Below are 46,009 nucleotides of genomic sequence, written 5' to 3'. Positions count from 1 at the left end.
CCCCCACCCAATACCCGACCAAAACCATCAGCATTTCTTGATCGCCATCAAGCAGCTTTTACCCCCTCACTTCCTATCATGGTCCCTGCCAAGCAATGAGGAAGCGACCATGTCAGAGACCTTCACCAAGGGCATGGCCAGGAATATCTACTTCGGAGGAAGCGTGTTCTTCTTCCTGATATTCCTGGCCCTGACCTACCACACCGAACAAACCTTTCCCTCTCGCAGTAATCAGGAGCTACTCACCGAATCCGTGGTCCGCGGCAAGGGCGTCTGGGAGCGCAACAACTGCGTCGGCTGCCACACCTTGCTGGGTGAGGGCGCGTACTTTGCGCCGGAACTGGGCAATGTGTTCAACCGCCGTGGCGGCGATGAAGCGTTCAAGCCATTCCTGCACGCCTGGATGAAGATGCAACCCTTGGGCGTTCCGGGCCGGCGCGCGATGCCGCAATTCAACCTCAGCGATCAGGAGGTGGACGATATGGCCGAGTTCCTCAAATGGAGCTCGAAGATCAACACCAATGGCTGGCCGCCAAACAAGGAGGGCTGAGGGATGCGTACCGTCAATCCATATCTGAAATTCCAATCCCAGGCCGTCGCCAAACCCTACTTTGTATTCGCGCTGATCCTGTTCCTGGGCCAGGTGCTGTTCGGTTTGATCATGGGCCTGCAATACGTGATCGGCGACTTCCTGTTCCCGCTGATCCCGTTCAACGTGGCCCGCATGGTCCACACCAACCTGCTGATTGTCTGGCTGCTGTTCGGGTTTATGGGCGCCGCCTACTACCTGGTGCCGGAAGAGGCCGACCGCGAGTTGCACAGTCCCAAGCTGGCGATCCTGTTGTTCTGGGTGTTTGCCGCCGCCGGCGTGTTGACCATTCTCGGTTACTTGCTGGTGCCCTATGCGGCCCTGGCCAAGTTGACCCATAACGAACTGCTGCCGACCATGGGCCGTGAGTTCCTGGAACAGCCGACCATTACCAAAATGGGCATCGTGGTTGTCTGCCTGGGCTTTCTCTACAACATCGGCATGACCCTGCTCAAGGGCCGCAAGACCACCGTGAGCATGGTGATGATGACCGGGCTGATCGGCCTGGCGGTGTTCTTCCTGTTCTCGTTCTACAACCCGGGCAACCTGGCGCGGGACAAGTTCTACTGGTGGTGGGTGGTGCATCTTTGGGTGGAAGGCGTGTGGGAGCTGATCATGGGCTCGATGCTTGCCTTTGTGCTGATCAAGGTCACCGGCGTCGACCGTGAGGTCGTGGAAAAATGGCTGTACGTGATCATCGCCATGGCCCTGATCACCGGGATCATCGGCACCGGTCACCACTTCTTCTGGATCGGCGCGCCTGAGGTGTGGCTGTGGGTCGGCTCGATCTTCTCGGCCCTGGAGCCCCTGCCTTTCCTGGCGATGGTGATGTTTGCCTTCACCATGGTCAAACAGCGTCGCCGCCAGCACCCGAACCGGGCAGCCACGTTGTGGGCCAAGGGCACCACGGTCACGGCGTTCTTCGGCGCCGGGGTCTGGGGGTTCCTGCACACCCTGGCACCGGTCAACTTCTACACCCACGGCACCCAACTGACTGCCGCCCACGGCCACCTGGCGTTCTTCGGTGCCTACGCGATGATCGTCATGACCCTGATCAGCTACGCCATGCCCCGCCTGCGCGGTATTGGTGAAGCACCGGATGCACGCTCGCAGACCCTGGAGATCTGGGGCTTCTGGATGATGGTCCTGTCGATGGTGATGATCACCCTGTTCCTTACCGCTGCCGGTGCCGTGCAGGTCTGGCTGCAACGCTGGCAAGTGGACGGTGTGGCGCTGCCGTTCATGGCCACCATGGACCACCTGACGGTGCTGTTCTGGGCACGCCTGGCCAGTGGCGTGGTGTTCCTGCTCGGCCTGCTCTGCTACCTGTGGAGCTTCCGGCAGCGGGGCAAGGACTTGAACTCTGCCGCTCCCGTGACGGCTTAACCGGTAAACGTCAATCCCCAAGAGGGCGGCCCGGCAGGTTCTGCGGGCCGTTTTACGTCTGGAGCACTTCACATGGCCTTTACCCTTGAGTTGGAAGAATGGGTCGGCAGTGTCTGGCACCGCTTTATCACCCGCCGCGCCAGTGCCGACTTCCCCGAGGCGCGGGTCGATCTGGTCGACCGCCAGCGCAGCCTGGCCCTGTTGTTCCGCGCCCTGGGCGGCGCCCATGGGATAGCCGTGGAAGCCGCCAGCGAGCGCGATCTGCTGCTGCGGCGCAACCTGTTGATGCGCATCGCCGGCACCTGCCAGCAGGCGCCCCTGGCCTCGTGCGATGGTCATCGCCTGCGCCTGCCGGCAAGCCTGGCGGTGTTTCCCTCGGCCGCCCTGAACCTGGAACTGTACCGCTGGCTGGCGCTGCTGGCAGCGCACGCCGGGCCGATGACCCACTGGGCCCGGGACAATCAGCGCTGGACCTGGCTGCTGTTGCAGCGCTACCCGGCCATGCTCCCCAGTTATCAGCGCCTGGTGGACGCCCACCTGCAATTGCGCCCCGATCCCGCCACCCTCAACCCCGCCGAAGCTGCCGTAGAAAAAGCCTTGCGCAAGGCCCTGCGCGAACCCGGCAGCATCCGCCAGTTACCCCGCAGCGAGCGTGCCGCCTGGCCGTTGCCGCTGTGGCTGTATCCACCCTTGCACCTGCACAGCCCGCAGGCCGCAGATCAGGACGAAGAGGGCGACGACCTGGCAACCCGGCCCGGCGAACAGCAGGGTGCGCCTAAACAGGCCAACCGGGTCGACGACAACAGCCGCGACGGCGGCCTGTTGGTGGTGCGCCTGGAAAACCTGTTCAGTTGGACCGAGCATGTCGATCTGGACCGCTGGGCCGACGATTCCGAGGACGAAGATGCCGCGCGGGTCGCCGAAGACCTCGACCAGTTGAGCCTGTCGCGCCAGCGCGTGCGCAAGAGCGGCGGGCTCAAGTTGCACCTGGATCTGCCCCCGGCCGACGTCGACGATATCCCCCTGGGCGAAGGCATCAAGCTGCCCGAGTGGGACTACCGCCAACAGTGCCTGCAAGCGAATTTCGTCAACCTGCAACTGATGCAACCCCGGGACAGTGCGCCCCAGCCGTTGCCGGCGCGCCTGTTGCCCCAGGCCGCGCGCTTGCGCCGCCAGTTCCAGCAACTGCGCACCGACCGCCAATGGCTGCGCCAACAGCCCCAGGGCGCAGAACTGGACCTGCAGGCGTGGTTGGACTTCCATGTCGAACGCCAGCACGGAGCGTGCGCCGAACGTGGCCTGTTCAAGGAGCAGCGCCGCACCCGGCGGGACCTGGCCTGTTTGCTGCTGGCCGATTTGTCGATGTCCACCGACGCCCATTTGAACAATACGCAAAAGGTCATTGACGTGATCCGCGACAGCCTGTTGCTGTTTGGCGAAAGCCTGGCGGGCCTGGGCGATGCGTTTGCCTTGTATGGCTTCTCGTCTTTGCGTCGCCAGCAGGTGCGCCTGCAGCAGCTCAAGTCATTCCAGCAACCCTACGACGACCATACCCGTGGCTGCATTCAGGGCCTGAAACCGGGTTATTACACGCGCATGGGCGCAGCCATCCGCCACGCCACCCAGACCCTGGGGGCCTGCAAGCAACGGCGCAAACTGCTGTTGATTGTGACCGATGGCAAGCCCAACGACCTGGACTTGTATGAGGGGCGCTATGGCGTGGAGGACACCCGCCAGGCCGTGATGGAAGCGCGGCGCCAGGGCCTGGTGCCGTTCTGCATCACCATCGACAAACAGGCCGGGGATTACTTGCCGTACATGTTCGGCGCCCACGGCTACACCCTGATCCGTCAGCCGGAGCAACTGCCGTTACGCTTGCCGCAGCTCTACCGGCAGTTGACCGAAGATCAGTAGAAGTCCCGGGGCAGCCAGAAAAACATCACGATGCAGAACACGGCCAGCCCCAGGCAGAACCATTGGAAGCGCTTGAGCCGTCGCGCCTCAAGGTGTGCGGTGGAGGCGGGCAGGGGCATGGCGCAGCGTTCGCAGGCCGTCTGCGCCGGCGGGTTGGCATGTTGGCAATACAGGCAGACCCGCACGGCGTTCATTCGAATTGCTCCAGGCGCAGGCGGTCAAGAATGGCGATCTGGCGCCCGTCCTGGGTGATGATTTTTTCGTCGATCAAGCGGCGAATGATCCGCGAAAACGTCTCCGGTTGGATCGACAGGTGCCCGGCGATCAACTGCTTGGCCATGGGCAGTTCGAACGAACTGTCGACGCTGTGCAGGCGCACCAGTTGCGTCATCAGGTAACGCACCACCCGGTGGGTGGCGTTTTTCAGCGACAGGGTCTCGATCTCGTTGACCCGTTGGTGCAGGCGCACACACAACTTGCCCAGCAGGGCGAAAGTCAGGCGGCTGTTGCTGTGGAGCAGGCGCATATAGGTGGCGTTGGACAGGCGATACAACTGCGTGGGGCACACCGCTTCGGCGCAGGCCACGTAGTTGGGCGTGTCCATCAGCATCATCGCCTCGGCGAAGGTCTGTCGTTCGCCGATCACCTCAAAGACTTTTTCCTGGCCGTCCGGGGTCAGGCGGTAGACCTTCACCGCGCCGGCAATCACGAAGTAAAACGCATCGGCCGGTTCGCCCTGGCGGAACAACGGCTCGCCCTTGTCGACACTCAGCAGTTGACTGCTGGCCATCAACTCATCCATCTGCTCTTCGTTGAGCGGCTCGAACAGGTGATGGCTGCGCAGGATCTGATGATGCACGCGGTGCAAAACCCGGGGTGCATCCTTGGAACAGCTCAGGGACGGGATCATACAAGCCACAACGACAGGCCGCTGGCCGCCGCCATCATCGAACCGAGGATCACGAACCAGGCGAGGGGCTGGATGACTTTTTTCATGGTGACTCCGTGGGGGCGGTAATAAGGGATAACCGAGTAGAGCAAGAGCTGGGCCAAGGCACGGGCCTTGTAAAACCTGGGCTGTAGCGCCTTGAGGGTCAAAATGACCTGGCCTATAAGGGTTCTTTTAACCCTCTAATGGTTATTTAAACCCTCATATACAACACCGCCCCCCTGTGGGAGCTGGCTTGCCTGCGATGGCATCGCTGCGGTGTAACCGCCAGACCGAGGTGTTTGCATCCCAGGCAAGCCAGCTCCCACAGGGGTGGGGCGGCGCACCGGGGAATTCGGCCCGGCCCTTGCAACACTGATTGCGCGACGGCCCCAAGGATAGTGCGCCGCCTCTGGACCCCGCTTGATCTGCGACAAGGGCCAGGGGCGGGCAATCCCGGATGATCGGGCCGGCAATGACTTGAGGAGTGGTGGTATGCAAGTGCTGGATCGACGCAAGGCTATGTCGATTACCCCGTTGTTTCGCCTGGCTTTCCGGCCATTTTTCCTCGGTGGCTGCCTGTTGGCGCTGCTGGCGATCCCCCTGTGGCTGCTGGCCCTGGCCGGCGATGCGGGCTGGCAGCCGGCGGGCGGTTGGCTGGCGTGGCATCGCCATGAGCTGCTGTTCGGTTTTGCCCTGGCAATCATCGGCGGGTTCCTGCTGACGGCGGTGCAGACCTGGACCGGCCGCCCCGGCATCAGCGGCATGCCCCTGGCGGTGCTGGCCGGGGTATGGCTGGCCGCACGCCTGGCCTGGCTGTTCAACCTGCCGTGGCCGCTGCTGGCGGTGCTGGAGCTGAGCTTTCCCCTGGCGGTCGCCGGGCTGATGGGCTGGACCCTGTGGAAAGTGCGGCAACAACGCAACTACCCGATTGTGCTGGTCCTGCTGTTGTTGGCCCTGGCCGATGGCCTGTCCCTGTATGGCCTGCTGCGCGCTGACGAAGGCTGGCAGCGCCAGGCGGTGTTGACCGGGTTGTGGCTGGTGGCGGCGATGATGGGCTTGATCGGCGGGCGGGTGATTCCGTTCTTCACTCAGCGAGGCCTGGGGCGCACTGAAGCAGTGAAGCCCTGGCCGTGGCTGGATTACCTGCTGTTGGCAGGCTCGGCGCTGGTGGCGCTGCTGTATGCCAGCGGCGTGGCGCTGATGCCCAGCCTTTGGGTCGGCCTGTTGTTTGCCCTGCTGGGGCTCGGTCATCTGCTGCGCCTGGTGCGCTGGCACGACCCAGGCTTGTGGCGCGTGCCGCTGCTTTGGTCGCTGCACCTGGCCTATGCCTGGCTGGCTGTGGCCTGCCTGGGTATGGCGCTGTGGCACGTGGGCGTGCCACTGAGCCCGAGCCTGGCGGTGCATGCGCTGACGGTCGGGGCAATGGGCGGGTTGATCCTGGCGATGATCGCGCGGGTCAGCCTCGGTCATACCGGCCGGCCTCTGACGCCGCCCAAGGGCATGACCCTGGCTTTCGCGCTGTTGAACCTGGCCTGCCTGAGCCGGGTGCTGCTGGTGCTGATCTGGCCGTATGCCGCGCTGTGGCTGGCGGGCCTGTGCTGGACCCTGGGCCTGGGCCTGTATCTATGGCGCTATGCCCCAATGCTGTGGCGTGCGCGGGTTGACGGCCATCCGGGCTAGGAGAACGGCAATGCTCTATTCGTGGTTATTGATTGTGCATCTGCTGGCGGCCATCGCCTTTATCGGCACGCTGTTCTTCGAGGTTTTCATCTGGCACCGCGCCCGCGAAGAGTTGGCCTGGTCGGCGCAGTTCACCAGCGAGCAAGCCATTGCCCGGCGTTCGCGGCAGGTGCTGCATGGGGTGGTGGTGCTGTTGTATGGCGCGGGCGTCGGCCTGGCCTGGCATTACCGCGGCGTGCTGGGCGCGCCCTGGGCCAGTCATTTTTCGGCGATGTTGAGCCTGAAGATCGTATTGGCGCTGAGCATCATCGGGCATTACCTGTTGCTCGCGTACTGGCTGACGCAAAAGCGCCTGAGCCCGTTGCGAGCGGTATGGATTCGCCGCAGCATCCTTGGGCATATGGTGCTGATCGTGATCCTGGCCAAGCTGATGCTGCGCTGAGTCCTGTAGGCGCGAGCAAGCTCGCTCCTACGGAGAGGGGTCAGGCTGTTAGCGCACGAACAAACAACACGTCATTTTCCAGATGAATATGCTCCAGCAAGTCTGCATGAAACGCTTCCAGCCCTTGATACAGGGTGCGCCAGGTATTGCACGCGTCAGCGGGCGGCTGGATGCGATGGGTCAGCGCCAGCAACTGCTCCAGGGCCTGGCCGTGTTGTTCATGCTCATAGCGCATGACCTGGATCGGCGGCGCGGCCTGGGGGCCCATGCCCATTTGCAGCATCGGGAACAGCACCTGTTCCTCCTTGAGCATATGGCCCTCCAGTTCCTGCTCGATATCCCGCAACAAGTCGGCCAGGCCATTGGGGCAGGCCAGGTGATGGCCGTGGACCTGCTCGACGCGGCTGGCCAAGCGGATCAGTTCCGGCAGTTGTTCGCGGTGGCGGGCGTGGTAACGCTGCAGCAAATGCTCGATCAATTGCGCCTGGGGCAGGCTGTCCGGGGCGATGGCGTTCATCGGGTTTCCTCATCAAGTGAACAGATAAGCCGGTGATTGCATGCCTTGTGCCACCGGCAAGTCATTGAAAAAAATCGATTAATTTTTTGTAGTGGTCAGGAGCACCCTGATGCTGCACGGTAGAACCGACCATACAAGGGTAGTAATGACCATGTTGCGTGAAAGTCTGTCGGCCGATCTGATTGTCGAACTGCCCAATGCTGTGCGCCTGCAACGCCTGGTGCAGACCCTGCGTGAATATTTCCATAGCGGCGCCGTGGGCCTGTTGCGCCTGGACGGCGACGACAGTCTGCGCCCGGTGGCCACGGTGGGGCTGGTGCATGAGGCCCTTGGCCGACGCTTTGTGATTGCCCAGCACCCGCGGCTGGCGGCGATCATGGCGTCCCGCGAGCCGACCTGGTTCGAACCCGACAGCCGCCTGCCGGACCCGTATGACGGGTTACTCGATACCCAGGTCGGCGAACCGCTGCCGGTGCATGACTGCATGGGCGTGAGCCTGTTCGTCGAAGGCCGGCCCTGGGGCGCGATCACCCTGGACGCGCTGCATGCCGGGACCTTCGACGCCAATGCCCGCGAGCAACTCAAGCGCTGCACCTTGCAGATCGAGGCCGCGGTGCGGGTCACACGCCTGGAGCAGGAAAACCGCAGCCTGCGCCTGTCGCGCAATGAACCACTGGCGGGTTTGCCCAGCGTCGAAGATGGCGAAATCCTCGGCCAGAGCCCGGTGCTGCATCAACTGCTCAACGAGCTGGATGTGCTCGCCGATTCGGACCTACCGGTGCTGCTGCTCGGCGAAACCGGGGTGGGCAAGGAGTTGTTTGCGCGCCGTCTGCATCGCCTGTCGCGGCGCAGTAAAAAGCCGCTGATCCAGGTCAACTGCGCGGCGCTGCCGGAGTCGTTGGCCGAGAGCGAGTTGTTCGGGCATGTCAAAGGTGCGTTTTCCGGCGCCACCAGCGACCGTGCCGGGCGTTTTGATGCGGCCAACGGCGGCACGCTGTTCCTCGATGAAGTGGGCGAGTTGCCGTTGAGTGTGCAGGCCAAACTGCTGCGCACCTTGCAGAACGGCGAGATCCAGCGCCTGGGCGCCGACAAGCCGTTGCATGTGGATGTGCGGATTATTGCCGCGACCAACCGCCACCTGCCCGAGAGCATTCGCCAAGGATTGTTTCGCGCCGATCTGTACCACCGACTGTCGGTGTACCCGGTACCGATCCCGGCGCTGCGCGAGCGTGGCCACGATGTGCTGTTGCTGGCCGGGCATTTTCTGGAGCTCAACCGGGCGCGCCTGGGCCTGCGCGGTTTGCGTCTGTCTCCGGCGGCCGAGCAGACCCTGCTCGGTTATGCCTGGCCGGGTAATGTCCGCGAGCTGGAACATGTGATCAGCCGCGCCGCCCTGAAGCAGTTGAGCCGGGGCGGCAGTCGCAACCAGATCATGACCCTGGAAGCCGAACTGCTGGATCTCGACAGCACCACCTTGGCCCAGGCCCCTGTGCCTGAAGTGCCGGCGCCGGCGTTCCAGAGCTTGAGCGATGCGGTGGACGACTGCCAGCGCCAGAAGGTGCGCCAGGCGTTGAGCCTGTCCGGCGATAACTGGGCCAGCGCTGCGCGCATGCTTGGCCTGGACTCCAGCAACCTGCACAAACTGGCGCGGCGCCTGGGGCTCAAGTAACGGCCTGTGACGCCATGCCGCAGCGCGCAGTTGATCGCGATCAAGGTGCGCAGGGCGGCGGCTGATCAGACTGTGGCGAATTGACCGGAGGTTCGCCCCATGCCCCTTTCCCTGGCGCAGATGCGCCGCAACTACACCCTGTACGGTTTGCGGGATGACCTGGTACAGGACGATCCCCTCGTATTGTTCGGCCAGTGGCTGGAGCAGGCGCGCAAGACTGAAGTGGCGCCGGTGGAGGCCAACAGCATGGCCCTGGCCACCGTCGATGCCCAGGGCCGTGCCCATTGCCGGATCCTCTTGCTCAAGGGCTTCAGCGCTGAAGGCTTCACCTTTTTCGGCCACTACCAGAGCGCCAAGGGCCAGGAGCTGGCGAGCAATCCCAGCGCGGCCATGACCTTTTTCTGGCCGGGCCTGGAGCGCCAGGTGCGCATCGAAGGCACAGTCGTGCGTTTGGCGCCGCAGCTGTCCGATGAGTACTTCAACTCACGGCCCCTGGCCAGCCAGGTCGGCGCCTGGGCGTCGCCGCAAAGCCAGCCCCTGGCCCATCGCGCCGAGCTGGAAGGCCGTCTGCGCGATGCCACCCAACGCTTTGCCGGGCAACCACCGCCGCGCCCGGCGGAGTGGGGCGGTTACTGCCTGCAACCCGAGCGTGTGGAGTTCTGGCAGGGCCGCGCCGATCGCCTGCACGACCGCCTCGATTACCGTCTGCACGACGGCACCTGGCAGCGCAGCCGCCTGGCCCCCTGAATTCGCCTAGAGGTACCTCCTCGGAGGAATAGGCCCGCCGGCCTTTGCGGTGCAGGCTGGCGCCATTGCTCATTTATTCCGGGATTTTCACCATGGCACATCTGACTCAACGCAATTTCGTCTCACTGAATATCGCCGTACTGACCATCAGCGATACGCGCAATTTTGACAGCGACACCTCGGGGCAAACCCTGTGCGACCGCGTGCAAGCCGCTGGTCACGCGCTGATTGACCGGGCCTTGGTGGTGGACGATATCTACCAGATCCGCGCACAGATTTCGCAATGGATCGCCGACCCCCAGGTGCAAGTGATCCTCACCACCGGCGGCACCGGCTTTACCGCGCGGGACAACACCCCGCAAGCGGTATTGCCACTGCTGGACAAGCATGTCGAAGGCTTTGGCGAACTGTTCCGCCAGGTGTCCCTGCAAGAGATTGGCATGTCGACCCTGCAATCGCGCGCCCTGGCCGGCATGAGCAATGGCGTGCTGGTGTGCTGCATGCCCGGTTCGCCCGGCGCCTGCCGCACCGGTTGGGACAAGATCCTCCTGGGGCAACTGGACAGCCGCACCGGGCCCTGTAACTTCGCCCCGCACCTCAAGCCCCAGGCCGCGCAAGTGCTGGAACCTTGTGAGGCTCGGCCATGACTACATCGGTGTGTGAAAGCGGCGAACTGATCCCGGTGGATGAGGCCATCGAACGCCTGTTGGCCCAGGCACCGCCACCGCCGTCCACGCAGCAGGTGAAAACCGCCCAGGCCCTGGGCCGGGTGTTGGCCGGCGACATCTTTTCCCCGGTAAACCTGCCGGCCTGGGACAACAGCGCCATGGACGGCTACGCCTTGCGCGCTGCCGACCTGCCGGCCGAGGGCGGTTACCTGCGCCTGGCCGGGCGGATTGCCGCTGGCGAGGAGGCCGCGACGGCGTTGGGCAGCGGGCAGACCATGCGCATTTTTACCGGCGCACCCTTGCCGGCCGGGGCCGACACCGTGGTGCCCCAGGAGCGTTGCCGGGTCTATGGCCAACGCATCTGGTGCCCGCCGATGCGCACGGGTGAGCATGTGCGCAAGCAAGGCGAAGAAGTGACCCAGGGCGCCTTGCTGCTGCCGGCCGGCAAGCGCCTGCGCGCCCAGGAACTGGGCCTGCTGGCGGCTGCCGGGCTGGCCCAGGTCAAAGTCTATCGACCGTTGCGGGTGTGCCTGTTGAGCAGTGGTGATGAACTGCGCGAGCCGGGCGATCACCTGGCTCCAGGGCAGATCTACAACAGCAATCGCCACTGCCTGGCGGCCTTGCTGCAAGGCTGGGGCGTGGAGGTGCATGACTATGGGGTGATGGCCGACGAATTGGCCGTCAGCCGCGATGCATTGAGCCTGGCGTCCTCGGAATGCGACCTGCTGCTGACCTCCGGCGGAGTGTCGGTGGGCGAGGAAGATCACCTCAAGCAAGCCATCAAGGAACTGGGCCACGTTGATTTCTGGCGCCTGGCGATTCAGCCGGGCAAGCCCCTGGCGTTTGGCGATGTAGCCGGCAAACCATGGATCGGTTTGCCCGGCAACCCTTCGGCCGCACTGATTACCGCGTTGGTGGTGGTGCGTCCGTTTCTGTTGCGCGCTCAGGGTGTGACCGAGGTCACGTCAGTGCCGCTGCTGGTGCCGGCCGATTTTATCTGGGCCCAGCGCAACCGCCGTCGCCAATACCTGCGCGCACGTCTGACTCCGGGTCTCGACGGCCAGGCGCGGGTCACGCTGCACCCCCGGCAAAGCTCGGCGATGCTCAGCGCCGCATGCTGGGCCGATGGCCTGGCGATTGTGGAGCGTGATCAGCTAGTGGAGAAGGGCGGGCTGGTGCGGTTCGTGTCTTTTGCCGAACTGATGCAGTAACCCCCTTTGATGGAAATCACTGTGGGGGCGGTGTTGGTGATGAATTTTCTGATGAGGATCAACCATGCAACTGGTCTGCCCGGCAGGCAATCTGCCTGCGCTCAAAGCCGCCGTGCGCCAAGGTGCCGATGCGGTGTACGTGGGGTTTCGCGATGACACCAACGCCCGGCATTTTGCCGGGCTGAATATGGACGACAAGCAGTTCGACGGTGCCGTCGCCCATATCCGCCAGCACCAGCGCAAGCTGTATGTGGCCGTCAATACCTACCCGCAGCCCAAGGGCTGGGAGCGCTGGCAACGGGCGGTGGACCGCGCTGCCGACCATGGCGTGGATGCCCTGATCGCAGGTGATCCGGGGGTGCTGCAGTACGCCAGCAGCCGCCATCCGCAAATGGCCTTGCACCTTTCCGTACAGGGCTCGGCTACCCATGCGGCGGCGTTGCAGTTCTACGCCGAGCGCTACGGTATCCGTCGTGCGGTATTGCCCCGGGTGTTGTCCCTGGCCCAGGTCAAGCATGTGGCCGCCAGCAGCTCGGTGCCGATTGAGGTGTTTGGCTTTGGCAGCCTGTGCATCATGGCCGAGGGCCGTTGCCACCTGTCTTCGTACATCACTGGCGAATCGCCGAACCTGTGTGGCGTGTGCTCACCGGCCAAGGCGGTGCGCTGGAGTGAAGACGCCGACGGCCTGAGTGCGCGTCTGAGCGAAGTGCTGATCGACCGCTACACCCCGGACGAACCGGCAGGCTACCCGACCCTGTGCAAGGGCCGCTTCATGGTCGATGGCAAGCGCTTCCATGCCCTCGAAGAACCCACCAGCCTCGACACCCTGGACCTGATCCCCGAGTTGATCGCCATGGGCGTCGCAGCGGTAAAAATCGAAGGCCGCCAGCGCAGCCCGGCGTATGTCGAGCAAGTCACCGGGGTCTGGCGCGCCGCGCTGGACGCCCACCGCAGCGCGCCGGAACGCTTTGTGGTCAAGGACCAGTGGCGCAGTGTGCTGGCCGGTCTATCCGAAGGCAGCCAGACCACCCTGGGCGCCTACCATCGTTCGTGGCAATGAGGAGCCGTACATGAAACTCAGCCTGGGACCGGTGCTGTTTTACTGGGATAAGCAACAACTGGGGCAGTTCTACTCCGAGATGGCCAGCCTGGCGCTGGATGTGATCTACCTGGGGGAAACCGTGTGCTCCAAACGCCGCGCGTTCAACCTCGATCAATGGTTGGGCCTGGGCCGCGAATTGCGCTCGGCGGGCAACGCGCAAATCGTGCTGTCGAGCCTGACTCTGATCGAGGCCGCGTCGGAGCTGTCGAGCCTGCGTCGCCTATGTGACAACGGCGAGGTGTTGGTGGAAGCCAATGACATGGGCGCCGTGCAACTGCTCGCCGAACGCAAGCTGCCCTTTGTCGGCGGCCCGGCGCTGAATCTGTATAACGGCCACGCTCTCGTGCAATTGCTGGATGCGGGGATGATGCGCTGGGTGCCGCCGGTGGAATGTTCGGCCGCACTGATTGGCGATGTGCTGGAGCAGGTGCGTGAACTGGGCCGGCCGTTGCCTGAAGTCGAAGTGTTCGCCTATGGGCATCTGCCCCTGGCCTATTCGGCGCGCTGCTTTACGGCGCGGGCGGAAAACCGGCCCAAGGATGACTGCCAGTTCTGCTGCCTCAACTACCCGGATGGCATGGCCTTGACCAGCCAGGAAGGGCAGGCGCTGTTTACGTTAAATGGCATCCAGACCATGTCGGCGGATGTCACCAACCTGTTGGCCGACTATCCCGGGCTGGTCAGTTGCGGCGCCGACCTGCTGCGCCTGAGCCCACGGGCCCAGGGCATGGTGGGCATCGTCGAAGCCTTTGACCGGGTCCGCCAGGGGGCCACGCCGCCGTTGTTTGTCGAAGGTTGCAATGGCTACTGGCACGGCCAGGCCGGGATGTTGCGGGTCGAGGAGGTGGGGCTGTGCTGAATCGCAAACAATGGCTGCTCAAGGGCGCCGACCGCTTACTGCCGCTGATGCGCAAGGTGCCCTTTGTGGTGCAGCGCCTGGCGTTGCAACAGGCGCTGAATCGCTGCCTGGCCGAACCTTTGCGCGATGGCGGTTTTGAACTGCTGCGTGGGCGCTGGATGTGCCTGCGCATTCCCGACCTGGGCTTGCGCTGGTACCTGACCCTGGGCCGGGACGGACTGCGCATTGCCGAAAAGGCCGAGGCGCAGGTGACCATCAGCGGCAACTGGCGCGAGTTCCTGTTATTGGCCAGCCGTCAGGAAGATCCGGACACCTTGTTCTTTCGTCGGCGGTTGGTGATCGAAGGGGATACGGAGTTGGGGCTGGGCCTGAAGAACCTGATCGACAGCCTCGACCCGGATGTGCTGCCGCCCTGGTTGTGGCGCAATCTGGAGCGGGCCGGTAAAGGCCTGGCGGCGTGAGATAGCGCTGGCGCAGATCCCCTGTGGGAGCGGGCTTGCTCGCGAAAGCGGTGGGTCAGTCAACATCAATGTTGGCTGGGCCGACGTCTTCGCGAGCAAGCCCGCTCCCACATTTGATCTTCACTGCTTTGAGCATTGCGTTCGCTTAACTGACCGGCTTTAGGGCAAGCCCACTCCCACATTGGGAACATGCCGGGTTCAAAAAAGCTGGGCTATTGCTCCATGGCCTGCAGGATCGCATGGGCCGCTTTCACCCGCTCGGCATTGGGGTAGTTCTTGTTCGCCAGGATCACTACGCCGATGCCTCTGCTCGGCACATAAGCGATATAGGCGCCAAAGCCACCGGTCGAGCCGGTTTTGTTTACCAGGGTGTTGGCGCGCAGCGGCTGGGCGGGTTTCAGCCAGGTGACCGGGTGCGGCTCCATGGCCATGGGCGTCGAATTACCGGCGAGCAGTTCGTCAACACTCAGCGGGTAAGGGTACATCTCCCATCCCAGGCCCTGGGTGGTGTTGCCCACGGTGTAATAGCCGGTATGGGTGGCGGCGATGGCCTGTTGCAGCGGTTGTTCCAACGGCGTCGGGTCCATGTTCAGCGCCATGTAGCGGGCCAGGTCCGCCGGGCTGGTCTTCACCCCGTAGGCTTCGCTGTCCAGCGCCCCCGGGCTGACACGCAACGGCTTGCCGGCCTTGTCGTAGCCCTGGGCATACAGACCCATTTGCGCCTTGGGCACTGTGAGATAGGTGTGCTGGAGGCCGAGCTTGGGCAACAGGGTCTTTTCCATGGCCACATCGAACGGTTGCTGAAGGCTCTGCGCCGCCAGGTAGCCGAACAGGCCCAGGCTGGGGTTGGAGTACTGGCGGTGGGTGCCAGGGGGAAAAGTGGCTTTCCAGTGCTGGAAGTAGCCGATCATTTGCTGTGCATTGTCCGCCTCGCTGGGGAACTGCAACGGCAGCCCGCCAGCGGTGTAGGTGCCCAGGTTGAGCACGCTGATGTGATCGAACAGGCTGCCGCGCAAGGCTGGCAGGTAGTGGCTGGCCGGCTCCGCGAGCTGCAGCTTGCCAGTGGCCTGGGCATAGCCGGCCAGGGTAGCGGTGAAGGTCTTGCTCACCGAGCCGATCTCGAACAGGGTGTTCTCGCTGACGGGTTGCTGGTTGTCTTTGGCGGCAATACCGTAGTTAAAGTATCGGGCCTTGCCATCTTGCACGATGGCGACCGCCAGGCCGGGAATTGCCTGCTGCTGCATCAGCGGCTTGACGGTGGCGTCTACCACCTGACGCAGGTCGGCAGCGGCCATGCAGTTGCCGGCACCGAGCAATAGGCTGAGAATCGTGACGTTGCGCACATGTTGGTACATGATGTGGTCGCTTCCTTGAGGAGGGTCGGGTTAATCACTGCCTGCGCAGGCGCCGCCAAGATAGGCAGTTTGCCGGCCCCGGACAACCGATGATATCTCGCCCCAGTCATTAGAAAAATTTGGCCTTAGACCATGCTGCGTTCCCATTTACCCCTTAATGCATTGCGTGCTTTCGAAGCCTCCGCCCGGCATTTGAGCTTTACCCGGGCGGCCATCGAGCTGTGCGTGACCCAGGCGGCGGTCAGCCATCAGGTCAAGAGCCTGGAGGTACAACTCAACGTCATCCTGTTCAAGCGCCTGCCCCGTGGCCTGATGCTCACCCGCGAGGGCGAGACGCTGCTGCCGGTGCTGCGCGAGTCCTTTGACCGTATCGCCCAGACCCTCGGCCAGTTCCAGGCCGGGCATTACCGTGAGGTGCTCACGGTGGGGGCGGTGGGCACGTTTGCGGTGGGCTGGCTGCTACCGCGCCTGGCGGATTTCCAGGCGCGCTGCCCGTTTATCGATCTGCGGTTGTCGACCCATAACAACCGCGTGGACGTGGCGGCCGAGGGCCTGGATTACGCGATCCGCTTCGGCGCTGGCGCCTGGCATGGCACCCATGCCTGTGAGTTGCTGGAGGCGCCGCTGACGGTGTTGTGCGTGCCGGCGATTGCCCGCCAGTTGCAAGGCCCGGACGATGTGTTGAAGCACACATTGCTGCGCTCTTACCGGGCGGATGAATGGAACCTCTGGTTCCAGGCCGCAGGCTTGCCCGCCGACACCCTGGTGCCGCGCAGTATCGTGTTCGATTCGTCCCTGGCGATGATGGAAGCGGCGTTGCAGGGCAGTGGCGTGGCGCTGGCGCCGGCGATGATGTTCTCGCGGCAATTGGCCCAGGACGTGATCCGCCAGCCCTTCGATGTAGGCATCAGCACCGGCAGCTACTGGCTGACGCGCCTGCAGTCACGCGCCGAAACCCCGGCGATGCTGGCATTCAAGCAATGGCTGTTGGAGCAGGTGAAGGGCCTGTAGGCGCCTGGCTTGCTGGTGTCGGTGGCTTCTCGGACGCCATCGCAGGCAAGCCAGCTCCCACATTTGAATTGTGATGCGGCGCAAATGTGTGTCCGGCAAAAGTCCCCTGTGGGAGCGGGCTTGCCCGCGATGGCGATGGTTCAGGCGCTATTTTTGGTGGCTGGTATACCGCCATCGCAGGCAAGCCAGCTCCCACATTTGAATTGTGATGCGGCGCAAATGTGTGCCCGGCAAAGATCCCTTGTGGGAGCGGGCTTGCCCGCGATGGCGTCCGAGAAACCACCGCCGCAATTACACGAGGTATTTACGGAACCAGCCCAAGGTACGCTCCCAGGCCAGGTTCGCCGCAGCATCGTCGTAGCGCGGGGTCGAGTCGTTGTGGAAACCGTGGTTGGCACCTTTGTAGATATACGCTTCATAGGTCGTGCCAGCGGCCTTCAACGCCGCCTCATAGGCCGGCCAGCCTTCGTTGATCCGCGTGTCCAACTCGCCGAAATGCAACATGATCGGTGCCTTGATCTTCGGTACATCCTTGGCCTCGGGTTGGCGTCCATAGAACGACACCGCCGCGCCCAGTTCCGGGTAGGCCACGGCCGCCGCATTGGTCACGCCTCCGCCATAGCAGAAGCCGGTGATGCCCACCTTGCCGGTGCTGGCGTCATGGTTCATCAGCCACTCAATGGCGGCAAAGAAGTCATTCATCAGCTTGGTCGGATCGACGGTCTGTTGCAGTGCCACGCCTTTTTCATCATTGCCGGGATAGCCGCCCACCGAGGTCAGGCCATCGGGTGCCAGGGCGATAAACCCGGCCTTGCCCAGGCGCCGTGCGACATCTTCGATATAGGGGTTGAGCCCACGGTTTTCGTGGACCACCACCACCGCCGGGAGCTTGCCGCTGGCCTTTGCCGGACGCACCAGGTAACCACGCACCTGGCCGTTGCCCTTGGGCGAAGGGTAGGTGACGTAGTCGGCAACGATGTCCGGGTCGGTGAACTTCACCTGTTCGGCCAGGGCGTAGTTGGGGCTCAGGGAGGCCAGCAGCGCCGAGGCGGTCAGGCCGCCAAAGGTGAACAGGGCCGCGCGGTCGAGAAACTCGCGACGGTTGATCTTGCCGTGGGCATAGCCGTCGTAGAGTTCCAGCAGTTCGGGGGCAAAGTCTTTGGCGGTCAGGCGCGTCATCGTCAGGTTCCTTTTTTCGGCACGTGGCGTTGAATGTAGACCATTCTCAGGCGGGCCGGCCATGGGCCGACGCCGCCAACTGCCCGGTATCGACGCGCACGAAGATCGAGTCGCCAATCGCCGTCAGCACATCGCCTGCGTACACCTCACAGACCACGCGGCTTTTGCGCCCGACCTCGCCCTCGACCCTGGCGCGCAGGGTCAGTGGCACGCCCATGGGGGTGGGCTTGATAAATTTGATGCCCAGGTTGCCGGTCACGCAGTCGATACGCGGCGCCTCCCCAGGTTCGCGCTGCTCGGCACGGTAGTGATAGGCCATGGCGGTCCAGTTGGAATGGCAATCCACCAGCATTGCAATCAGGCCACCGTAGACCAGGTCGGGCCAGCCGCAATACTGGGCGGCGGGCAGGTGCTCGGCGACGATATGCACGCCGTCTTCATCCCAGCGGCTTTTGATCTGCAGCCCGTGGGCATTGCGTGGGCCGCAGCCGTAACAGACGCCGTCCGGCGCGGTGGTGTCTTGCAGGGAAGGGCTGTGCATCGTGGATCCTTATTGTTTTTGGCCAATCCATGAGCCTAATGGCGCAGCCCCCTAACGCGCAAACTTCTTCGCCCCGGCCACACAGGCAATCACCGCGCCAGTCACCGCCAGCATGCCCAGGCTCACCTGTTCATGCAGCAGGCCGGCCGCCAGCGCCAGGCCGAAAAAAGGTTGCAGCAACTGCAACTGACCGACCGCCGCGATACCGCCCTGGGCCAAGCCGCGATACCAGAATACAAAGCCGATCAACATGCTGAACAGCGCCACATAACCCAGGCTCAGCCACGCCGGCAGGCTGATCCCGCTGAAGGAGGCGGGGGCCAGGAGCAAGGTCAGGGGCGCCACCACCGGCAGCGACACCACCAGCGCCCAGCAGATCACCTGCCAGCCGCCGAGGGTGCGTGACAGCGTGGCCCCTTCGGCATAACCCAGCCCGCACACCAGCACCGCCAACAGCATCAGCAGGTCGCCGGCGGGGGCGGCGCTCAGGCCCTGGGTCAGGGCATAGCCCATCACCAGCAGGCTGCCGAGGATCGAAAACAGCCAGAATACCGGGCGCGGTCGCTCGCCGCCGCGCAGTACGCCAAACACTGCGGTGGCCAGGGGCAGCAGGCCGATGAATACGATGGAATGGGCCGACGTCACGTACTGCAAGGCCAGTGCGGTCAGCAGCGGAAAACCGATCACCACACCGAGGGCAACAATCAGCAACGGCCGCCACTGGTGGCGTGCGGGGCGTTGTTCCCGGAACAGCCACAACAGGCACAGGCCCAGCACGGCGGCGATGCTCGCCCTGGCCACGGTGAGAAATACCGGCTCGAACTCCAGCACCGCCACGCGGGTGGCGGGCAGCGAGCCGCTGAAAATCAGCACGCCGATCAAGCCATTGATCCAACCGCTGCGACTGTGCGCGGGGGTGATAATCCGAGAGGTCTGTTCCATGCAGGGTGTGCTCGTAGGGGGCGGGGTTGCGTTTGGCGCATCCTAGGGCTGAAGATTGGGACAATCAAAAAATTGTCATGGATACATCGCCTATGCCTCGTGCCCGTTACAAGTCGTTGGTGGATGCCTTTGCCCGGGATATCCGCGCTGGAACCCTGGTGCCCGGCACCCGCCTGCCCACCCACCGCCAACTGGCGGCCAGCCATGGCCTGGCTCTGGTCACGGCCAGCCGGGTGTATAGCGAGCTGGAGGCCATGGGCCTGGTCAGCGGCGAGACCGGGCGCGGCACCTTTGTGCGGGAAATTGCCCTGGCGCCCGGGCAGGGCATTGGTCAGATGGCGGTGGCGGCGGGCATGCTCGATTTGAACTTCAACTACCCGTCCTTGCCGGGCCAGGCCGACCTGCTGCGCACCGCCTTGCGCCAGTTGGCGTTGTCCGGCGACCTGGAAGCGCTGCTGCGTTACCAGCCCCATGCCGGGCGCCCCCATGAGCGGGCGGCCATGGCGCGGCATCTGCTGCATCGTGGTCTGAGCGTGGCGGCCGAGCAGGTGCTGGTGGTCGGCGGGGCCCAGCATGGCTTGGCGGTGAGCATGATGGCATTGCTCAAGCCGGGCGATGTGGTGGCGGTGGATGCGTTGACCTATTCCGGTTTCAAGGTGCTGGCCGAGGCCCTGCACCTGGAGATCGTCGCCATCGCGGTTACGCCGCACGGGCCGGATCTGGCCGCGCTGCGCCAGGTCTGTCGCCGGCGCCCGGTGCGCGCTGTGTACTGCATGCCGACCCTGCACAACCCCCTGGGCTGGGTACTGGGGCTCGAGCAGCGTGAGGAATTGGTACGCATCGCCCGCGAACATGGGCTGATCCTCATCGAAGACGCCGCCTATGCCTTCCTCGCCGAACAGGCGCCGCCACCGCTGGCGCAGCTGGCGCCGGAACGCACCGTGTATGTGGGCGGGCTGTCGAAGAGCGTCGCCACCGGCCTGCGTGTGGGCTTCGTCGCAGCGCCCCTGGAATGGGTGCCGGCGTTGGAGCGCACGCTCATGGCCACGGTGTGGAATGCCCCCGGGGTGATGACGGCCATCGCGGTAGGCTGGATCGAGGACGGCACGGTCGTACAGCTGGAGGCGCAAAAACGCCAGGACGCCCGGGCCCGCCAGGCGCTGGCGACCGAGGTGCTGGCCGGGCTGGCGTACATCAGCCATCCCGCCTCGTACTTTCTCTGGTTGCCTCTGGGGGAGGAGGTGCGCGCGGACCAGGTCACCATGGCCCTGGCGCGGGAGGGGATTTCAGTGTCCACCGCCGAGCCGTTTTCGGTGTCGGGGCAGGTGCCCCATGCGATCCGGCTGGCGCTGGGCTCGGTGGATAAGGGGGCGTTGCGCGCGGCATTGCTCAAGGTGCGGCGGGTGGTCGAATGACCATCCGCCGAGTGAGGGCTCAGCCGTCGATCCAGGAATGTTCAGTACCCACCTTGATGTTGAATTTGTGAAACAGCGGGAGGTAGTGTTCCTTCATTTCCTTGATCCTCACACCCAGCAGGTTGGATGGAACAATGCCCTTGCTCACGTAAAACTCGCGTAGACCGTCTTCGATATTGACGCTCGGTCCGGATGAAACAACTTTGTTGCCGACGACTTTTGATTCTTTGGCAATGCCGTCAAACCCTAGGTCGTACATGTCGGGTCGTTTCGCTTTAAGTATGTCATTGAACAGGTTGGGCCCTACCGTCTCAAAGATCTTGCGCTCATAGGCATTGAACTCGGGGGTGAATTGGACCCGTCCATTGGGGCCCCTGGAAACCGTGGGCCGATTGGCGGCGAAATACGACTTGTTGGCGGAAAAGCGTTGGTTCATTTCTGTGATCATGTCCGTCAGCACGGGATTGCCCGGCTGCGTAGCAAAGTTACTGGTGTTATAGAACGGGTTGTAGCCGGTCAGGCTATGGGCAACAGGCTTGTTAAGAAGAACGTCATTGGCGCCGGCTTTTAGAACTACATTGCCGATATCGGCTTGAATCACATCATCGGTATCAAGATAGATGCCGCCGTATTTATTCATGATCGGATAGCGTGCGACGTCCGATGCGGCGGCCAGGTTTTTCCCCTGGCCTTGGCGAAAGTAGTCGTACATTTCGCCATTTTTCAACTGCTTGAAAACCTCGTCCTCATTGAGATTCACCACCGTCAGGTCGGGAGCCTTGCTCTGCAGCTTGCTTTTTATCTGTTGGAAAATAGCTGGGTTGTCGGCATCTACGTGGAGAACAGATTGGTAGCCTGGGGCTTTCTTGGCATTGTTGGCCATGTTTTCCACCAGGTTGGTGGGGATGTCCTGGCCTGCCCAGAAATAATGCAGTTGTTTGGGTAATGGCCTCGCATCTCTCGGGATATGTATGGAGATCGGCGGGCTGACATCCACGAACTGGAATCTATGGGCGTCGATTTTCTTGGCTTTGCCGAGTTGTTGTAGGGTTCCCCGCTGCCACTTGCCTTTGCCGGTTCTCCAGAAATACTGGTCAGTAACCCCTTCAACACCGGTAGAGGTATTCGTTGCCTTCCAGGCACCGAGTGAACTATTGAACGTGACGCTATGTTCCACGCCCATGTAATTGAGCGTGTAGGGGGAGGGTGGGCGTCCGGTTGTTTTGACATCGTCTATCGGCACGACATAAGTATGTTCGTCGAGCCGCCACGGCGTGGGCGGGCTCCCGGCACCGCCCAGCAGACGGTTACCCCTGGACACGGGTTCCCAGCCAGCAACGCCCAGATCCTTGACGGGGATATCGGGGCTTGCGCCTCCCGCGCGCACGATCACGCGCTGGCCATCGTTCACGCGTGACTCATATAGCGCTCCGTCAACCTTTACATACTCTTTATTACTGCCCCCGACATACACATTGCCCTGTCGGCCCTTGATCTTTAGTTCTGACAGGGCGATATGTTTGACTTCATACCCGGATAAATCGGCATTCAGGGATTTCACCTCTCCATTGGCCGCTACCCGGTGCGGCTTGAACTCCTTTATCGGGGGGCCAAAGGCTCGCTTCTTGAGCGGGTCGTATTGATGCCAGTTGCCTTGAAACATGACGACGTTACCTTCGGTCGTCTCCTGGCCAACCTTGAACGTGCCGGTTGCTGCCAGGCCGTGCTGCTGGCTGGCGATCTGGGTTGTGTCGCCGCCGAGAGCAATCGGGTTGTCGGGGGTAGCCACAAAGTTGTCCAGGGCTTTGCCGTACGCCCGCTGGGTGTGCGGGTCAAAGGCATACCATTTTTGGCTCGCCTCATCGAACTTGGCCAAGGCTTTGTTTTCAAGTGCGCTATTGGCTGCCTTGTAGGTGCCTTCGGCGATATCAGGTTTTTTCGCCAACTCCAGCAGGTTCACGCTGCGGTAGGAGCCACGCAAGTATTTGACCCCCTTGTAGGCGGTACGCCCCAGCTTCGCTACCGAGCGCGCCAGGTCATCAAGCCCCCCCACGGGATTCAGCGCGCCAACCGCCGCGCGCCCGATGATCTTGCCGGCACGCCCCAGTTTTGAAAGGGCCGATGCTCCGGCTGCGAGGGCTTTGGCACCTTTGGCTGCGGTGCCCAGGCCAATTGCAAAACCGAAGATATCAAATGCCAGGTCGGTAATGCCCTCGCCAACGTTGCCGTCTATAAAGTTCTTTATGGCTGAGCGAAATGGAATGAGGTTCAGGGCGATTTCTTCAAGCGCCTTATAGAACGGTAGTTCAGTGTCAAAGGTGGTGGCGCCCTTGGCGTAGCGTTCTACAGCAGGCAGGTCCATGGCCTCGATCACCGCGTCAGCAATGTAGCGGGTCCGGGCACTGTTGAAGCTGTTGGGCGCGCCTTGTGCCTCCTTGTTTTCATCGGTTATGCCAGGCGGGTGCATGCCCGCCGGTTTTACTGCATCGAATCTCTTGCCGCCTGATGCGTGTAAAAAGCCGCTGGTGGGGGCGTACTCCTGGTAACTCTGGTTCGGTCGCCTGGTCACCGTGCCTTTCAATCGGTCAATGGCATAGGTCATGACCTTACCGTTGCGCTCGGTCTTGACCAGCAGCACACCCGGTTCAACGAGAATGGGGTGATCGGCCCGGGTGTAGCGAACCTCCTTGCTGATGGATATTTTGCCGAACTCGAGGTTCTCTCGGTCTTGCGGCGGCAGTTTTGAAATAAGCAGCTTGATCTGGGTGGCCGTGGCTTTCTTGACCGTATTGGCGTAGCCCGCAAATGTCTCATTGAAAGCCTCCACCGGGCGCGTCAGGTCTTTAAGCTTTGGTATGACAGCACTGATGTTGATCGCCTCAGATGAGGAAACCCATGCCGCAGGTTTGCCATCAGGCTCGAGGGTGATCGCCCCAAACGTCAGGTCTTTTACAAAAGCACGGCCATGCTCCCCCCAATTGTCGGCCGAGTCGGGAGCCCCGCTGAGCGCGCGACCATCGATATACAGGTCGAGGATCGAGTAGGGGCCCGGGAAATAACGGCTGGAGGGTTGCGAGGTAATGCACTTCTTGTCGAACAGTGTCGGGTCCATGTCCGGCAGGGCTTTCTTCAGTTGCTCGAGGGCAATTGCCTTGGTAGTAGGCATTTGCGCAAGTTGGGTTTCGGAGGCCTCTTTCAGCTCGCGAATCTGCGCACTGAACTCCTCGCGCACGGTATTTATGGCTGCGGGTGTTGCCGGGTAACCCATGCCGTTGGCTGCTCCCCAGTCTTTGATCGCCTCGCTCTGCGCCGTGTACTCAATACGACGTTCTTCGTCAGTGATGGGGGCGGTTGCGGCGTCGAGCATGATTTGCGCGTAGCTCATCGTCGCCGTGCTGCCTGGCGCTTTTGCTTCGAGGCGCGCGGTTGCCGTGACCAGGCTGACCCAGCTATGGGTGCCCGGCGTCACCTGATTCGGAATGCCCTTGACCAGGAACTCCGGTGCCCGGCTGGCCAGCAAAAGATGGGCCTTGACTGCCGCGCTCTCAGGTGACGAAGCGCTGCCTTGGGCGAGCAAGTGCGCGGCGAGTTCCTTGATGATCGCCGAGGCGGGCTTGCCCGTATTGTTCTCCGAGACCAGCCGATAGCCCTCGATCTGGCCGGGTGACGGGTTATGCAGGTGCTTGCCGCTCTCGATGTTCAAGGCCGCCAACAGCCAGTCCGTGGCACTGCCTTTGACGCCTCGGGCCTCGAAAGTGGCCTGGATGGCGCTACCCAGTGCCTTGCCCCGGGGCGAATGGAGCAAGGTATCGATCAACTGCCGTGGGTGTTTTTGTTCCTCGGCCGAGATTTGCCTGCCGTTCAGCAAATAATCCAGCACACGGTTAAACGGACTCAGCGTGGTATCGCCGAACTTGCCGGCGCGTAGATCCGAGTGCAGTTGTTCCTGGCTGGCCCGGTCAAGGGGTTCGGGCCAGGCCAGCGCTCCACCCAGGTTGCCATTGGCCGGTGCCTTGGGGGCTGGCGTAGCGAGGACGGTTGCAAGGTTTGCCAACTGCTCATGAGTGGTGGGCACGTCCCAGCCATGGTCTTCGATGAATTGCAGGAGGCTGACCTTGTTCGATTGCTCGGTGTGGTTGGCCTGGTAGGTGCTGTTGGGGGACAGCTCGATCATGCTTTTGTGCAGTTGGTTCCTGATCTGCCCGGCATAGTCGATGTCGTGCTCGACCGACCTTGCCAGGTGACGAAGCTCGGCGATGGCCTGGTGCCGGTGGTCAATGTCGCCCAGATGCGCTTCCTGGTTTTGCAGTTCATCTTGGCTGCGCGACTTGATCAAGGGGGCCGAGGTGGCTGGATCGAGCGGAGTGAAGCCTTGGTTCTGGTCGATTTGCGCAGCACGCTGGCGCATTGAGGGGGCGGTGAGGTCCAGCCGCTCATTGTAAAAGCGCCCGACCAACCAGTAGGGGACGGGCTCGATAAGGTCGCTTGCCGGTGGCGAGAAGGCCGTATCGCTGTCGCCCGCAGCGATGACTTGGCCGGCCTTGAGCACGGGTCCGCTGATGGCGGCCCAGCGGGCGTCGTCTTGCCCGACGGTGTGTCGCTTCTGCTCGGGATCAAGGTGCTGCTGGAGCTTGAAGGAGATTTTGCCGGATTGCGGATGCAGTTCGATCGAGCGGGGATTGATGCCTTTGTCTTGCATCCATTGACGGATGTCGGGCGATTTGAAGGCATTTGACAGCTGCGCCCACCACTGGCCGAACGTGGACTCGGGAGCAAGGGTGTTGATCGTGACGTTTCTCTGGCCATTGGCGGCCAGCAACAGCGCCGAGTGATACTCCATCGCCAGCTCGCGATCACCTGCGACACGCGGGTTTTCGTTGGGGCCTTCGGGGTCGGGGGCTTCACGTTTTTGCCGGGAGGGCGGCGGTACGGGGAGGATGTTGGAGGCAAGAATTGGCTGACGTTGCGGGTTCACGTGCTTGGGAATACTGAGCATAAGGGCTACTGCCTGAAGGTTTGGGAATGGGTCCGGGGTTAAACAGCGACCGTGGCATTAGCCTTGTGTAGCGGTTTAACGCCGGATGATTCCCTTGCGTCTGCAGTTGTTGATTTACCTCTTATTTCCATCAGCTACGGATCAGAAATCCCAGCGGGTAGTCAGCATCACGGTTCTTGCCTTCGGAGGGCTCCAGCAGTTGGTTGTTGCGGTCGCCTTCGGCTGTTGGCGCACCCGGTCAATCGCTTTGAGCACCTGTGCCGCCTGCAGAATCTGCTCGGGCGAGGGGCACATTGGTCTCAGCGCAGCCCCTTTCAACGTCTTTAATAGAAGGACTCGAAGAAAGATGGCTTCACGTCGTTAATGCGCGGATTTCATGTGGTTAATTTTGGGTATCAGTCATTTTTTGTTGGTTTTATTGACTGATCGGCGCTGGTAGAGCGCGATATGGCCGTGGAAAAGCGGTCTGGGTCATGCTTTGTAGGTGTTGAAAAGTAACCATGTATAAAGTTTCTGTGTATTTAGGTAGCGATTTTGCGCGTATTGACCGAATCCACAGTAACGTCTTTTTGACAGAATCCGCTCTGTGCGCACCGATCCGGTCAGCCTTTTCCACGTTGTGTTTAAAGCCCGGATCCCCATAAACATTAGGCGCTGGCATGGCTGTGACTGCTTGTCCTGACGCAGAGCCCTTGGGCACTGCGAGAAACGCCATAGCCAATCGGTCATTCCAACCCCGGTTCGGTCAGTGGCATATGCCCTGCACCCCTTCAAGGCATTCCATGCGTTCACTTCACCCATAGGCTTGATCATGACGAAACCCTTCCCGAATCAGAGCGGTATCTACGACGTCATCGTTGTGGGCGGTGGCGTGGTGGGATGCGCGATGGTCCGGCGCTTTACCCTGGAGGGCGCGCGGGTGCTGTTGCTGGAAAAGAGCCCGGATATCCTGTCTGGGGCGAGCAAAGGCAATAGCGCGATCTTGCACACCGGCTTCGATGCGCCCACCGGCAGCCTGGAGCTGCAGTGCATGAAGGACGGCTACCAGGAATACCTGGAGATCCACCAGCAGATGTCGCTGCCGCTGCTCAAGAGCGGCGCGATGGTGGTGGCCTGGAACGAGGACGACCAGGGCAAGCTGCAAGGCATCGTCGAGCAGGCACACGCCAATGGCATTGCCGATGTCAGCCTGATCGGCCGCGAGCGGCTGCGCAGCCTGGAACCTAACCTGGCGCACAATGCCCTGGGCGCGGTCGAGGTGCCTGGCGAATTCCTTATCGACCCGTGGTCGGCGCCCTTGGGGTACCTGCTCCAGGCGATGATGCATGGCGCGCAGGTGCGCCTCAACACCGAGGTCAACGGCGGCTATTTTGATGGCGATCTCTGGGCCCTGGAGACCACCAACGGGTTTATCCGCGGCCGTACGATCATCAACTGCGCCGGGTTGTTCGGCGATGTGCTGGAGCAACAGTTGCTGGGCGCATCGAGCTTTTCCATTCACCCGCGCAAAGGCCAGTTCGTGGTGTTCGACAAGGCGGCCGCGCGCTATCTGGGCAATATCATCCTGCCGGTGCCCAATGAGCGCACCAAGGGCATCGTTCTGACGCGCACGGTCTACGGCAACCTGTTGGTGGGGCCTACCGCCGAAGAACAGGAAGACCGCCTGCACGCAGGGCTCGACAGCGAGGTATTGCGCCAACTGGTGGACGCTGCCGTCGAGCGCATTCCCGCGCTCGACGGCATGCCGGTCACTGCCACCTATGCTGCGTTGCGCCCGGCCACGGAAAAGAAAGAGTATCGGGTGCAGCGGGTCGAAGGTAAGAACTGGATCAGCGTCGGCGGCATCCGTTCCACCGGCCTGACGGCGGCGCTGGGCATCGCCCGGCACGTGTTCAGCCTATATCAGCACGAGCACACGCCAGTCCCCGCGTCCATCCTGCAATGGCCGACGCTGCCTAACCTCGCCGAACATTTGCCACGCGACTACCACCGGCCGGGCTACGGCGAAATCGTCTGCCACTGTGAAATGGTGACCCTGCGGGAAATCCAGAATGCCTTGGCCAGCGCGCTGCCGCCCGGTGACCTGGGCGGGTTGAAGCGGCGCACGCGGGCCTGCATGGGGCGCTGCCAGGGTTTTTATTGTGGGGCGCGGGTGGCCGAGCTGAGCGCTGGCCATCTGGCCATTCCCCTTGCAACAGGTGTTTGTCATGCAGCCCATTGAAGTCGAAAACATTGATGTCGCGATTATCGGTGGCGGGCCGTCGGGACTGTCGGCGGCGATCACCCTGCGCAAGCTGGGCGTGGGCACGGTGGTGGTGCTCGAGCGTGAGCCCGAGGCCGGCGGTATTCCGCGCCATTGCGGGCATCCACCCTTTGGTCTGCGTGAATATGGCCGGGTCTACACGGGGCCGGCGTATGCGCGCAAAAATGTCACGCAGGCGGTGAAGGCGGGCGTGGATATCCGCGTCAAGCACTCGGTGACGCAGATGGGCCAGGGCGGACGCCTGGAGGTGGTCAGCCCGCAGGGCGCCAAGGTGATCCAGGCGCGTCGGGTGCTGATCGCCACCGGGGCCCGGGAAACGCCGCGCTCGGCGCGCCTGGTGGGTGGCGACCGCCCGCTGGGGGTGATCAATACCGGTGCGTTCCAATCCTATCTGTACCTGGAGCACCTCAAGCCCTTTGAACGCCCATTGATCGTCGGTACCGAGCTGGTCAGCCTGTCGGCAGTCATGAGTTGCCGGCGTGCCGGGATCCAGCCGGTGGCCATGATCGAGGTCAACCCACGGGCCACGGCGCGCTGGCCGTTGTCGCTGTTCCCGCGGCTGTGCGGGGTGCCGATGCATTTTGGCGCGCAACTCCTGCAAATCCACGGCACCGGGCGGGTCGAGGGCGCGACGGTGCGCCTGGCCAACGGGCAGACCCAGACGTTTGACTGTGACGGCGTGCTGCTCACCGGCCAGTTCACCCCTGAATCGAGCCTGGTGCGTTTGAGCGAGTTGCGCCTGGACCCCAACAGCGGCGGCCCGCATATTGATCAGTACGGGCGCTGTTCCGACCCGGCGTACTTTGCCGCCGGCAATCTGCTGCGCCCCGTCGAGACGGCAGGTTGGTCGTTTCGCGAAGGCCATAAGATCGCTACGATGATTGCCCGTGACCTGCAGGGGCAATTACCGTCTGCTGCGTCGAGTATCGAAATTGCCTGCAGGGGCGACTTGAAACTCTGCGTACCGCAGCGCCTGAGCCCGTCTGCCGTGGCGGGGCTGCAGCACCTGCAACTGCGGGTTCGTCGTGGGGTGAAAGGGCGCCTGGTGGTTCGCGCCGACGGTAAGGAGATCTGGTCGCGCGCCGACAGTTCGCTGCCCGAGCGGCGGATCTTGATACCCATCGCCAGCCTGAACCTGCCCCAGGGCGTACAGCAACTCGAAGTCGACTTTGTCGGCCCATAACAAGACCTGCCGAGGAGTCTTTAACATGCGCATTGCCGCGCTCGATCAAGGTACCACCAGCACCCGTGTGCTGGTGGTGAGTGACAATGGGTCTGCTGATATCCAGCTCTCGTTGCGCCATCAGCAACACCATCCCCATCCTGGTTGGGTGGAGCATGATCCACTGGAATTGCTCAATAACCTGCAACGTTGCCTGGAGGCCACCGGCCAGGTGGACGCCATCGGCCTTGCCAACCAGGGCGAGAGTTGCCTGGCGTGGGATGCCCAGACCGGCGAGCCGTTATCACCGGTGATCGTCTGGCAGGACAATCGCACCTCGGCCGAGATCGCCCAGTTGCGCGGCGACGGTGGCGAGGCCCTGACCCTGGAGCGCGCCGGTTTGCCGCTCGACCCGTATTTTTCGGCGAGCAAGCTGGCCTGGATCGTGCGCAACCTGCCGGCCGCGCAGAGCGCATTGCGCGCCGGACGGCTGCGCCTGGGCACCACCGATGCGTACTTTCTCGACCGCCTGACCGGGGTCTTTGCCACCGATGTCACCACCGCTTCGCGCACCTCGCTGATGAACCTGGCGACCGGGCAGTGGGACAGCCAGCTCTGCGAGCTGTTTGGCGTGCCGATGGAAACCCTGCCGCAGATCCGCGACACCGTCGGGCACTTTGGCGAGATTGGCGCCACCCCGGTCACCGCTTCGATTGTCGACCAGCAGGCCTCGCTCTATGGCCATGGTTGCCGCAATGAAGGCGACGCCAAGATCACCTACGGTACCGGTGCGTTTGCCCTGACCTTGACCGGCGAGCAGATCATCCGCGCGCCGGAAAAGGGCCTGCTGGCAACCATTGCCTGGCAGATCGACGGCAAGCCCACCTATGCCATGGACGGTGGTGTCTACGATGCCAGCGCGGCGGTGGAGTGGGCCGGGCGGCTCGGCTTGTTCACGGATTTTTCGGAGCTGGCGGCGTTTGACGAGCCTCCGGCCATTGGCCGCCAACTGGCGTTTGTGCCGGCGCTGTCCGGGCTGGCTTGCCCCCATTGGGACCGCAGCGCGGCCGCCCTGTGGGTCGGTATGAACGGCAGCACCACACGCCAGGATATGTGCCAGGCGGTGCTGGAGGGCGTGGCGTTGCGCAGTGTTGAAGTGATCACGGCCATGGACGGGTTTCTCAGCGTCACCGATCACCTGTCGATTGATGGCGGCCTGGCGCGCAGCCCGTATTTTGCGCAGTTCCTCGCCGATGCCTTGCAGCGTTGCATCGTCACCCAGCGTTTCGATGAGTTGACCGCGTTCGGCTGTGCCGCGCTGGCGGCCAAAGGGCTTGGCGTGGCGCTCAAGCCACCGCGCAATACCAGCACCAGCTTCCACCCGAAAGTCAGTGCCGCCCAGGCCCAGCAGTGGCGTGCCACGTTCAGTGACGCGGTGACGCGGTGCCGCGACTGGCGTTAACCAGTCACCACTCCGGGCGGGTCAGGGCAGGGGCTTGCAGCACTTCAACCTGGGCCTCTGCCAGGGCCTTGGCCAGTTCGCCCAGAGGCGCGCGGTCGATGATCAGGCGGTCGATGCGCTCCAGGGGGAACACCTGGAACAGCGCACGCTTGCCCATCTTCGAAGAGTCGGCAATCACCGTGAGGTAGCGTGTGCGGGCGATCATCGCGCGGGTGATTTCCGCCTCTTCGATGGAGAAATCGAAGGCACCGTCGGTGTTCAGGGCGCCAATGGTGACCACGGCATGTTCGGCGTTGAAACGGGCGATCTGCTCCATGGCCAGGGCGCCGATATTCTGTTCCGATTCGGGGCGGTATTCGCCGCCGATCATGAACACGCGATTACCGCTGGCGCCAATGGCGGCGGCGATCAACAGGGAGTTGGTGATCACTGTGATGCGGTTGAGTTTTGCCAGTTCACGGGCGAAGAACAGGGTAGTGGTGCCAGTATCAATCAGCAGACTGTCGCCCGGCGCGTAGAGCCCGGCGGCGAAGCGCGCCACTGCGCGTTTCTCGTGGGAGAACTCATTCATTCGGGTCTGGAAGGCGTTCTCGTGCTCACCACTTGGGGGCAGCGAGGCACCGCCATGGAACTTGGTGACCTGGCCGTCTTCGGCCAGGGCCGTGAGGTCGCGGCGTATGGTTTCTTGCGAAGTGCCGAGGGTGCGCGCCAACTCGTCGACCGAAATGCGTTCACGTTGGCGTAGTAACTCAAGGATATGTTGGCGTCTTTCATTGGGGCGCATGGGTAATCATCCTCTTGATGCTACGTGAATGCGCCACAGGGGCGCGGCGCTGTTACCGAGGCACTCAAATGATGCCGCAGTCGCTAGCGCTGGGGCGTTTGAGCGCCAGCGGCAGGGAGGTGAACGTGGTATTGGCGTTTGTCGTTCACGGCCGTAAAGTCCGCTGCCTTGAAAGGTGTGACCAGAGATTACGCAATACAATTGACCGATTCCAGTGTGTTTAACCCGCAAAACCACATAAAACACACGATTGGCATGGGAAGTGGTTAGTAATAGGGTGTGAAAACACCGCAAATGGAGCTGTAAACGCGTTTGGCCAATGGAGCGACCGAACTGGGGCGTACTCCTACAAAAATAATTGATTCAGTACAGATGGAGCGAAAGCAATGGCGGAATTTGGCAACTACGTTATTTACCTGATCATGATCGGCGCGGTGGTTGGCGCGTTTGCATCCGTGATCAAGCCGGACAGCGGCCTGGGCAAGGAGTTTGTCAACGGCATCCACTCCATCGGCCCGGTGTTCCTGGCGCAGGCGGGCATCATGGTGGCGATCCCGTACTTGTCCAAATTCATCGAGGTCGCCCTGGGGCCGTACTTTGGTGCGATGGGGTCTGACGTGTCGATTGCGGCGCTGTCGATCATTGCCGTGGACATGGGCGGCTACCAGTTGGCCGATGCCCTGGCGGCGAACCGCGACATGTGGATCACCGCCATGATCGTCGGCTACACCTCCGGCGCGACCATTGTCTACCTGATCCCGGTCGGCCTGATGATGCTCGAACGCAAGGACCACAAGTACCTGGCGCTGGGGGCCATGGCGGGCTTGATCAGCATCCCGTTCGCGGTGCTTGCGTCGCTGATGATGATCACCGCCTTCAACCTGCCGGTGCGGGACATTGTGTCCACCACGTCGCCGGCGTTGCATTACCTGAGCCTGGGTTTTGTCGACTGCGTGCGCTTGCTCGCGCCATTGTTTGTGTTCTGCTTCCTGCTGGCTGCCGGCCTGCGCTACCGGGCGGCGTGGATGGTGGCCGGGTTCTTGGTGTTCGGTAAGTTGATGGACGCCTTTATCAAGATCGTCCTGGCGTTGGCCATCGTTGAGCACTTCACCGGGTTCTTCATGAAGAATTTCGGTGTGTGGGGCTTTGACCCGATGTTCGCCGACGAGAAGGAGTTGTTCCGTGCCATCGAGATTGCTGGCTATATCGGCATCATGCTCGCCGGTACGTTCCCGATCTGCTACCTGTTCAACCGCTACTGCAAGAAACCCATGGAAGTGCTGGGCAAGCACATCGGGCTGTCGGCCGATGGTGCGGCGGCGTTTGTCATGGTGTTTGCCAACATCATCGCGGTTTACCACCTGTTCAAGAAAATGAATGCCCGGGATAAGGTCCTGTGTGTGGCGCTGGGTGTCTGTGCCCAGGCCACCATTGGCGATCACCTGGCCTTTACCGCGAACTTCCAGCCGACGCTGATCATGCCGATCCTGCTCGCCAAGCTGTTTGGCGGCCTGCTCGCCGTGGCGATCGCGATCAAGATCTCGGTGCCCGCCGCCCAGCGTTATGAAGCGCAGGAACGCGAGCGCGAAGAGGCCGATGCTCCCGGTGTGCCCGCTGCCCAGGCGGTCTGACGCCCACTGTTCAACCATCGCAAGGGTGCGAGCCCTTGCATTGCCCTGAGGTAACAATGAGAAAGATCTTTCTGGCCTGCCCCTACAGCCATGCCGATGCGTCCGTCACCCACGAGCGCTTTATCCAGTGCAACAAGGTGGCGGCCACGATTATCGAGGCGGGTCATGGGGTGTTCAGTCAGGTGTCGATGTCGCACCCGATCAACCTGGCGTTCGAAGGCAAGGACAGCGCAACCATCGGCAAGCTGTGGGCGCCGGTGGATGCGCTGTTCATGGACATGATGGAAGAATTGATCATCCTCGATCTGCCGGGCTGGGACTTGAGTTCGGGGATCAAGCGCGAGATTGAATTCTTCAAGAATCGCGGGCAGAAGGTCAGCCTGTGGTCGCAGGTTTCTGGCGAGTTCAACTAACAACGCAGATCCCCTTGTGGGAGCGGGCTTGCCCGCTCCCACAAAAGCCCTCCCACTTCGGGTTGTGTGCATGGCGCACGCCACATGCCACGTTGTATGGTCTTGCAAAACCCTGCAACGGAGCACCCCCCATGTACAAGGACTATCCCGCCGCCTACCAAGTCAGCAAAGGTGCTGCCTTGCAGGTCGACCAGGCATTTTATGATCGCGTGCGCGAGGCCGAGCGCACCCTGGTCGAGCAGTTTGAAGTGCCGATCCGCACCGGCCGCGCCTGGAAAGTGCCGGCAGGTCACGTGTTCCGCGTGACCACCCCGGTCGGCCCGCAGGTTGGCGACTTCAATGTGTGGAATGCCAATGATCCGCGCGAGCGCATGTGGGCGGCCCGCACCCGCCAGTTGCAAGGCGCCCACGTCAGCACCTATGACCGCTTGTGGTCGAACCTGCCGTTCCTGCGGCCGATGGTCACCATCACCGATGACAGCCTGGCCGGCTACGGCATCGACGAGCACGGCGGACGCCTGCACGACCTGTTGGGCACGCGCTGCGACCCATACGTGAACAAGATGCTCACCGGCGAGGACTTCCACCACCATTGCCACTCCAACCTGACCCGCGCCATCTTGCCCCACGGCCTGACCGAGTTCGATGTGCACGATGTGTTGAACATCTTCCAGTGCACCGGCCTGAACCACGACGACATGTACTTCATGAAGGCATGCCCGGCCAAACAGGGCGATTATCTGGAGTTTTTTGCCGAGATCGACTTGCTGTGCGCACTGTCCACTTGCCCGGGCGGCGACCTGTCGCTGCCGATGTGGGGCCCGGATGCCCAGGATCCGCTGACCGTGTGCCGCCCGCTGGGCGTGGAGATCTATCGGCTCGACGCGGCCCTGCTGCACGGCTGGGAATCGCCTGCGCGCGCGGCGTACAACGGCAACCATGGTTTGCTGATTCCCAAGGCAGCGTGGGAAAAATAATGGAGCCGGGAAGGGCGGCGGTAGTGCTTTATGTGGCGGAAATTGCGTGCCCAGCCGCCCCCCCCCCCCCTGTGGGAGCGGGCTTGCCCGCGATGGCGGTGGTTCAGGCGCTACTTCTGGTATCTGACACACCGCCATCGCAGGCAAGCCACACACAGTTGATGTGTGATGTGTGTAAGGTTAGAGATCCCCTATGGGAGCAGTCGAGGCTGTACAAGCATCAGGTCCAGACACTAAAATGAGAAGTATTATCATTCGCTGCTCATTGGACCTGACATGTACGACGACAGTCTCGTCTCGCCCGTCGAACAACTCTATACCCGTCATCACCCCTGGTTGCGCAGCTGGTTGCAGCGGCGCCTGGGGCACTGCGCCGATGCCGAAGACTTGGCCCACGACACGTTTATCCGGGTGTTGCGCACGCAGCAGGATGTGCGGGAGTTGCGCCAGCCCATGGCGTTTCTGGCGGCGATTGCCAATGGCTTGCTGATCAACCGCTGGCGCCGCCAGGCGATAGAGCGAGCTTACCTGGAAGCACTCGCCGCCCGCCCGGAAGGTGAGGAGCCATCGCCCGAGACCCGCTACTTGATGATCGAAACCCTGCTGCAGCTCGACTCGCTGCTGGTGGGCCTGTCGATGCAGGTGCGCAAGATCTTCTTCCTGTCCCAGCTCGATGGCCTGACGTACCCGCAGATCGCCGCGCAGTTGAGCTTGAGCGTGGCCCAGGTGCAACGGGCGATGGGCAAGGCTTTCAGCGTGTGCTACGCGAGCCGTTTTGAATGACTGGCAAGCCGGTTGCACCGAAAGTCCGCGAGACGGCTATCGACTGGATCGTCCGCGTGCAGTCCGGAATGATGAGCCCGGCCGAGCAGCAGGCGTTGCAGCATTGGCGCCAGGCAAACGCCGAGCACGAATACGCCTGGCAACGCGTCGCCAGTTTGCCGCTGATGCTCCAGCCCGGCGCCAACCTGTTGGCCGATGTCACCGCGCGGCGGGCATTGGAGGCGGCCGGGGCCGATCCGGCACGGCGCCGGCAGGTGCTCAAGTGCTTGTTGGGCCTGGGCCTGCTCGGTGGCTTGTCCTGGCAGGGCGCGGAATCGACCCTGGTGCGCGCAGCCTTTGCCACGTACCGCACGGCCACCGGCGAGCGCCGCCGCTGGACCCTGGCCGATGGCAGCTCTCTGTGGTTGAACACTGCCAGCGCTGTCAGCCTGGACTTCAGCGCGCAGCTGCGTCGCGTGCAGTTGATCGAGGGCGAAGTGGCGCTGGATGCTCGGGTTGAATCGCGCCCGCTGCAACTGCTCACACCGGATGCGCTGCTGCGTAGCCAGGACGCCAATCTGCTGGTGCGCCATGATCAGCAGGGCACGTGGATTACCGTATTGCGCGGGCTGGTCGAGGTGAGTTCGCTGCGCCACTCGGCACCGGTATCAGTGGCGGCAGGTTGGCAGACCCAGGTCGATCGCCAGGGTGTGGGCACGCCACGGCAAACCGATGGGTTTCTGGCCCAAGCCTGGCTGCGCGGGATTTTGCCTGCCGAGCGCATGCGCCTGGATGTGCTGCTGGCCGAACTGTCCCGTTACCGGCCGGGCGTCTTGCGATGCAGCGAGCAGGTCGCGGCGTTGCGCGTGACCGGCAGCTTCCAGTTGGACGATACCGATGCGGCGTTGGCGTTGGTCGCCCATGCATTGCCCGTGCGTATCGAGCGGCGGACCCGCTATTGGGTGACTGTGGTGCCGGTCTGAATATTTTTTTACGTTCCCCCCGTAGTTTTTCCAGACTCGCTTGGCCTCTAGGAATAACCCACCGAAACAGGTGGGCCTTCACCTCTAGGAGCCCTGCATGATTTCTCCCGCAAGTGTCTTGCGCACCCGCACATTGGGTCTGTTGTTACTCAGCCTGCAACCGCTGTACAGCACGGCGGTTTTCGCCCAGGCCGAGCGCCAGCCCTACAGCATCGAAGCTGGCCCGCTGGACCAGGCACTCTCGCGCTTCGGCGTGCAGGCGGGTATCAGCATGGCGGGCAGCTCGACGCTGACGGCGGGCAAGCGCAGCAACGGCCTGCACGGCGATTTCAGCACCGAAGCCGGCCTGGCAAAGTTATTGGCGGGCACGGGCTTGAGTTTTCAGCGCCAGGCCGATGGCAGCTTTGAACTGCATCCGGCGACCAGTGCCGTGGTGCTGCCGTCGCAGAAAGTCACTGGCGATGACCTTGAGAAAAAAGCGGTGTACACCGAGCCACGTTCGTTGGTGTATATCTCCAACGAAGAAGTGCGCCGCTTTGGCGTGATCTCCGCCGGCGACCTGCTCAAGGGCCAGCCGGGGGTGCAGGTGGGTGACAGCCGTAATGGCGGTGGCCTGGATGTGAATATCCGCGGGATCCAGGGGCAAAGCCGGGTCGCGGTCACGGTTGACGGTTCGCAGCAGGCGCTGGATGTCTATCGCGGCTATGCGGGCACGCAACAGCGCAGCTACATCGACCCCGACCTGATCAGCGACGTGTCCATCGACAAAGGCCCCAGCCTGACCTCCAGCGCCATCGGCGGCACGGTGGCAATCCGCACCCTGGGTGTCGATGACATCCTGCGCGACGGCAAGAACGTGGGCCTGCGCTTGAAGGGCGATCTGTGGAACAACGGCGTCGAGCCGGCCTCGCGCAACAGCCATTCGACCACCGAGGACCTGTACTCCGAACCGCACCAGAACCGTGGCGGCCTGTTCGGTTCCGACTCGGAATCGGGCAGCGCGGCGTTTGCCTATACCCATGACCTGTTTGATGTGGTGGCCGCCTACGCCCATCGCAACCAGGGCAACTACTTCTCCGGCAAGCACGGCCAGGACCGCTACCGCACCTTTGACCGCTATGGCCAGGAAAACATGACGGTGGCCACTACCTACAACGCCGGCGAAGAGGTGCTCAACTCCTCGGCAGAGACCGAGTCGATCCTGCTCAAGACCACCCTGCGCCCGGCCGATGACCACACCTTCGACTTCGGCTACATCCGTTACGATGGGCGCATAGGCGAGATCATGCCCTCGGACATCTTCCGTTTCGGCACCGGCGGTATCTACCAGTACCCGCGCGGCAGCACCAAGATCGACACCTACACCGCCCGCTATCACTACCTGCCCACGGGCAATATGCTGGTGGACCTGACGACCAGCCTGTGGATGACCGATGCCAAGACCAGCCAGTTGACCTCGGTGCTGGCGCCCAAATCCCAGGCCTATCGTTCGGACCGCAACTGGACGCGCCAGGATGACCGACGCATCGGTGGTGAACTGGCCAATACCTCGCGTTTTGATACGCACTATGGCGATTTCAAGCTGGACCTGGGCGGCTCGTTCCAGCTCGAGGAACTGCAGCCGCAAAAGAGCGTGGTCACCACACAGAACGATATCAACGCCAACCGCAGCCTGCGTGACGGTTCGCGCAAGGAATTCAGCCTCAACGGCAAGCTGGAGTACAAACCGGTGGATGAGCTGACGGTGTGGGGCGGCGGGCGCTATACCTACTACCGCACCAAGGACCATGTACCGCACGCGACCGCCCAGCGCGAGGAGCGTGAGTTGCGCTACGTGAACGTGATCAAGCCGGGCAGCTACGGCAATATGCTGTGGTTCCCCGACGCCAACGGCCAATACACCGACGCCACCGACCCGCGCCTGAATAACGGGATTGTGTTCAGCGACACCAACAACCCGTTTGATGGCCCGCGCTACAACGACTATGGGGGCGTTGCCACACTCGTCTATCCGTCGCAGGTGGGCGAAGTGGTCACCGGCTACACCTATTCGGGCAAGCAGAGCGACAGCAAGGGCGCCTTTTCGCCGGCCATCGGCATCAACTACGAGATCGCTCCGGATACTTTCATCTATGCCTCGTACACCCAGGGCCTGCGCATGCCCTCGCTGTTCGAAACCAGCCAGGGCACCCTGCAGACCATGCCTGGCAAGGGCCTGAAACCGGAGCGTTCGAGCAACTGGGAAATCGGCGCGAGCACCCTGCAAAAAGGCCTGCTGGCGGACAACGACACGGCGGCGATCAAGCTGGCGTACTTCAATAACACCATCAAGAACTACGTGACCCGCTACTACGACCCAAGCCCTGGCCTGATGGGCCTGATGAACTTCAGCAATACCGACAGCTTCAAGACCAGCGGCCTGGAACTGCAATCGAAATACGATGCCGGTTGGGTCTTTGCCGACCTGTCCTCGACCTACTACCTGAAGACCGAAACCTGTGACTCGGCCTTCGCCGCGCGCCTGCGGGCCAGTTCCAACCCTTGGCGGAAGCTTGACGACACCCCCAACTGCACCGCGGGCAGCTTCATGGGCTCGTACACCAACACCCAGAACCCACCACGGGTCGCCGGTAACCTGACCTCGGGCCTGCGCTTCTTTGACCAGACCCTGACCGTGGGCGGGCGCCTGACTTACACCTCGGGCCCGACCGTCACCGCCGACAAATCCTGGCAGACCGGCGCCACCACGCCGCAGCTGGTTTATCGCGAAGTGGCGCTGGTGGACCTGTTCCTCGACTACAAATGGCAAGACCACACCCAGTTCAACGTGTCGCTGGACAACCTGACGAACCGTTACTACCTGGACCCGCTGGCCCAGAGCTTTATGCCGGCGCCGGGGCGCACGTTGCGCATGGGCGTGGTGACCAAGTTCTGATCAGCGACGCCTAGCGGTTCAGGAAGTGTTCGTAGGCTGCGGTCATGACCTGCCAAGTGTGGGGATTGGCCGGGATCAGGTGCTCGATGCGCAATGAGGTGACGGTGATGTCCTGGGGCATGCCGAACGTGGTGAAGGTGGACATGAAATCCAGCTGGCCATGCCGTGAATTCACGCGGGTCAGCACCAGCGGCGGCAGTTGATTGGCCAGGGGTGTCGAGCCGTGCGGCACGGGCAGGCTTTGCAGCAGCGTGGCCAGGGTCGGGTTACCCAGTGCTTCACGGGCAGCCCGTTGCCAGGCGAGGTTGCGGATCTCGTCGGCATTGAGCAGATGGTCGCCCAGCCCCCCCGGTTGCAGCAGGGTGGTCAGCAGGTTCAGGCCTCGTGCAGCGTCTGGCGCCAAACCCACCAGGTCGAACAAGACCTGGGTGCTGGCATTGGCGGCGAGCACTTCCCAGTGACTGCCCAGCACGATCGCCGGCGCCGGATTGTTGGCCTTCAGTACATGGCTGATGGCATCCCGAATGGCATCCATTGCCGGCGCTGCGAGCGGCGTGGCTTCGTAGCGCGGGGCGTAGCCGGCGGCCAGGAACAGGCTGTTGCACTGCTCCAGGGGCACCTCGAGGGCGCTGAGCAGGTTATGCAAGGTGCCCGGGCTGGCCTTGGCGCGGCCGGTTTCGATACAGCTCAAGTGGCGCTGGGAAATGCCACTGATCAGCGCCAGCTGCAATTGGCTCAACTTCGCCTGACGGCGCAACAGCCGCAGTTGGGTGCCGGCGTCGGTCTCGGGGTTGGCGCGGGGGAAGGGTGGGCGGTTCATGGATGGACTCTGGCAGGGCGGGGCGGGGGGCGTCCATGACCTCGCAGGTCATTGAGATGGCGGCGACGTTATCACTAATCTGCGGCTTGCCCAATCCTGCGTGGTGGACACTATGCACAGACCCTACATCGCCCTCGCTAGCCTGCTGGCGTTCTCCCTGTACACCCTGGGCACCCTGCTCTGGGCCGAGCAGTCGCTGCTGGCGTTCGGCCTTGAGCTGCTATCCAGGCCCGATACCGCCCAGGTGGTGATCGACCTGTACCTGATGGCGGCCCTGGCGTGTGTGTGGATGTACCGCGACGCCCGGGCCAAGGGCCGGTCCCAGGCCAGTGTGTTGCCTTATTGGCTGCTGACGGCGGTCTTTGTCTCAGTCGGCCCGCTGCTGTACATCGTGGTCAACGGCTTTGCCAGGGGCCGGCAATGAGCAGCAGCCTGCATGTGTTTGCCCTGTGCGTGCTGGTGTTATTTGCCAAGATGCTGGCGATTTCCTGTTACCAGGGGTTTTTCCGCCTCAGGCACCGGGCGTTCACCAACCCCGAGGATGCCGGTTTTTTCAAGCGCGATGCCCTGGTGCACGAACTGTCCGCCGTCAGCCGGGCAAGCAGGGCCTGGGCCAATGACCTGGAGAATATTCCGCTGTTCTTCGCGCTGGGCGGGTTGTGCGTGGCGTTGGGCACCCATGGGGTGGCGACGGCCTGGCTGTTTGCCCTGTTCACCGTCGCGCGGGTGCTACATACCTTGATGTACCTGGGTCGCCGCCAACCCTGGCGCACCCTGGCCTATGGCGTTGGCCTGGCGTGCCTGCTGGGGTTGGCGGGGTTGATCGGTGCGGCGCTACTGCCTATTCGATAGGGTATTTGCCGAATGCCGGGTGTTGCTCGGCCAACTGGGCGTGGCGTTGCAGGTTGGGAAAGTCATCGGCCTTGACCACCGAGGGCACCGCGTACTGGCTAAAGGACCACGCCACCGCGACGCTCAACGACGCCTGGGTCAAGGGCTCGCCTGGAGCGTTGGCCAAGAGTTTTTCCAGGCCCGAATAGGCCGCCAGCAGTTGCCCGGTTACTCGATCGAGCCATGGTGCATGCAGCTTCTCTGCGGGCCGCAGGTTGTGCTCGTAGTAAATCTGCACGCTCTTGTCACAGGCGGCCAATGCCAGGCCGATCACTTGCAGGTCCCGTGCACGGGCCGCAGCAGTTTGGGGCAAGAGTTTTTTATCGGCTGGTGCCAAGGTTTCGAAATAATCCAGGATCAGGCTGGAGTCCATCAGCACCGTCCCGTCGTCCAGCACCAGGGTCGGGGCCTTGACCACCGGGTTGATCCTGGCGAATTCGTCGAAGGTGCTGAACACCGAGAGGGATTGCTGCTCAAAGTCCACCCCATACAGATCCAGGGCAATCGCCACGCGGCGTACATACGGCGAGTCCAGCATGCCAACCAGTTTCATGAAGCCTCCATTGCTATCAAGGGGAAGGGTTTGTGCGTTGACTTGATGCCGCTGTTTTTTACCATAAATGCCTGGTTGAAACTCAGCCCGATCGTCTGTGGACCCTTGGCGGGATCATGTTGAGCGCGAACGGCAGTCAGCGACGTTCGGTAGGCCGCAGGGCCGGGATCGGGAGTATGGTGGACCGGGCAACCCGTGGATTATCTCTGGAAGAGGAGAGGTGACTATGAGCGTTCCCCTGTTGAACAAGATGCAGCTCAATGGCTATGAAATTGTCCGGGTCAATAGCGGCCCATGGCGCGTCTGCACCAAGGATGATCGACTGGCTTCATTCAGCTCCCGCGAACAGGCGCTGGCCTATGCCGCGACCTTGCCGGGCTACAAGGCCCGGCCACGGCCGACCCCATAACCTTGGAGGGGGCCGGATTTGCGGCCCCCGCACCGGGTCAGACGAAGGGCTGGCCGCTGAACCCGCGTGGTAGGCGCTGCAGGCCGGGCAGCTCGGTCAGGCGTTGGGTCCAGGCGCTGCGCCAGTCATTGTGGGGGCTACCGGAGCGGGCTCTGCGTGCCGCGCGGCGCGATGCGTTGCGCTGGTTACGGCGGGCTTCCTTGTAGGCATCGGTGTTGCGGCAGGTGCGGCATTTAACCCGGTTCAGTTCCACCGTGGACGTCAGGTTATTGCCGTGATGGCCGCAAGCGAGGTGCCCCGCGACCTTGAAGTGAGTGACCATGTCAGCGTCTCCTTCTGTGAGGGTACGCGGCACCGCTAATCTGTTGATGCTCGCGCTCAAGGCCAGGCCGATTGAGGCCGAGCCCTTATATTTCCGACCCCACGCGCGCGCTGACGTTCACCACCCGTCTTGGTGTGCCGAATCTGAAGAATTCTCACGGTGGCTAAAGGCCGGCGCCGGGTTTGCTGGGGCGCGTTCAGGTCGCCAACTCCGTGCCTGCTGGGCGGCCTTGGCGTTACCGGTTCCAGGGACTATTGTTGATTGTCTGGCGCACAGCCCAAAGGAGGGCGATACCATGAACACCAGTGCTCTACTGGAACAACTGCTCCGTGCAGGCCAAGCCTCGATGGCGCAGCAAGGCGGCTCGGCGGCACCCCAGGGTGGCGCGGGAGGGCTCGGTGGCTTGGGCGGCCTGCTCGGTGGGTTGCTGCGCGGCGGCGGCTCCGCAACGGCGTCGGGCGGTGGCGGCCTCGGCGATCTGCTGGGTGGCCTGGGTGGCATGTTGGGCGGGACCCAGGCGAGCGGATCGACCCGCGCGCGCACTGGCGGTGCCAACTACGCGGCCCTGGCGTCACTGGGGATGATGGCGTTCCAGGCGTATCAGGCTTGGCAACGGCAACAGGCCTCGGCGCCGCAACAGGCGCTGCAGACGGTTGACCAGTTGTCTGGCGCCGATGTCGAGGCCCATAGCCATGCGGTACTGCGTGCATTGATCGCGGCGGCCAAGGCGGATGGGCGGATTGATGAGAAAGAAAAGGCCTTGATCTCCCAGGAGATCGGGCGCCACACCGACGATCCGGACTTGCAGCAATGGCTCGACGCTCAAGTCGCCAAGCCCCTGGATGCAACCGACTTTGCCGAATATGCCAATGACCCGGCGGTGGCTGCCGAGGTCTACCTGGCCAGCGTCATGTTGGTGGATGACCAACAGGACGCCGAGCGCAACTACCTGGACGAGTTGGCGGGTGCGCTGGGCATCGAGCCGGAGCTGCAACTGCACCTTGAGCAGCAAGCCAAACCGGCCTGATACCGAGGCAACTTGAAGAGTGTGCTTGCTGCAGAGCCCTAGTGCGGCTGCGATAGTGGTGGCTCAGCCAGCATCAAGGCCAGCCATACCGCCGCCATCGCAGCCTCGCTGGGGCTCGACAGCTCCCACATTATTTTGTGCCAGCTGGCATAACGTGTTCGCTGTAGGGCGCCCGCGTTCGAGAACACAGATCCCGCAAACCCCGATAAACCCTGTGGGAGCTGTCGAGCTTCAGCGAGGCTGCGAAAGCGGTGGCTCAGCCAACATCCATGCCAGCCATACCGCCGCCATCGCAGCCTCGCCGGGGCTCGACAGCTCCCACATTATTTTGTGGCCAGTTGGCATAACGTGTTCGCTGTAGGGCGCCCGCGTTCGAGAACACAGATCCCGCAAACCCCGATAAACCCTGTGGGAGCTGTCGAGCTTCAGCGAGGCTGCGAAAGCGGTGGGTCAGCCAACATCCATGCCAGCAGTACCGCCGCCATCGCAGCCTCGCCGGGGCTCGACAGCTCCCACATTATTTTGGGCCAGCTGGCATAACGTGTTCGCTGCAGGGCGCCCGCGTTCGAGAACACAGATCCCGCAAACCCCGATAAACCCTGTGGGAGCTGTCGAGCTTCAGCGAGGCTGCGAAAGCGGTGGCTCAGGCAACATCAATGCCAGCCGTACCGCCGCCATCGCAGCCTCGCCGGGGCTCGACAGCTCCCACATTATTTTGTGCCAGCTGGCAGAACGTGTTCGCTGTAGGGCGCCCGCGTTCGAGAACACATATCTCGCAAACACTGACGAACCCTGTGGGAGCTGTCGAGCTTCAGCGAGGCTGCGAAAGCGGTGGCTCAGCCAACATCAATGCCAGCAGTACCACCGCCATCGCAGCCTCGCCGGGGCTCGACAGCTCCCACATTATTTTGTGCCAGATGGCAGAACGTGTTCGCTGTGGGACGCCCGCGTTCGAGAACACATATCTCGCAAACACTGACGAACCCTGTGGGAGCTGTCGAGCTTCAGCGAGGCTGCGAAAGCGGTGGCTCAGCCAGCATCAATGCCAGCCGTACCGCCGCCATCGCAGCCTCGCCGGGGCTCGACAGCTCCCACATTATTTTGTGCCAGTTGGCATAACGTGTTCGCTGTAGGGCGCCAGCGTTCGAGAACACAGGTCCCGCAAACCCCGACAAACCCTGTGGGAGCTGTCGAGCTTCAGCGAGGCTGCGAAAGCGGTGGCTCAGCCAACATCCATGCCAGCCGTACCACCGCCATCGCAGCCTCGCCGGGGCTCGACAGCTCCCACATTGATCTCCCTCCAGTGTTTCAGAACCGTAGGGTAGCTCCGGTGGTCAGCCAGCGGTCGCGATCCCCGGTCAGGTTGCGTCCGACCACCAGGTCCACATCGACTTGCTGACTCAGATGCACCCGCGGCCCGGCTTGCCAGGCCTGGTCGCCGCCTTGTTGGCCATAGCGTTCTGCCAATAGCGTCAACGAGTTCGCCAAGCGGTATTCCAGGCCTGTGCCCCAGGTCAGTCGGTGATTTTGTTCGCCATTGTCATAGGCATGGGCCCAGCCGGCATTGAGGTTCAAGCGTAGCGTCTGAGACGCTTGCCAGGTCAGCGGCAGGCCCAGGTCTGCGCCGTCGAATGGGTGCCGGCGATCCACCGCGATATGCGCTGCCGCCGCCCAGGCGATCTCCACGCCGGCATCCTGCCAGGCCCACAATGAGCCCTTGAGCTGCGGGCTGAGCTGGGTCTGCTCAGGGTCATCCTCGAGGGCGGCGCCCCATTGCAGGTTGGGCATTGCGCGGGATGTGCAGGCGGCGGAGAGGGTGGTGTGCGATGTCGAGCGGGTGTAGCCTCCGTCGATATTGCATTCGCCGGGGGCGTTGATGGCGCCATCGTCCACCACATAGGAACCACCGGCGGCGAAGGCCTTGGACAGCAGGCCGAGCACCAGGAAGGCGCCGATAAAAATCAGGTTGCGCCGCAGCGCCCGTTGCCGCGATGCCGGTAGCCAGTCAAAGGCAGCAAGGAAGGTGTGTTTGTGCATGGGGTCATGCTCCAAATGAACAGAATTATCTGTAGCGATGGTGCTGTTGGAGTGGGCTGGGTGTGGCAAACCTGTCTGCCACACCCAGCCCGGTCACAACAGCAAACTCAGTACCACTGCTTGAAGCGGCGGATGTAGATCGTCTTCATCAGTTGTGCCACGCAGCAGTAGGCGAGCAAGGTGCCGACCAGCCAAGGGAAGTAGGCCCAAGGCAAGGGTTGCAGGCCCACGATCGTGCCCAGGGGCGAGAAGGGCACATAGATCCCCAGGGCGATGACCAGGCTGGTCATCATCAACACCGGCCAGGCGGCGGTGCTCTGGAAGAACGGGATCTTGCGGGTGCGCAGCATATGCACCACCAGGGTCTGGGAGAGCAGCCCCTCGACGAACCAGCCGGACTGGAACAGGGTCTGCATTTCCACACTATTGGCCGCAAACACGTACCACATCAGGGCAAAGGTGGTGATGTCGAAGATCGACGAGGTCGGCCCGATCCAGATCATAAAGCGCCCGATGTTCTGCGCGTCCCACTTGCGGGGCTTGGCCAGGTACTCCTTGTCCATCTTGTCCCACGGCAGGGCCAGTTGGGAGATGTCATACATCAGGTTCTGCAGCAGCAAGTGGATCGCCAGCATCGGCATGAAAGGGATGAACGCACTGGCCACCAGCACCGAGAACACGTTGCCGAAGTTGGAGCTGGCCGTCATGTTCAGGTACTTCATGATATTGCCGAAGGTCTCGCGCCCTTTAAGCACACCTTCTTCGAGCACCATCAGGCTCTTTTCCAGGAGGATGATGTCGGCCGATTCCTTGGCAATATCAGTCGCGCTGTCCACCGAGATGCCGACGTCGGCATCGCGCAGGGCTGGTGCATCGTTGATGCCGTCGCCGAGGAAACCCACGGTGTGACCATTGGCCTGCAAAGCCTTGAGCACCCGGGATTTTTGCAGCGGCGTCAGCTTG

General features: G+C 62.6%; 40 protein-coding genes and 1 pseudogene (1 of these 41 cut by a window edge). 27 read left to right on the top strand and 14 right to left on the bottom strand.

Going from position 1 to position 46,009, the window contains the following annotated elements; all coding sequences use genetic code 11:
• The first annotated feature begins 109 nt into the window (after positions 1-109).
• The 3 genes from JFT44_RS21575 to JFT44_RS21565 all read left to right on the top strand — a co-directional run bounded on the left by JFT44_RS21575 (position 110) and on the right by JFT44_RS21565 (position 3,889).
• The gene (locus tag JFT44_RS21575) at positions 110-550 is read left to right on the top strand and encodes a cytochrome c (protein WP_057439734.1); all 441 of its coding nucleotides are present in this window, start codon (positions 110-112) and stop codon (positions 548-550) included.
• 3 nt (positions 551-553) lie between these two features.
• Positions 554-1,975, top strand: a complete 1,422-nt coding sequence (locus JFT44_RS21570) for a cbb3-type cytochrome c oxidase subunit I (RefSeq protein WP_198831118.1) — start codon at positions 554-556, stop codon at positions 1,973-1,975.
• A gap of 72 nt (positions 1,976-2,047) precedes the next feature.
• Positions 2,048-3,889, top strand: coding sequence for a nitric oxide reductase activation protein NorD (locus JFT44_RS21565; protein ID WP_198831117.1), 1,842 nt, complete (start codon positions 2,048-2,050; stop codon positions 3,887-3,889).
• Here the strand turns inward: JFT44_RS21565 and JFT44_RS21560 are convergent.
• Together JFT44_RS21560 and JFT44_RS21555 are read right to left on the bottom strand one after the other, a co-directional pair.
• Positions 3,883-4,083, bottom strand: coding sequence for a hypothetical protein (locus JFT44_RS21560; RefSeq protein WP_057959563.1), 201 nt, complete (start codon positions 4,081-4,083; stop codon positions 3,883-3,885). The two genes, JFT44_RS21565 and JFT44_RS21560, sit on opposite strands and share 7 nt — an antisense overlap.
• Entirely contained in the window at positions 4,080-4,799 is a 720-nt protein-coding gene (locus tag JFT44_RS21555) for a Crp/Fnr family transcriptional regulator (protein WP_057444811.1), read from the bottom strand. The genes JFT44_RS21560 and JFT44_RS21555 overlap by 4 nt, the downstream gene beginning before the upstream one ends.
• A 513-nt stretch (positions 4,800-5,312) precedes the next feature.
• On the opposite strand from JFT44_RS21555, the gene JFT44_RS21550 reads away from it, so the two are divergent.
• Complete coding sequence (locus tag JFT44_RS21550; RefSeq protein WP_057959565.1) at positions 5,313-6,500, top strand: NnrS family protein; 1,188 nt, start codon at positions 5,313-5,315, stop codon at positions 6,498-6,500.
• 10 nt (positions 6,501-6,510) lie between these two features.
• Positions 6,511-6,942: a hypothetical protein gene (locus tag JFT44_RS21545; protein ID WP_057959566.1), complete on the top strand. Its 432-nt coding sequence runs from the start codon at positions 6,511-6,513 to the stop codon at positions 6,940-6,942.
• Positions 6,943-6,982: 40 nt separating this feature from the next.
• Here the strand turns inward: JFT44_RS21545 and JFT44_RS21540 are convergent.
• A pseudogene (locus JFT44_RS21540) lies at positions 6,983-7,432 on the bottom strand (hemerythrin domain-containing protein); the annotation flags it as partial.
• A gap of 178 nt (positions 7,433-7,610) precedes the next feature.
• Between JFT44_RS21540 and norR the strand changes: the two are divergent.
• From norR to JFT44_RS21505, 7 genes are all read left to right on the top strand, one after another.
• Positions 7,611-9,128 (top strand): nitric oxide reductase transcriptional regulator NorR, encoded by a 1,518-nt coding sequence (gene norR, locus JFT44_RS21535; protein ID WP_057959639.1) that lies wholly within the window; start codon positions 7,611-7,613, stop codon positions 9,126-9,128.
• A gap of 99 nt (positions 9,129-9,227) precedes the next feature.
• Positions 9,228-9,875 carry a pyridoxamine 5'-phosphate oxidase gene (gene pdxH, locus JFT44_RS21530; RefSeq protein WP_057439727.1) on the top strand — a complete coding sequence of 216 codons (648 nt, stop codon included), beginning with the start codon at positions 9,228-9,230 and terminating at the stop codon, positions 9,873-9,875.
• A 92-nt stretch (positions 9,876-9,967) separates the two neighbouring features.
• The gene (gene moaB, locus JFT44_RS21525; RefSeq protein ID WP_057444821.1) at positions 9,968-10,522 is read left to right on the top strand and encodes a molybdenum cofactor biosynthesis protein B; all 555 of its coding nucleotides are present in this window, start codon (positions 9,968-9,970) and stop codon (positions 10,520-10,522) included.
• The gene (glp, locus tag JFT44_RS21520) at positions 10,519-11,754 is read left to right on the top strand and encodes a gephyrin-like molybdotransferase Glp (RefSeq protein ID WP_115128087.1); all 1,236 of its coding nucleotides are present in this window, start codon (positions 10,519-10,521) and stop codon (positions 11,752-11,754) included. Before moaB ends, glp begins: the two co-directional genes overlap by 4 nt.
• A gap of 64 nt (positions 11,755-11,818) precedes the next feature.
• On the top strand, positions 11,819-12,814 hold the full coding sequence (locus JFT44_RS21515; protein ID WP_057959567.1) for a peptidase U32 family protein: 996 nt from the start codon (positions 11,819-11,821) through the stop codon (positions 12,812-12,814).
• Positions 12,815-12,824: 10 nt separating this feature from the next.
• A complete protein-coding gene (locus tag JFT44_RS21510; RefSeq protein WP_057959568.1) occupies positions 12,825-13,715 on the top strand; it encodes a U32 family peptidase in 891 nt (296 codons plus the stop codon).
• Positions 13,709-14,176, top strand: a complete 468-nt coding sequence (locus JFT44_RS21505) for an SCP2 domain-containing protein (protein WP_057439724.1) — start codon at positions 13,709-13,711, stop codon at positions 14,174-14,176. Before JFT44_RS21510 ends, JFT44_RS21505 begins: the two co-directional genes overlap by 7 nt.
• Before the next feature lie 212 nt (positions 14,177-14,388).
• Here JFT44_RS21505 and ampC read toward each other — a convergent pair whose 3' ends face one another.
• Positions 14,389-15,531: a class C beta-lactamase gene (ampC, locus tag JFT44_RS21500; protein WP_057959569.1), complete on the bottom strand. Its 1,143-nt coding sequence runs from the start codon at positions 15,529-15,531 to the stop codon at positions 14,389-14,391.
• Between the two features lie 132 nt (positions 15,532-15,663).
• Between ampC and JFT44_RS21495 the strand changes: the two genes are divergently transcribed.
• Positions 15,664-16,542, top strand: a complete 879-nt coding sequence (locus tag JFT44_RS21495; protein WP_057439722.1) for a LysR family transcriptional regulator — start codon at positions 15,664-15,666, stop codon at positions 16,540-16,542.
• 291 nt (positions 16,543-16,833) lie between these two features.
• Here JFT44_RS21495 and yghX read toward each other — a convergent pair whose 3' ends face one another.
• The 3 genes from yghX to JFT44_RS21480 are packed head-to-tail and all read right to left on the bottom strand — an operon-like array spanning position 16,834 to position 19,204.
• Complete coding sequence (yghX, locus tag JFT44_RS21490; protein ID WP_057959570.1) at positions 16,834-17,721, bottom strand: YghX family hydrolase; 888 nt, start codon at positions 17,719-17,721, stop codon at positions 16,834-16,836.
• A gap of 46 nt (positions 17,722-17,767) precedes the next feature.
• Complete coding sequence (locus JFT44_RS21485) at positions 17,768-18,262, bottom strand: PaaI family thioesterase (RefSeq protein WP_120732844.1); 495 nt, start codon at positions 18,260-18,262, stop codon at positions 17,768-17,770.
• Between the two features lie 51 nt (positions 18,263-18,313).
• Positions 18,314-19,204 (bottom strand): DMT family transporter, encoded by an 891-nt coding sequence (locus JFT44_RS21480; RefSeq protein ID WP_120732846.1) that lies wholly within the window; start codon positions 19,202-19,204, stop codon positions 18,314-18,316.
• A 92-nt stretch (positions 19,205-19,296) separates the two neighbouring features.
• Here JFT44_RS21480 and JFT44_RS21475 point away from each other — a divergent pair, with 92 nt between their 5' ends.
• Complete coding sequence (locus tag JFT44_RS21475) at positions 19,297-20,619, top strand: PLP-dependent aminotransferase family protein (protein WP_198831116.1); 1,323 nt, start codon at positions 19,297-19,299, stop codon at positions 20,617-20,619.
• Between the two features lie 19 nt (positions 20,620-20,638).
• On the opposite strand, the gene JFT44_RS21470 is transcribed toward JFT44_RS21475, so the two are convergent.
• Positions 20,639-25,615, bottom strand: coding sequence for a glycosyltransferase family 32 protein (locus JFT44_RS21470; RefSeq protein ID WP_198831115.1), 4,977 nt, complete (start codon positions 25,613-25,615; stop codon positions 20,639-20,641).
• An 811-nt stretch (positions 25,616-26,426) separates the two neighbouring features.
• Here JFT44_RS21470 and JFT44_RS21465 point away from each other — a divergent pair.
• The 3 genes from JFT44_RS21465 to JFT44_RS21455 are packed head-to-tail and all read left to right on the top strand — an operon-like array spanning position 26,427 to position 30,502.
• Entirely contained in the window at positions 26,427-27,836 is a 1,410-nt protein-coding gene (locus JFT44_RS21465) for an NAD(P)/FAD-dependent oxidoreductase (RefSeq protein ID WP_198831114.1), read from the top strand.
• Positions 27,823-29,061 (top strand): NAD(P)/FAD-dependent oxidoreductase, encoded by a 1,239-nt coding sequence (locus JFT44_RS21460; RefSeq protein WP_170045648.1) that lies wholly within the window; start codon positions 27,823-27,825, stop codon positions 29,059-29,061. The genes JFT44_RS21465 and JFT44_RS21460 overlap by 14 nt, the downstream gene beginning before the upstream one ends.
• 25 nt (positions 29,062-29,086) lie before the next feature.
• Entirely contained in the window at positions 29,087-30,502 is a 1,416-nt protein-coding gene (locus tag JFT44_RS21455) for an FGGY family carbohydrate kinase (RefSeq protein WP_057440014.1), read from the top strand.
• A gap of 4 nt (positions 30,503-30,506) precedes the next feature.
• Here JFT44_RS21455 and JFT44_RS21450 read toward each other — a convergent pair whose 3' ends face one another.
• On the bottom strand, positions 30,507-31,286 hold the full coding sequence (locus JFT44_RS21450) for a DeoR/GlpR family DNA-binding transcription regulator (protein WP_057959577.1): 780 nt from the start codon (positions 31,284-31,286) through the stop codon (positions 30,507-30,509).
• A 386-nt stretch (positions 31,287-31,672) separates the two neighbouring features.
• Here JFT44_RS21450 and eutH point away from each other — a divergent pair, with 386 nt between their 5' ends.
• The 6 genes from eutH to JFT44_RS21420 all read left to right on the top strand — a co-directional run bounded on the left by eutH (position 31,673) and on the right by JFT44_RS21420 (position 38,987).
• Complete coding sequence (gene eutH / locus JFT44_RS21445) at positions 31,673-32,917, top strand: ethanolamine utilization protein EutH (protein ID WP_057440016.1); 1,245 nt, start codon at positions 31,673-31,675, stop codon at positions 32,915-32,917.
• Positions 32,918-32,973: 56 nt separating this feature from the next.
• Positions 32,974-33,330, top strand: a complete 357-nt coding sequence (locus JFT44_RS21440; protein ID WP_115128094.1) for a DUF1937 family protein — start codon at positions 32,974-32,976, stop codon at positions 33,328-33,330.
• A gap of 131 nt (positions 33,331-33,461) precedes the next feature.
• On the top strand, positions 33,462-34,307 hold the full coding sequence (locus JFT44_RS21435) for a DUF1989 domain-containing protein (RefSeq protein WP_057959579.1): 846 nt from the start codon (positions 33,462-33,464) through the stop codon (positions 34,305-34,307).
• A gap of 276 nt (positions 34,308-34,583) precedes the next feature.
• Complete coding sequence (locus tag JFT44_RS21430; RefSeq protein WP_057440019.1) at positions 34,584-35,090, top strand: sigma-70 family RNA polymerase sigma factor; 507 nt, start codon at positions 34,584-34,586, stop codon at positions 35,088-35,090.
• Complete coding sequence (locus tag JFT44_RS21425; RefSeq protein WP_057959581.1) at positions 35,087-36,052, top strand: FecR domain-containing protein; 966 nt, start codon at positions 35,087-35,089, stop codon at positions 36,050-36,052. The genes JFT44_RS21430 and JFT44_RS21425 overlap by 4 nt, the downstream gene beginning before the upstream one ends.
• A gap of 97 nt (positions 36,053-36,149) precedes the next feature.
• On the top strand, positions 36,150-38,987 hold the full coding sequence (locus JFT44_RS21420; RefSeq protein ID WP_198831113.1) for a TonB-dependent receptor: 2,838 nt from the start codon (positions 36,150-36,152) through the stop codon (positions 38,985-38,987).
• Positions 38,988-38,997: 10 nt separating this feature from the next.
• Here the strand turns inward: JFT44_RS21420 and JFT44_RS21415 are convergent, their stop codons facing one another.
• Positions 38,998-39,807 carry a helix-turn-helix domain-containing protein gene (locus JFT44_RS21415; RefSeq protein ID WP_057959583.1) on the bottom strand — a complete coding sequence of 270 codons (810 nt, stop codon included), beginning with the start codon at positions 39,805-39,807 and terminating at the stop codon, positions 38,998-39,000.
• Positions 39,808-39,919: 112 nt separating this feature from the next.
• Here JFT44_RS21415 and JFT44_RS21410 point away from each other — a divergent pair, with 112 nt between their 5' ends.
• Both JFT44_RS21410 and JFT44_RS21405 read left to right on the top strand, forming a co-directional pair.
• Positions 39,920-40,231, top strand: coding sequence for a DUF2834 domain-containing protein (locus JFT44_RS21410; RefSeq protein WP_120732864.1), 312 nt, complete (start codon positions 39,920-39,922; stop codon positions 40,229-40,231).
• Positions 40,228-40,659 carry an MAPEG family protein gene (locus tag JFT44_RS21405; RefSeq protein ID WP_057959585.1) on the top strand — a complete coding sequence of 144 codons (432 nt, stop codon included), beginning with the start codon at positions 40,228-40,230 and terminating at the stop codon, positions 40,657-40,659. The genes JFT44_RS21410 and JFT44_RS21405 overlap by 4 nt, the downstream gene beginning before the upstream one ends.
• Here the strand turns inward: JFT44_RS21405 and JFT44_RS21400 are convergent.
• On the bottom strand, positions 40,649-41,251 hold the full coding sequence (locus tag JFT44_RS21400) for a glutathione S-transferase family protein (protein WP_057959586.1): 603 nt from the start codon (positions 41,249-41,251) through the stop codon (positions 40,649-40,651). The two genes, JFT44_RS21405 and JFT44_RS21400, sit on opposite strands and share 11 nt — an antisense overlap.
• A gap of 226 nt (positions 41,252-41,477) precedes the next feature.
• On the opposite strand from JFT44_RS21400, the gene JFT44_RS21395 reads away from it, so the two are divergent.
• The gene (locus tag JFT44_RS21395; protein ID WP_057440026.1) at positions 41,478-41,660 is read left to right on the top strand and encodes a hypothetical protein; all 183 of its coding nucleotides are present in this window, start codon (positions 41,478-41,480) and stop codon (positions 41,658-41,660) included.
• 37 nt (positions 41,661-41,697) lie between these two features.
• Here JFT44_RS21395 and JFT44_RS21390 read toward each other — a convergent pair whose 3' ends face one another.
• The gene (locus JFT44_RS21390) at positions 41,698-41,982 is read right to left on the bottom strand and encodes a hypothetical protein (RefSeq protein ID WP_057440027.1); all 285 of its coding nucleotides are present in this window, start codon (positions 41,980-41,982) and stop codon (positions 41,698-41,700) included.
• 295 nt (positions 41,983-42,277) lie between these two features.
• Between JFT44_RS21390 and JFT44_RS21385 the strand changes: the two genes are divergently transcribed.
• On the top strand, positions 42,278-43,009 hold the full coding sequence (locus tag JFT44_RS21385; protein ID WP_198831112.1) for a tellurite resistance TerB family protein: 732 nt from the start codon (positions 42,278-42,280) through the stop codon (positions 43,007-43,009).
• A 1,308-nt stretch (positions 43,010-44,317) separates the two neighbouring features.
• Here the strand turns inward: JFT44_RS21385 and JFT44_RS21380 are convergent.
• Both JFT44_RS21380 and mgtA read right to left on the bottom strand, forming a co-directional pair.
• Positions 44,318-45,046, bottom strand: coding sequence for a hypothetical protein (locus tag JFT44_RS21380; RefSeq protein WP_198831111.1), 729 nt, complete (start codon positions 45,044-45,046; stop codon positions 44,318-44,320).
• Positions 45,047-45,153: 107 nt separating this feature from the next.
• Positions 45,154-46,009, bottom strand: the 3' portion of a protein-coding gene (gene mgtA, locus JFT44_RS21375; protein WP_169990244.1) for a magnesium-translocating P-type ATPase. 1,859 nt of this gene lie beyond the right edge of the window; 856 of the gene's 2,715 nt are visible here — the last part of the coding sequence; its start codon lies beyond the right edge, outside the window; its stop codon occupies positions 45,154-45,156.

This window comes from Pseudomonas sp. MF5691, from assembly GCF_016405645.1.
GTDB classification, from domain to species: Bacteria; Pseudomonadota; Gammaproteobacteria; order Pseudomonadales; family Pseudomonadaceae; genus Aquipseudomonas; species Aquipseudomonas shahriarae.
This window is presented reverse-complemented; position numbering and strand designations above follow the sequence as displayed.

Excerpts from the sequence above, each read along its gene's own strand:
- JFT44_RS21575 (WP_057439734.1), top strand. The coding sequence starts at position 110 with ATGTCAGAGACCTTCACCAAGGGCATGGCCAGGAATATCTACTTCGGA.
- JFT44_RS21570 (WP_198831118.1), top strand. The coding sequence starts at position 554 with ATGCGTACCGTCAATCCATATCTGAAATTCCAATCCCAGGCCGTCGCC.
- JFT44_RS21565 (WP_198831117.1), top strand. The coding sequence starts at position 2,048 with ATGGCCTTTACCCTTGAGTTGGAAGAATGGGTCGGCAGTGTCTGGCAC.
- JFT44_RS21560 (WP_057959563.1), bottom strand. The coding sequence starts at position 4,083 with ATGAACGCCGTGCGGGTCTGCCTGTATTGCCAACATGCCAACCCGCCG.
- JFT44_RS21555 (WP_057444811.1), bottom strand. The coding sequence starts at position 4,799 with ATGATCCCGTCCCTGAGCTGTTCCAAGGATGCACCCCGGGTTTTGCAC.
- JFT44_RS21550 (WP_057959565.1), top strand. The coding sequence starts at position 5,313 with ATGCAAGTGCTGGATCGACGCAAGGCTATGTCGATTACCCCGTTGTTT.
- JFT44_RS21545 (WP_057959566.1), top strand. The coding sequence starts at position 6,511 with ATGCTCTATTCGTGGTTATTGATTGTGCATCTGCTGGCGGCCATCGCC.
- norR (WP_057959639.1), top strand. The coding sequence starts at position 7,611 with ATGTTGCGTGAAAGTCTGTCGGCCGATCTGATTGTCGAACTGCCCAAT.
- pdxH (WP_057439727.1), top strand. The coding sequence starts at position 9,228 with ATGCCCCTTTCCCTGGCGCAGATGCGCCGCAACTACACCCTGTACGGT.
- moaB (WP_057444821.1), top strand. The coding sequence starts at position 9,968 with ATGGCACATCTGACTCAACGCAATTTCGTCTCACTGAATATCGCCGTA.
- glp (WP_115128087.1), top strand. The coding sequence starts at position 10,519 with ATGACTACATCGGTGTGTGAAAGCGGCGAACTGATCCCGGTGGATGAG.
- JFT44_RS21515 (WP_057959567.1), top strand. The coding sequence starts at position 11,819 with ATGCAACTGGTCTGCCCGGCAGGCAATCTGCCTGCGCTCAAAGCCGCC.
- JFT44_RS21510 (WP_057959568.1), top strand. The coding sequence starts at position 12,825 with ATGAAACTCAGCCTGGGACCGGTGCTGTTTTACTGGGATAAGCAACAA.
- ampC (WP_057959569.1), bottom strand. The coding sequence starts at position 15,531 with ATGTACCAACATGTGCGCAACGTCACGATTCTCAGCCTATTGCTCGGT.
- JFT44_RS21495 (WP_057439722.1), top strand. The coding sequence starts at position 15,664 with ATGCTGCGTTCCCATTTACCCCTTAATGCATTGCGTGCTTTCGAAGCC.
- yghX (WP_057959570.1), bottom strand. The coding sequence starts at position 17,721 with ATGACGCGCCTGACCGCCAAAGACTTTGCCCCCGAACTGCTGGAACTC.
- JFT44_RS21485 (WP_120732844.1), bottom strand. The coding sequence starts at position 18,262 with ATGCACAGCCCTTCCCTGCAAGACACCACCGCGCCGGACGGCGTCTGT.
- JFT44_RS21480 (WP_120732846.1), bottom strand. The coding sequence starts at position 19,204 with ATGGAACAGACCTCTCGGATTATCACCCCCGCGCACAGTCGCAGCGGT.
- JFT44_RS21475 (WP_198831116.1), top strand. The coding sequence starts at position 19,297 with ATGCCTCGTGCCCGTTACAAGTCGTTGGTGGATGCCTTTGCCCGGGAT.
- JFT44_RS21470 (WP_198831115.1), bottom strand. The coding sequence starts at position 25,615 with ATGCTCAGTATTCCCAAGCACGTGAACCCGCAACGTCAGCCAATTCTT.
- JFT44_RS21465 (WP_198831114.1), top strand. The coding sequence starts at position 26,427 with ATGACGAAACCCTTCCCGAATCAGAGCGGTATCTACGACGTCATCGTT.
- JFT44_RS21460 (WP_170045648.1), top strand. The coding sequence starts at position 27,823 with ATGCAGCCCATTGAAGTCGAAAACATTGATGTCGCGATTATCGGTGGC.
- JFT44_RS21455 (WP_057440014.1), top strand. The coding sequence starts at position 29,087 with ATGCGCATTGCCGCGCTCGATCAAGGTACCACCAGCACCCGTGTGCTG.
- JFT44_RS21450 (WP_057959577.1), bottom strand. The coding sequence starts at position 31,286 with ATGCGCCCCAATGAAAGACGCCAACATATCCTTGAGTTACTACGCCAA.
- eutH (WP_057440016.1), top strand. The coding sequence starts at position 31,673 with ATGGCGGAATTTGGCAACTACGTTATTTACCTGATCATGATCGGCGCG.
- JFT44_RS21440 (WP_115128094.1), top strand. The coding sequence starts at position 32,974 with ATGAGAAAGATCTTTCTGGCCTGCCCCTACAGCCATGCCGATGCGTCC.
- JFT44_RS21435 (WP_057959579.1), top strand. The coding sequence starts at position 33,462 with ATGTACAAGGACTATCCCGCCGCCTACCAAGTCAGCAAAGGTGCTGCC.
- JFT44_RS21430 (WP_057440019.1), top strand. The coding sequence starts at position 34,584 with ATGTACGACGACAGTCTCGTCTCGCCCGTCGAACAACTCTATACCCGT.
- JFT44_RS21425 (WP_057959581.1), top strand. The coding sequence starts at position 35,087 with ATGACTGGCAAGCCGGTTGCACCGAAAGTCCGCGAGACGGCTATCGAC.
- JFT44_RS21420 (WP_198831113.1), top strand. The coding sequence starts at position 36,150 with ATGATTTCTCCCGCAAGTGTCTTGCGCACCCGCACATTGGGTCTGTTG.
- JFT44_RS21415 (WP_057959583.1), bottom strand. The coding sequence starts at position 39,807 with ATGAACCGCCCACCCTTCCCCCGCGCCAACCCCGAGACCGACGCCGGC.
- JFT44_RS21410 (WP_120732864.1), top strand. The coding sequence starts at position 39,920 with ATGCACAGACCCTACATCGCCCTCGCTAGCCTGCTGGCGTTCTCCCTG.
- JFT44_RS21405 (WP_057959585.1), top strand. The coding sequence starts at position 40,228 with ATGAGCAGCAGCCTGCATGTGTTTGCCCTGTGCGTGCTGGTGTTATTT.
- JFT44_RS21400 (WP_057959586.1), bottom strand. The coding sequence starts at position 41,251 with ATGAAACTGGTTGGCATGCTGGACTCGCCGTATGTACGCCGCGTGGCG.
- JFT44_RS21395 (WP_057440026.1), top strand. The coding sequence starts at position 41,478 with ATGAGCGTTCCCCTGTTGAACAAGATGCAGCTCAATGGCTATGAAATT.
- JFT44_RS21390 (WP_057440027.1), bottom strand. The coding sequence starts at position 41,982 with ATGGTCACTCACTTCAAGGTCGCGGGGCACCTCGCTTGCGGCCATCAC.
- JFT44_RS21385 (WP_198831112.1), top strand. The coding sequence starts at position 42,278 with ATGAACACCAGTGCTCTACTGGAACAACTGCTCCGTGCAGGCCAAGCC.
- JFT44_RS21380 (WP_198831111.1), bottom strand. The coding sequence starts at position 45,046 with ATGCACAAACACACCTTCCTTGCTGCCTTTGACTGGCTACCGGCATCG.